The sequence below is a fragment of the Janthinobacterium agaricidamnosum NBRC 102515 = DSM 9628 genome, assembly GCF_000723165.1.
In the GTDB taxonomy this organism is placed as follows: Bacteria; Pseudomonadota; Gammaproteobacteria; order Burkholderiales; family Burkholderiaceae_D; genus Janthinobacterium; species Janthinobacterium agaricidamnosum.
The window spans coordinates 5,332,035-5,381,487 of sequence record NZ_HG322949.1; the positions used below are offsets into that span (position 1 = coordinate 5,332,035).

32 protein-coding genes, 1 tRNA gene and 1 pseudogene are annotated in these 49,453 nt (G+C 61.2%); 14 read left to right on the plus strand and 20 right to left on the minus strand.

The features are described 5' to 3' along the window. Nucleotides 1–518: 518 nt before the first annotated feature. Both GJA_RS28745 and GJA_RS23070 read left to right on the plus strand, forming a co-directional pair. Nucleotides 519–1,137 (plus strand): annotated as a pseudogene (locus GJA_RS28745) (class I SAM-dependent methyltransferase); the annotation flags it as partial. A 270-nt stretch (nucleotides 1,138–1,407) separates the two neighbouring features. Continuing rightward, a complete protein-coding gene (locus tag GJA_RS23070) occupies nucleotides 1,408–2,211 on the plus strand; it encodes a class I SAM-dependent methyltransferase (RefSeq protein WP_038497093.1) in 804 nt (267 codons plus the stop codon). 49 nt (nucleotides 2,212–2,260) lie between these two features. Here GJA_RS23070 and GJA_RS23075 read toward each other — a convergent pair whose 3' ends face one another. The 3 genes from GJA_RS23075 to GJA_RS23085 form a co-directional block, all read right to left on the minus strand. Then, nucleotides 2,261–3,904: a serine hydrolase gene (locus GJA_RS23075; RefSeq protein ID WP_422567920.1), complete on the minus strand. Its 1,644-nt coding sequence runs from the start codon at nucleotides 3,902–3,904 to the stop codon at nucleotides 2,261–2,263. Nucleotides 3,905–3,922: 18 nt separating this feature from the next. Beyond that, nucleotides 3,923–5,776, minus strand: coding sequence for a M1 family metallopeptidase (locus GJA_RS23080; RefSeq protein ID WP_051781267.1), 1,854 nt, complete (start codon nucleotides 5,774–5,776; stop codon nucleotides 3,923–3,925). Nucleotides 5,777–5,909: 133 nt separating this feature from the next. Beyond that, complete coding sequence (locus GJA_RS23085) at nucleotides 5,910–6,407, minus strand: cupin domain-containing protein (RefSeq protein WP_038497096.1); 498 nt, start codon at nucleotides 6,405–6,407, stop codon at nucleotides 5,910–5,912. Nucleotides 6,408–6,709: 302 nt separating this feature from the next. Here GJA_RS23085 and GJA_RS23090 point away from each other — a divergent pair, with 302 nt between their 5' ends. Continuing rightward, nucleotides 6,710–7,285 carry a TMEM165/GDT1 family protein gene (locus GJA_RS23090; protein ID WP_038497099.1) on the plus strand — a complete coding sequence of 192 codons (576 nt, stop codon included), beginning with the start codon at nucleotides 6,710–6,712 and terminating at the stop codon, nucleotides 7,283–7,285. Here the strand turns inward: GJA_RS23090 and GJA_RS23095 are convergent. Together GJA_RS23095 and GJA_RS23100 are read right to left on the minus strand one after the other, a co-directional pair. Beyond that, nucleotides 7,282–15,951, minus strand: coding sequence for a glycoside hydrolase family 94 protein (locus GJA_RS23095; protein WP_051781268.1), 8,670 nt, complete (start codon nucleotides 15,949–15,951; stop codon nucleotides 7,282–7,284). The genes GJA_RS23090 and GJA_RS23095 overlap by 4 nt on opposite strands. Before the next feature lie 333 nt (nucleotides 15,952–16,284). Then, nucleotides 16,285–18,324 carry an aminotransferase class V-fold PLP-dependent enzyme gene (locus tag GJA_RS23100; RefSeq protein WP_038497102.1) on the minus strand — a complete coding sequence of 680 codons (2,040 nt, stop codon included), beginning with the start codon at nucleotides 18,322–18,324 and terminating at the stop codon, nucleotides 16,285–16,287. Between the two features lie 222 nt (nucleotides 18,325–18,546). Here GJA_RS23100 and GJA_RS23105 point away from each other — a divergent pair, with 222 nt between their 5' ends. The 4 genes from GJA_RS23105 (at nucleotide 18,547) to GJA_RS23120 (ending at nucleotide 22,524) form a co-directional block, all read left to right on the plus strand. Continuing rightward, a complete protein-coding gene (locus GJA_RS23105) occupies nucleotides 18,547–19,239 on the plus strand; it encodes a response regulator (protein ID WP_038500878.1) in 693 nt (230 codons plus the stop codon). After that, entirely contained in the window at nucleotides 19,229–20,536 is a 1,308-nt protein-coding gene (locus GJA_RS23110; RefSeq protein ID WP_081905543.1) for an ATP-binding protein, read from the plus strand. Before GJA_RS23105 ends, GJA_RS23110 begins: the two co-directional genes overlap by 11 nt. A 140-nt stretch (nucleotides 20,537–20,676) precedes the next feature. Next, on the plus strand, nucleotides 20,677–21,978 hold the full coding sequence (locus GJA_RS23115; protein WP_144241627.1) for a family 8 glycosyl hydrolase: 1,302 nt from the start codon (nucleotides 20,677–20,679) through the stop codon (nucleotides 21,976–21,978). 60 nt (nucleotides 21,979–22,038) lie between these two features. Then, entirely contained in the window at nucleotides 22,039–22,524 is a 486-nt protein-coding gene (locus GJA_RS23120; protein WP_038497108.1) for an Lrp/AsnC family transcriptional regulator, read from the plus strand. A gap of 24 nt (nucleotides 22,525–22,548) precedes the next feature. Here GJA_RS23120 and GJA_RS23125 read toward each other — a convergent pair whose 3' ends face one another. Then, nucleotides 22,549–23,007 carry a thioredoxin family protein gene (locus GJA_RS23125; RefSeq protein ID WP_038497110.1) on the minus strand — a complete coding sequence of 153 codons (459 nt, stop codon included), beginning with the start codon at nucleotides 23,005–23,007 and terminating at the stop codon, nucleotides 22,549–22,551. 159 nt (nucleotides 23,008–23,166) lie between these two features. Between GJA_RS23125 and GJA_RS26360 the strand changes: the two genes are divergently transcribed. The 5 genes from GJA_RS26360 (at nucleotide 23,167) to GJA_RS23150 (ending at nucleotide 30,595) form a co-directional block, all read left to right on the plus strand. After that, nucleotides 23,167–24,255, plus strand: a complete 1,089-nt coding sequence (locus tag GJA_RS26360; RefSeq protein WP_051781269.1) for a M48 family metallopeptidase — start codon at nucleotides 23,167–23,169, stop codon at nucleotides 24,253–24,255. Between the two features lie 69 nt (nucleotides 24,256–24,324). Next, complete coding sequence (locus GJA_RS23135) at nucleotides 24,325–26,139, plus strand: DUF885 domain-containing protein (protein ID WP_038497113.1); 1,815 nt, start codon at nucleotides 24,325–24,327, stop codon at nucleotides 26,137–26,139. A gap of 191 nt (nucleotides 26,140–26,330) precedes the next feature. Continuing rightward, complete coding sequence (locus GJA_RS23140; RefSeq protein ID WP_038497116.1) at nucleotides 26,331–28,145, plus strand: DUF885 domain-containing protein; 1,815 nt, start codon at nucleotides 26,331–26,333, stop codon at nucleotides 28,143–28,145. A 201-nt stretch (nucleotides 28,146–28,346) separates the two neighbouring features. Then, nucleotides 28,347–29,426 carry an SRPBCC family protein gene (locus GJA_RS23145; protein WP_081905674.1) on the plus strand — a complete coding sequence of 360 codons (1,080 nt, stop codon included), beginning with the start codon at nucleotides 28,347–28,349 and terminating at the stop codon, nucleotides 29,424–29,426. Next, the gene (locus tag GJA_RS23150; protein WP_038497120.1) at nucleotides 29,423–30,595 is read left to right on the plus strand and encodes a zinc-dependent alcohol dehydrogenase; all 1,173 of its coding nucleotides are present in this window, start codon (nucleotides 29,423–29,425) and stop codon (nucleotides 30,593–30,595) included. Before GJA_RS23145 ends, GJA_RS23150 begins: the two co-directional genes overlap by 4 nt. Nucleotides 30,596–30,620: 25 nt before the next feature. Here the strand turns inward: GJA_RS23150 and GJA_RS23155 are convergent, their stop codons facing one another. The 4 genes from GJA_RS23155 to GJA_RS23170 all read right to left on the minus strand — a co-directional run bounded on the left by GJA_RS23155 (nucleotide 30,621) and on the right by GJA_RS23170 (nucleotide 33,665). Next, nucleotides 30,621–31,460: an HDOD domain-containing protein gene (locus tag GJA_RS23155; protein WP_038497123.1), complete on the minus strand. Its 840-nt coding sequence runs from the start codon at nucleotides 31,458–31,460 to the stop codon at nucleotides 30,621–30,623. Between the two features lie 161 nt (nucleotides 31,461–31,621). Further along, on the minus strand, nucleotides 31,622–32,254 hold the full coding sequence (locus tag GJA_RS23160; protein ID WP_038497126.1) for a helix-turn-helix domain-containing protein: 633 nt from the start codon (nucleotides 32,252–32,254) through the stop codon (nucleotides 31,622–31,624). A 100-nt stretch (nucleotides 32,255–32,354) separates the two neighbouring features. Beyond that, complete coding sequence (locus GJA_RS23165; protein ID WP_038497129.1) at nucleotides 32,355–32,984, minus strand: TetR/AcrR family transcriptional regulator C-terminal domain-containing protein; 630 nt, start codon at nucleotides 32,982–32,984, stop codon at nucleotides 32,355–32,357. A gap of 108 nt (nucleotides 32,985–33,092) precedes the next feature. Beyond that, nucleotides 33,093–33,665, minus strand: a complete 573-nt coding sequence (locus GJA_RS23170; protein ID WP_038497132.1) for a TetR/AcrR family transcriptional regulator — start codon at nucleotides 33,663–33,665, stop codon at nucleotides 33,093–33,095. Between the two features lie 332 nt (nucleotides 33,666–33,997). Between GJA_RS23170 and GJA_RS23175 the strand changes: the two genes are divergently transcribed. Beyond that, nucleotides 33,998–34,753, plus strand: coding sequence for an N-acyl homoserine lactonase family protein (locus GJA_RS23175; protein ID WP_242404612.1), 756 nt, complete (start codon nucleotides 33,998–34,000; stop codon nucleotides 34,751–34,753). Nucleotides 34,754–34,855: 102 nt separating this feature from the next. Here the strand turns inward: GJA_RS23175 and GJA_RS23180 are convergent, their stop codons facing one another. Further along, nucleotides 34,856–35,656, minus strand: a complete 801-nt coding sequence (locus GJA_RS23180) for an SDR family NAD(P)-dependent oxidoreductase (protein WP_038497138.1) — start codon at nucleotides 35,654–35,656, stop codon at nucleotides 34,856–34,858. Nucleotides 35,657–35,783: 127 nt separating this feature from the next. On the opposite strand from GJA_RS23180, the gene GJA_RS23185 reads away from it, so the two are divergent. Further along, nucleotides 35,784–36,737 (plus strand): GlxA family transcriptional regulator, encoded by a 954-nt coding sequence (locus GJA_RS23185; protein ID WP_038497141.1) that lies wholly within the window; start codon nucleotides 35,784–35,786, stop codon nucleotides 36,735–36,737. 270 nt (nucleotides 36,738–37,007) lie between these two features. Here the strand turns inward: GJA_RS23185 and rpoC are convergent, their stop codons facing one another. The 9 genes from rpoC to GJA_RS23230 all read right to left on the minus strand — a co-directional run bounded on the left by rpoC (nucleotide 37,008) and on the right by GJA_RS23230 (nucleotide 49,379). After that, nucleotides 37,008–41,264 (minus strand): DNA-directed RNA polymerase subunit beta', encoded by a 4,257-nt coding sequence (gene rpoC, locus GJA_RS23190; RefSeq protein WP_038497144.1) that lies wholly within the window; start codon nucleotides 41,262–41,264, stop codon nucleotides 37,008–37,010. A gap of 111 nt (nucleotides 41,265–41,375) precedes the next feature. Next, complete coding sequence (gene rpoB, locus GJA_RS23195; protein WP_038497147.1) at nucleotides 41,376–45,482, minus strand: DNA-directed RNA polymerase subunit beta; 4,107 nt, start codon at nucleotides 45,480–45,482, stop codon at nucleotides 41,376–41,378. Nucleotides 45,483–45,722: 240 nt separating this feature from the next. Then, nucleotides 45,723–46,094, minus strand: coding sequence for a 50S ribosomal protein L7/L12 (gene rplL, locus GJA_RS23200; RefSeq protein ID WP_038497150.1), 372 nt, complete (start codon nucleotides 46,092–46,094; stop codon nucleotides 45,723–45,725). Nucleotides 46,095–46,161: 67 nt separating this feature from the next. Next, complete coding sequence (gene rplJ / locus GJA_RS23205; RefSeq protein WP_038500890.1) at nucleotides 46,162–46,698, minus strand: 50S ribosomal protein L10; 537 nt, start codon at nucleotides 46,696–46,698, stop codon at nucleotides 46,162–46,164. A 320-nt stretch (nucleotides 46,699–47,018) separates the two neighbouring features. Beyond that, complete coding sequence (rplA, locus tag GJA_RS23210) at nucleotides 47,019–47,714, minus strand: 50S ribosomal protein L1 (RefSeq protein ID WP_038497153.1); 696 nt, start codon at nucleotides 47,712–47,714, stop codon at nucleotides 47,019–47,021. Beyond that, on the minus strand, nucleotides 47,714–48,148 hold the full coding sequence (rplK, locus tag GJA_RS23215) for a 50S ribosomal protein L11 (RefSeq protein ID WP_038497156.1): 435 nt from the start codon (nucleotides 48,146–48,148) through the stop codon (nucleotides 47,714–47,716). The genes rplA and rplK overlap by 1 nt, the downstream gene beginning before the upstream one ends. A gap of 114 nt (nucleotides 48,149–48,262) precedes the next feature. Further along, complete coding sequence (nusG, locus tag GJA_RS23220; protein ID WP_038497159.1) at nucleotides 48,263–48,889, minus strand: transcription termination/antitermination protein NusG; 627 nt, start codon at nucleotides 48,887–48,889, stop codon at nucleotides 48,263–48,265. Next, entirely contained in the window at nucleotides 48,889–49,272 is a 384-nt protein-coding gene (gene secE, locus GJA_RS23225) for a preprotein translocase subunit SecE (RefSeq protein ID WP_038497162.1), read from the minus strand. Before secE ends, nusG begins: the two co-directional genes overlap by 1 nt. Before the next feature lie 31 nt (nucleotides 49,273–49,303). Beyond that, nucleotides 49,304–49,379, minus strand: a tRNA-Trp gene (locus tag GJA_RS23230). Between the last annotated feature and the right edge of the window lie 74 nt (nucleotides 49,380–49,453).

Sequence of the window (49,453 nt, forward strand, 5' to 3'; positions counted from 1 at the left end):
GCTGGCGGCTTCGTCGCGCCGATGGTCTGTGCATTTTCCGGCGACTGGTTGCCAGCCTCGGTGCCTGTGTTCTTTTTGTCCAGGGACAGGGTGGGCTTTTTATCGGTGGCGGTATTCATTTAAAATCTCCTGTTAATTTATCAAATCGACAAGAGAATTTTATCCAGTGATCTTCAAAACGTACATCGAAATTTTTTCTTTTATGCAATTTTTCGGCGATGGAATCGGGGTGCAGAAGGGACAACTGAATCTCTTTATCTCTTAGTGTTAGAGTGCTTCAGTTGTCCCCGCCCCTTCGAAAAACGGCCCAGACCAAAGCCTATGGATAATCGACTGCTACCAGTCGTGTTCGATTGACTGAGTGCCGCTCAGCAGGATGCTGCTCAAGCAGTGATCGATGATCTCGAAGTTCGCTACGCGCCAACCTTTAGTTGACGGCTGCGGCAGCAGCTTCTGGCTAGAGGCGTCTATGAGGTCTAATTTAGAGCGGCAATACTGCCGAGGTGTGTCAAATAGGTCAAAGGATCATGATGTGGATGCTGTTCCACGAGCAGCCGCGCCACATCGTCCAGCTCGGGCTCGGCAGCGCCGCGCTGACCAAGTTTTGCTACCACCGCTTGCCGCAGGCGCGGGTCACCGCGATCGAGCTCAATCCCAACGTGATCGGTATCTGCGGTGCGCAATTCGCGCTGCCGCCGAACGATGCCCGCCTCGACGTGCGCGAAATGAACGCGCTCGACTTCGTCATGGACCCGGCCAACCATAACAGCGCCGATATCCTGCAAGTCGACCTGTACGATGAAGAGGCGCGCGGCCCGGTGCTCGACACGCCCGAGTTTTACCAGGCTTGCGCCGACTGCCTGACGGCGGACGGCGGACGGCATCATGACCACCAATGTATTCGGCGACTTTCCGAACTACGACAAGAATTTGCAGGCGATGGAACTGGTGTTCGACGCGGTGGTGTGGGTGCCCGAAATCCATGATGAAAACATCGTCGTGATCGCCTTCAAGAAATCGCCGGAACTCGATTTCAGCGTGCTGTACGAACGCGCCGCCGCGATCAAGTCGCGCTTCAACATGCCGGCCAAGTCATGGGTCACCGGCCTCAAGTCGTGGATGCAGGATCAACTGTAACTCTGTTTCCAATTAATCCGGCAGCAGCGCGGCCAAGCGCCGCGCCAGGCCGTCCATGCGCTCCAGCAGCAAACCATTCCAGCCGGGCGCCAGCTGGCCATTGCGGATCGCCACGCGCAGGTATTCATGCAGCAGGCGCCGGACTATGTGCTGGCCTGGGCCAGCGAATCCGCTTGACCGGCATCCCTGCTTGCACCATGATCGGCGCTGACGGCTATAGACGTCAAACGATCAATGCAGACATGGAGATAAACAGAGATGAAGCGAAACATGAAAGGGCTGTTCCTGGCCATCACGCTGGCCTGCGGTGTCAGCGGCATGGCGATGGCGGACGACGCCCTCAAGGCGGCCATCGCCAGCAGCCAGCGCAGCCCCGCCAACGTGACGCGCGATGACGCGCGCCACCCCTACGAAACGCTGACCTTCTTCGGCATCAAGCCGAACATGACCGTGGTCGAACTGATACCGGGAACCGGCTGGTACACCGAAATCCTGGCGCCGTACCTGCGCCAGCACGGCAAGCTGATCGCGGCCGGCAGCGACCCGCAATCGGCCAGTGAAAACTCGCGCCGCGCCGCGGCCCGTTTTCAGCAGCGGCTGGACGCCAATCCGGCCTTGTTCGGCAAGGTGCAGGTGGGCGTGTTCGCGCCGCCGACCACCTATAACTTCGCGCCCAAGGGCACGGTCGACATGGTGCTGACCTTCCGCAATATCCACAACTGGATCCCGAGCGGCGACGCCAGCCTCAAGACCCTGTTCAGCAATATCTACGACAGCCTGAAACCGGGCGGCGTGTTCGGCGTCGTCGAACACCGCCTGCCGGCGTCGCGGGCACAGGACGCCGAGGCCAGCACCGGCTACATGCATGAATCGTATGTCATCAAGCTGGCCGAGGACGCCGGCTTCAAACTGGCCGCGAAATCGGAAATCAACGCCAATCCGAAAGACAACGCCGACCATCCGAAAGGCGTGTGGGCCTTGCCGCCGACGTACAACAACGGCGACGTCGACCGCGACAAATACACCGCCATCGGCGAAAGCGACCGCATGACGCTGAAGTTCGTCAAACCCTGAGTTGCATGAAAAAAGGCCACCGTAACGGTGGCCTTTTGATTGCGCCGGTTTATTGCTTGTCCTGCCGGGCCTTCACCGGCGTCAGCGCAAGGTCCGGGAAATCGTAGCTGAAATCGGTCTCCTTCGATACCGGCGCCATCTTCACGCGGTCGATGCTGCCGTCCGGATTCAGCGCAAAAGTGACGTAGGCGTCGGCGTTGAAGTTGCGTTCCTTCCAGCGCACGATGAAGGTGTCGTGCTGCCAGTGTTCCAGCTGGCCCGTCAGGTCCGGCGTGCGGGTGAACGTCAGGATCTGCTGTTTGCCTTCGTGCCTGATGACCACCTTGCCATACCACGGGTCTTCATACTCGCCGTCGTAGGACGCCAGCGGCAGCGACGGCGACGACTTGGCCGCGCGGTCGGCCGAGGCGGTCTTCAGCTTATTCAATTCTTCCTGGTGCTTCTCTTGCTCGACGCCGGACACCAGCTTGATCCAGTCGCTCGGCGCCACGTTCAGGTAATGATCGACGATGCGCCATTTCAGCGCCGTCATGACGCCGCTGTTTTCCGCGTTGGTCAGGATCGCCACGCCCAGTTTCGCTTGCGGCACCATCAGCACGGTCGAATAAAAACCTTGCAGCGCGCCGCCGTGCTGCGCCACTTTCATGCCCCTGTAATCGCTTAGCTGGAAGCCCAGTCCATAGGCGCTGAAATTCGGCCTGGTGGCGGCCAGCGCCGGTTTCGGCTCGCTGATCCTGATCGGCGTTTGCGCGCTCCACATTTCGCGGCTCTGCGCGGCGCTGAACAAGCGCTTGTCCTTGTCGCCGCCCGGCAGTTCACCTTCGGCCAGCAGCAGATTCATCCACTTGGCGATGTCTTGCGCATTGGTGTTGATACCGACCGCACCGACCGCGTTCGGCACCGGTATCGCCTTGACGGCGGCGATCTTGCCGTTGATCTTGCTGTGCGGGTTCGCGACGTCCGGATTGCCGATATTGTCATCGAGGCTGGTGGTGGTGCCGTCCATGCCCAGCGGCTTCAGGATGCGCTCATGGACCGCCTGGCCCCAGGTCTTGCCGGTCTTTTCGGCGATGATCTTGCCGGCCACGATGTACAGCAAATTGTCGTAGGCGTAGCTGTTGCGGAAGCTGGTCGCAGGCTTGATGTAGCGCAGCTTGCCGATGATTTCATCGGTGCTGAAGGTGGTGGTCGGCCACCACAGCAAGTCGCCGGCGCCCAGGCCCAGGCCGCTGCGATGGGTCAGCAAGTCGCGGATCGTCATCGCGCCGGTGACATACGAATCGTACATCTGGAAACCCGGCAAATGCCTGGTCACCGGGTCGTCCCACGCCAGCTTGCCTTCATCGACCAGCATCGCCAGCGTGGCGGCGGTGAACGCCTTGGAATTGGACGCCACCTCGAACAGCGTTTTTGCGTCGACCGGCGCCGGTTCGCCCAGCTTGCGCAGACCGAAGCCCCTGGCCAGCACCACCTTGCCATCCTTGACGATGACGATCGCGATACCCGGCACGTCGAAGGTTTTCATCGCGCTGGCCACGTCCTGGTCGAGATCGTAGGCCGGCACGGCGGCGGCAACTGCCGGCACTAGCGGCGCGGTATCAGCCGCCAGCGCCGGCAGCGGCAAGCCGGCTGCGCAACCAGCCAGCAGCACGGCGCCGGCCATGCGGTTCATCTTCAATACCTTTTTCATCATCGCTTCCCCGGCATTCGATTATTGTTTGGCCAGCAGCTTGTCGACGCTACCTTGCGTCTCCGGGTGATAGCGTTCGCGCGCCTTGGCGTACAACGCCAGGCCCCAGGCCTTGTCGTCGGGACGCTGCATCAGCGCGGCATACATCGGCACCACGAATTTCTGGCGGCCGACGCTCATCAGGAAATGCTGCAGCGGTGCGCGCACGTCGTAGCCGGCATGCACCGAGGCCAGGTAAAAACGGAAGGCGATTTCATTGTTGCCGCTCTTGCCCAGTCCGTAAGCCTGGTCGAGTTCACGCAGTTGCGCGGCGCTGGCCTTGCCGTCGATATCGTTCAGGAAGTGCATCCATTCGAGCGCGATCCAGTTGCTGGTATCCAGGCCGGCGCTCGGCAAGTCGCCCTTCAGCCATGCATCGCGCTTGACGTCGAGCGCCGCCAGCCGCGGCGACACGGCGCGCTGCGCGCTGGCCGGCACGCCGCTGCCATGCAGCCACTCATCGAGTTCCGCCTCGGTCAACACCTGCGGATGCCGGGCCATCAAATTGCCGCGCAGGTAGGTGACGAATTGATCGGTGGTGGCGCTCTGGAACGCGTGCTGGTCGAACCAGCCGCGCAGGAAAGGATCGAACACGGCGCGGCCGGCGCGCTGCTCCAGCGTGCGCAGGAACCACGCGCCCTTCGGATACGCCAGTCCATCGTCGGTGTAGGTCGCCGATGGATTGGCGTCAGGCCCCCTGGTCAGCAAGGCCTGTTTTTCGACCGGGATGTCTTTCAGCGACGCGAACAATTCTTCCTGCTCCAGCTGCAAGTTCATCAGCGCCACGTCCTGGCCGTACAGCGATTCGACGATGCGCGTCGTCACATAGGTGGTGAAACCTTCGTTCAGCCACCAGTGTTTCCACGATGCGTTGGTGACCAGGTTGCCCGACCACGAGTGCGCCAGCTCATGCGCGATCAGGTCGACCAGGCTGCGGTCGCCGGCGATCATGGTCGGCGTCAGGAAAGTCAGGCGCGGATTTTCCATGCCGCCGATCGGGAACGATGGCGGCAGCACGATCATGTCGTAGCGCCCCCAGCGGTACGGGCCGTACAGCGATTCGGCCGCGTGGATCATTTTTTCGGTATCGGCCAGTTCATACGCGGCCGCGTCGATGCGCGCCGGTTCGGCGTACACCGCGGAACGCGGACCGATGTTGCGCACCTCGAGTTCGCCGATCGCGATGGCCAGCAAATACGATGGAATCGGTTGCGGCATCTTGAACTTCCAGCCGCCCTTGCCGGTGCCCTTCTGGTCGTTTTCAGCGCTCATCACCACCCGCAGGCCGGCCGGCGCATCAATCCGCGCGCTGTACGTGAAACGCACCGCCGGCGTATCCTGCACCGGCGCCCACGAGCGGGCGTTGATGGTTTCCGACTGGCTGAACATGAACGGATGCTTGCCGGACATGGTCTGCTGCGGCGTCATCCATTGCAGCGCGCTGGCGCCCGGCGCGGTATGGTAGTAGATGCGGACTTTTTTCGGCTGCGCGGCCAGCGCGATGCGCAGCGCCTGGCCTTTTTCCGGATCCAGCTTGTCGAGCGCGTACGGCGCGGCGCTCCAGCCGCCCTTGTCGTCCTGCACCTGCACCTTGGCGATGCTCAGGTCGCGCGTGTCGAGCACCAGGCTGCGCGCTTTCGGGTCCAGCCAGTTCAGCGACAAATCGGCAAAGCCGCTCAGGGTCTTTTGCTTGAAATCGGCTTTCAGGTCAAGGTGCAGGTCGCTGGTGCGGACCTGGTCGTATTGGGCGTAGCTGAGCGGGTCGGCGTGGGCGGCGAGGCTGGACTGGGCAATGAATACACAAGCCAGGGCGCGCAGGAAGGTCATTTTTTGCATGGTCTTTTTTGTATGATTTGCGAAAACCTGCCGATCTAAGTCATCGGCGGGTGTCGCGCAGAATATCACTTTCAAGCACATGCAACAAAAAAAAGCGGCCGTTTTTTCAGTTCGCGGCCAAACCAGGCGTTCCTTAATCGTCGTGCAGGTACTGTGGATTGCGCACGTTGCGCGGATCGTCCTGTGGCCGGACATACTGTATGCCCAGCGGACCGCTGCCCGATACCTGGGTGATGTACTCGCCCGATCTGGCCCAATGAAAGTGCGGCGTGTTTGCCGGCAGGACGATCACCGATCCCGGTGCATACGCCTTGAGTTTATCGGCGTCGAAGGTCGTGCCGTAGCCGATATAAAACACGCCCGACATGACGGTATAAATACGGTCTTCCGGATGCGTGTGCGGCATCAGTTTCAGATTCGCCGGCACTTTCACGCGCACCACGTAGGGGCCGGGTCGGGATGGATCGCCGATCAATACCGCCAGTCTTGCCTCGGGTGGAAACGCCGGAAACGCCTTCCATTGCACATTTTCGGCGAGGATCTCGCCAGAGGCAGTGGCCGGCAAGCCTTGCGCGCACGCGCCGCCCGCAATGCCCAGCGCCAACAGTGCGGAGGTCAACAACATGTTCATTTTTCAGCCTTCCAATCTTGTTCAATACGCGCATGCCCAGTCTGAAACATCATACGCATGCTCAGGCTGATCACCAATACCGTACCTGGAACATCAATCAATACATCGTGTAATGAATACATTGAAGAGCGCCCTTCATGGAAACGGTGCGACAGGCCTGCACCACGCTGGCGCCGCCGTTGGCATTCGCGTATCATGCGCGGCGCGCAGGGGAGTCGCCTGTTCGGGAGTCTTCTTATCACTGGTGAATCACCCAGCCCGAAACTGTTACCCCTCCTCTTCACCTCCTCGCCAGCCATCCCATGCAAGCATTCTTGATCTCCACCGGCATCGTCGCCCTTGCCGAAATCGGCGACAAAACCCAGTTGCTGGCATTCCTGCTGGCTGCCAAATTCCGCAAGCCGCTGCCGATCGTGCTGGCGATCCTGCTCGCCACGGTCGCCAATCACACGTTCGCGGCCGCCATCGGCACCTGGATCACGTCGCTGCTGGGGCCGGATATCTTGCGCTGGGTGCTGGGCCTGTCCTTCCTGGCGATGGCCGGCTGGACCCTGGTCCCCGACCAGATCGATGAAGAAGACACCAGGCTGGCCAGATACGGCGTCTTCCTGACCACGCTGATCGCCTTCTTCATGGCCGAGATGGGCGACAAGACCCAAGTGGCGACGGTGGCGCTGGCGGCGCGCTACAACCACCTGTACCCGGTCGTGACGGGCACCACGCTCGGCATGATGCTGGCCAACGTGCCGGCGGTCTACCTCGGCGACAAGATCGCCAACCGCGTGTCGCTGCGGCTGGTGCACGGCGTCGCGGCGGCGGTATTCGCGTTGCTCGGCCTGGCGACGCTGCTGGGAGCCGGCGCCAGGTTCGGCTTTTAAAGCAGCAGCAGCACCGCATGCTGCTCGCCGTCGTCGGCCAGCATGATGACATTGCCCGGCTGGCGGACGCCATCCACCGACAGCCCGGCCTCTCCCTCCTCTGCGGCACGGCGCACCTCGATCGCATACACGGCGCCGCCATAACGGTAAGCCAGCTTGAAGCCGTCCCAGTCGGCCGGCAGGCGCGGCGCCAGCGTCAGCTGGGCCGCTTCCAGGCCAAGGCCCAGCAGCGATTCGACGATCAGCCGGTACATCCAGCCCGACGAACCGGTGTACCAGCTCCAGCCGCCGCGGCCGACATGCGGCGCCACGCCATACACGTCGGCGGTGACCACATACGGTTCGACCTTGTAGCGCGCGCCCGATTCGGCCGTCGCGCCATGCTTGACCGGGTTGATCAGGTTCAGCAATTCCCAGGCCCGTTCGCCATCCCCCATCCTGGCGAACGCCATCGCGGTCCAGATCGCGGCGTGGGTGTACTGGCCGCCGTTCTCACGCACGCCCGGCACATAACCGCGGATGTAACCCGGGTTCAAATCCGACTTGTCGAATGGCGGATCGAGCAGCTGGATCAGGCCGGCGTCGCGCCGCACCAGCCGCGCATCGACTTGCCGCATCGCGCCGGCCACCCGCTGCGGATCGGCGGCACCGGACAGCACGCCCCAGCTTTGCGAAATCGAATCGATCTGGCATTCCTCGTTGAGGTGCGAACCGAGCGGCGTGCCGTCGTCGAAATAGGCGCGCCGGTACCATTCGCCATCCCACGCGTTATTTTCGACGTTGGCCGCCAGCCGCAGCGCTTCCTCGCGGCACAGCGCGGCGAAGGCGTTGTCGCCGCGCAGCAGCGCCACCTCGGCGAAACGCTGCAGCACTTCGTACAGGAAGAACGCCAGCCACACGCTTTCACCCTTGCCATGTTCGCCGACCTTGTCCATGCCGTCGTTCCAGTCGCAGGAACCGATCAGCGGCAAGCCGTGCACGCCAAAGCGCAAGCCGTGGCGGATCGCCCGCACGCAGTGTTCATACAGGTCGGCCGACTGGCCGGAACGGCTCGGCATGTCGTAATACGAATCCTCTTCCGGCTTGACCGCGCGCCCTTCCAGAAACGGCGCCACTTCCGACAGCACGTTCAAGTCGCCGGTCGCCGTCACGTAGCGGCACACCGCCAGCGGCAGCCACAGGTAATCATCGGAACAATGGGTGCGCACGCCACGGTCCGACGGCGGATGCCACCAGTGCTGCACGTCGCCTTCGACAAACTGGTGCGCCGCGCACAGCAGCAGGTGCGCCCTCAGCAATTGCGGCTGGGTGTGTATCATCGCCATCGCATCCTGCAGCTGGTCGCGGAAACCGTAGGCGCCGCCGGACTGGTAATAACCGCTGCGCGCCCACAGGCGGCAGGCGATGGTCTGGTACATCAGCCAGCCGTTGGCGATCACGTCGAGCGCCGGATCGGGCGTGTCGATCTGCACCGCGCCGAGCACGCTCTCCCAATGGGCGCACACGCCGGCCAGCATGTCGTGCGCGGCGGCCGCGCCGCAATGGCGCTGCACCATGCCGCTGGCGTCGGCGTTGCGGCGCCCGCCGACGCCGAGGATGAAGACGATTTCGCGCTCTTGTCCCGGCAGCAGTTCGAACGGCACCTGGATCGCCGCGCACGGATCGAGGCCGGTGCCGGCCTTGCCCGACAGCCGCAGGCGGCGCAACGCGGCCGGATTGGCCAGGCTGCCGTTGCGGCCGATGAATTCGTTGCGGTCGCAGGTGATCGAGCGGATGCTGGCGTCGGTGGTGAAGAACGCCACGCGGCCGGAAAACTCGGTGTTATAGGCGTTGCGCGCAAACAGCGCGCCGCTGACGGTGTCGACCTCGGTGGCGATGTGCATGCACGATTTGGCGCGCAAGTCGCCCATCACCCATTCGACGTAGCCGGTCACCGACAAGCGCCGCATCACCGTCGAATCGTTGCGCACCTTGAGCACCGAATACTTGACCGCCGCATCGAGCGCGACATAGGTGCTCAGTTGCGTGGCGATGTCGGCTTCGCTGTGCTCGAACACGCTGTAGCCGAAACCGTGGCGCGTCACGTAATCGCCGCTGCCGCGCGCCGGCAGGGCGCCGGGCGACCAGAAATGCCCGCTCTGTTCGTCGCGCACATAAAACGCCTCGCCGCTGCCGTCCGAGACCGGGTCGTTATGCCACGGCGTGAGCCGGAATTCATGGGCGTTCTCATGCCAGGTATAGGCCTGGCCGCTCTCTGAAACGACGCTGCCGAATTGCGCATTGGCCAGCACATTGCACCAGGGCGCCGGGGTGCGCTGCGCTTCGCTGGCCGTGATCACGTATTCGCGGCCGTCCGGCGTAAAGCCGCCCAGGCCGTTTTCCAGGATCAGTGGGCGCGGCGCCGCGCGCCATGGCTTGCCGTGAATATCCGCGCGCGGTTCCGACGACAGCAGCGGCGGCATGCGCAAGGCGGTCGGTCCGCTGCGCTTGATCTGTTCGGCCAGCGTGCCGCGGCTGTCGCTGATGATGGCGCGCGCCACCGATTGCAGCAGGATCCGGTCTTCGTTGCCGATCTGTTCGGCCAGCCGCACGAAGATGCCGCCCGGCCGGTCGATCGCCTGGGCGTCGATGCCGGACGCGATCAGCCCCATGATCTGGTCGTGCAACGCCTGCCGGTAGCCGGACTGGTCTTCGTACCAGATCACCAGGTCGACCACCAGCCCTTTCAGGCGCCAGTAGGCGTGCGCCTGCACCATCTGGCGCGCCAGTTCGATATTGGCCGGGTCGCGGATTTGCAGCAGCACGATCGGCAAGTCGCCGGAAATCGCATACGCCCACAGCCCGGACTGGCCGCGCTGGTTCCTGATCAGGATGCTGGCGTCGGCGCGCAGGGCGGCGTTCGGATAAATCACGGTATTGGCCAGCCGGCCATACAGCTGGGCGTCGGCCTCGCTGGCGTTCAGCTGGCGCAGCACCACCTGGCTGTGGGTCCACGCCAGTTCGAACACCCGGTCGGCCAGGTGGCGGTCCTGGTATTTGTCGATCAGGTGCAGCGCCGCGTCGCGCGTGTCGGTCATGCCGGTCACCACGTCGACCGTCACCACCTGGTCCGGCTCCAGCACGATGCTGTAGCGGATCGCCACCACCGGGTCGAGCACCGAGCCCTGGCCGCCCTTCAGCGGCGCGCTGGAGCGCAGCGCGCGCGGCAGTTGCGTGGCGCGGCCGCGGCCGATGAATTCGGCGCGGTCGGTCTCGAACGAAGCCGGCCCGGCGAGACCGTCGTGCACCGTCATCACGTGCAGCAGCCACGGCATTTGCTCATCCCTGGAGCGCGGCCGGCGCGTGCAGACGATGGCGTTTTCCTGGCGCAGGATTTCAGTCTGCACGAACAGCTTGCTGAACGCCGGATGGGCCGCGTCGGCCGCCGCCGGCGCCATCACCACTTCGGCGTAGCTGGTGATCTCGATCTTCCTGCGCCGGTCCGAGGTGTTGCTGATGCGGGTGCGGCGCATTTCGATATCGTCTTCCGGCGACACCACGATTTCGGTGTACAGGTCGAGGCCCTTGTCGCTGCGCCGGAATTCGGCGCGCCCTTCCGAAAAGATGACTTCGTATTTCTTCGGCTCGACCAGCGTCGGCTGGTAGGTGGTGGACCAGGTTTCGCCGTCGTCGAGGTCGCGCAGGTAGCAGAAATTACCCCAGTTGTCGCGCGTGCTGTCTTCGCGCCAGCGCGTCACCGACAAATCTTTCCAGCGGCTGTAGCCGGCGCCGGCGCTGGTCACCATCACGTGATAGCGGCCGTTCGACAGCAGATGGGTTTCCGGCATCGGACTGTGGACCTGGTGCAGTATCCGCATCGGCATGGTTTGCTCCGGCGCGCCGCTGCGCAGCGCCGCCAGGTCGGCGGTGTTCGAGTAAAAGGCGCCCGCTTGCGGCGTGCGTTCCTGCAGTACCAGCAAGGCCGATTGCAGCAGCGGGTCGGATGCGAAGCGGCGCTGCATCGGCCGCTCGTGCAGCAGATACGACAGCGCCAGCAAGCCCATGCCCTGGTGGTGCACCATGAACGAGCGGATCACCGTGCTGGCCTGGCCGCGCGGCAGTCGCGCGCTGGTGTAGTCGATCGCCTCGTAAAAGCCGTAGCGGCCCATGAAGCCCGCTTCCTGCAGGCGCTGCAGGTTGTGGCAGGCCGCTTCCGGCTGCACCATCAGGCCCAGCATGCTGGCGTACGGCGCCACCACCAGGTCGTCCGCCAGGCCGCGCTTCAGGCCCAGCCCCGGCACGCCGAAGGCCCGGTACTGGTAATTCAGGCTGGCGTCGACCGTGTTGTAGCCGGATTCGGAGACGCCCCACGGCACGTCGCGCTGGCGGCCGTAATCGATTTGCGCGCCGATCACCGACTGATACGTCTGGTCGAGCAGGGTGTTCGGATAGTTCGGCATCACCAGCAGCGGCATCAGGTACTCGAACATCGAGCCGCTCCACGACAGCAGCACCGGCTGGCCGGCCACCATGCACAATTGGCGGCCCAGCGCGAACCAGTGCTCTTGCGGCAGCTGGCCCTGGGCGATCGCGACAAAGCTGGCCAGGCGCACTTCGGACGCCAGCAAATCGTAATAGCTGGCGTCGAGGCGGCGCTCGCTGACGTTGTAGCCGATCGCCAGCAATTTGGTGGCCGGGTTGTACAGGAAGCCGTATTCGATCTGCGCAAAATTGTGCGCCTCGGCGGCGATCTGGGCGATGCCGCGCATGCGCTGCGCAGCCAGCGCGCTGCCTTGCGCCACCAGTTGCGCCAGTTGCTGCTGGCGTTCCCGTTCTTGCGGCGCCAGGTCGGACAGTACCCCGGCCAGCGGGTTCAGATCGGCCAGTTCGCGCAGCGTCGGCACCCGCGCCAGGCTGCTGTCGAATACCGTGTCGCCGGCCAGCGCCACCCACGGCGCCAGCTCGACCAGTTCGAACAGCGCGGCGCGGCATTGCCGGACCAGCGCATCGGCCCACATATGCGGCAGCGGATCGCTGCCAGGCTGCGTCAGCGGCGGCAATTGCTCGGCGGCGGCCACCATCCGCTTCAGCCACGCGTGCCATTCCGGCAAACTGGACGGCGCCGGTTCGGCCAGGGCCGCTTGCAAACCGGCCAGCGCGATCTGCATGCGCCCGCCGCCGTCCACCGCGCAGCTCTCGGCCAGCACGTCGAAGGTGACCCCGAGGCCATGCGCGATCTGCGCGCCGATGATCGGCTGGTCGTACAGTTCGACCAGGCCGGGCTGCAAGGTCAGCAAATGGCCGGCCAGGTTGCCGCTGTCGACCGTCGAGATATACATCGGCAGCAAGGGTTTCAAGCTCTGGGTGTCGTACCAATTGTAGAAATGGCCTTGATGGCGTTCCAGCTCGCCCATGCTGCGCAGGGTGTTCCCGCTGCGCTCGACCAGCTGGCCGCCGGTGATGTAGCCGAAATCCCAGGCCGACAGATTGGCCAGCAGCGCCAGCCCGATATTGGTGGGCGAGGTGCGGTGCGCCACCACGGCGACCGGATGTTCCTGCATATTATCGGGCGGCAGCCAGTGGTTTTCCGGGCCGACGAAGGTGTCGAAATAGGTCCAGGTCTTGCGCGCCACGCCGTGCAGGAAGCGCTGCTGTCCCGGCGACAGCGCGGCCGCCTTGGGTTCGACCGGACGGCTGATCCACCACGCGATCAGCGGCGCAATCAGCCACAGCAGCAGGATTACCGCAGCCGCAGCGAACGCCTGCGGCCGCCAGGTCAACAAGCCCGCGCCAGCCGCCAGCGCCAGCAGCGGCGAAATCCACATCGCGCGCCAATTGCCGGCCAGGCTGGCGCCGCTGCGGAACACGTTCGATGCGCGCCATTCCAGCAACTGCCTGTGCGACACGTTCAGGCGCCACAGCGTGCGCACGATCGCGTCCAGGCTGAAATAGGCTTCGTAAGGCAGGAACACCAGCGTCAGCATGGCGTGCGAAAACTGCAGGCCGCAACGCCGCTCGAAAGCCATCATATGCTGGCGCCATAAGGTGTCGCGCGGTTTCACCGCCAGGTCGTACAGCGCGGTGAACAGCGGCGGCACGAAAATGATGCCGAGTATCACGGCAGTCCAGAACGGTGCATGCGGCAGCACCGCCCAGGCCAGCAGCAAGGACAAGGTGGTGGCCAGCGCCACCACGCTGCGCCGCAAATTGTCGAACAGCTTCCAGCGCGACAGCGCCGACAGCGGATTGCGTTCGCGCGTGCCGGCCCGGCCCGGCACGCGGCCGAACAGCCAGCCGATCAATTGCCAGTCGCCGCGTATCCAGCGCTGGCGCCGGCTGACGTCGTCGTCGTAGCGGGCCGGATATTCCTCGTACAACTGGGCATCGCTCAGCAAGCCGGCGCGCAGGTAGCAGCCTTCCAGCAAATCGTGGCTCAGGATGCGGTTGTCGGGCAGCCGCTCGCCCAGCACCTGCTCGAAGGTGTCGATATCGTAGATGCCCTTGCCAATGTAGGAGCCTTCATAAAACACATCCTGGTACAGGTCGGACACGGTGCGCGTGTACGGGTCGATGCCCGGCTCGCCGCCGCACAGTTGTTCATAGCGCGACGCGTTCGCGCTCGGCAGCGCGACGGCGACGCGCGGCTGCAGGATGCCGTAGCCGGCCACCACGCGGCGCAGCCGGGCATCGACACGCGGCCGGTTCAGCGGATGCATCATGGTGGCGATGAACTGGCGCGCCGCGTCGCGCGGCAACTGGGTGTCGGTGTCCAGCGTGATGGCATATTTGATGGTGTCCAGGCCGTCGGTGTCGCCTTCGACCACCATAAACCGGTCGCGCGCGCCGCCGCGCAGGAAGCGGTTCATGTCGGACAATTTGCCGCGCTTGCGCTCGGCACCCATCCAGCATTGCTGTTGCGGATTCCACTGGCGCGGCCGGTGCAGCAGCAAAAATGGCGCGCCCAGTACGGTTGGTCCGGATTGTCCGAAACCGCCTTCGCCGCGGTATTTGTCGTTCATGCGGCGGATGGTTTCCTGCGCCTGGCGCAGCAGCGCCGCGTCGCCCGGCATGCTTTCATCGGACGCGTCGACAAAGTCGGTCAGCAGGCAAAAGCGCAGGTTGTCGTCGCGGTTGGCCAGGTAGCGCACTTCCAGCGCCTCGCACAGTTCGGCCACATTCTGTTCGCTGTAGATCAGCGTCGGCACCACCACGATGCCGCGCGCGTCGGACGGGATGCCGCTCTTGTAATCCATGCGCGGCAGCGGATGCGGCGAGGTCAGCAAGGTAGCCAGCCAGTTCACCAGCGCCAGCGCCAGCTGGCCGCTGCCCAGCAGCGCCAGCACGCCGATCGCGCCCAGCAGCCAGCCGTGGATGCCGTAGCGCACGGCGCGCTCCAGCAGCAGCGCGCTGGTCACGACCGTCAATATCGCGATCGCGCCCAGGTAAGCCGTCAACGGCGCGGCGCGCGCGGTTTTTTGCAGCGCCTCGCCCAGCGGCAGTGTGGCGCCGGCCAGTTTTTCGAGCGCGATCACACCGCGTCCCACCAGATAAAAGCCGATATGATGAAAGCGCGGATCGGCCTCGCCGCCGCCATGGTTGCGCGCCAGCCGCAGCGCCAGTTCGGCCACCTCGGTTTCGGATTTCGGGCTGCGCTTGGCGATCCGTTCGACCACGTGGCGGTACCGGTCGCGGGTCGAAAAATCCATCTTGCCGTAGATGCCGGACGGATCGCAGCGCAGCGTCTGCTCGACCACGCTCATGGTTTCGACGAATTCCTGCCAATCCATGGTGCCGAGGAAGCGCAGGCTGCCGATGCTGTTGGCGATCGACACCTGGTCGGCCGCCTGCTGCTGGATCTCGACCTGGATTTGCTGTTCGATGGTCAGGCCCGATTCGGCCAGCTTGTGCGTGACCCACGACAGCGCCAGCGTCAGCACCTGGCTCTGGCCTTGCAGGCGGCGCGCCAGTTCGGCCACGAAGGCGCTGGTGATGCTCGGATTGGCACGCGCCATGTCGGCCACCAGCAAGATCAGGCCGCTGGGATTGCGTTCGGCGACCTCGGTCATCTGGTCGGCCCAGGTATTGGCCAGGTCGCGCTGGATGCGGTCTTCGGCGACGCGCGCGGCGACGCGCCGCAAATTCTCGATCAGCGACAGCCGCAGCATGATCGGAATCGCCCACAGCTCGCCCAGCGTCAGCGTGGCGACATCCTGATACGCTTCGACGAAATGGCACAGGTTTTCCAGGTCGACCCGCGCATCGCCGTGCGAAATGATTTCCAGCGCAATCTTGTAGGCCCGCGGACAGCCTTGATCCGGCCCTTTTCCCAGCCGCGGCAATTCCTTGCTGTAATCCTTCGGCAAATGCCGCTTGGCGGTGCGGATTTGCTCTTCGATCAAATAGAAATTATCCAGCAGCCATTCCGACGCCGGCGTCACCTGGCGTCCGCTTTTGACGGCCGCCGTCAACTCGTGCACGGTGTTGGTGATGACGGCGGCGTTGTCGGCCAGCCGCGCCAGCAACTGGTCGCTGCCGCCGCGCTTGCTTGCCAGATGGTGGCTGGCGGCCAGGATCTTGCCATGGGCCGCCATTTGCATGGCACTGAACAATTCCGAACGCAGCGGCAAATCGTCCTCCGCCGGATCGCTGAGCGGATGCACGGGGCTGAGGGTGGCAAGCGTGCTCAAGGAATCTTTCCATTGAGCAAACTTGGCCGATATCGGTGTGCTTATCTCTTTCAACTTGGACCTCGCTGTGTGCACGCGCTGATGCGGCTGCTCGCCGTCACCAGTTTGAGGTGCGTTACAGTGCGGCGAATGTCGATGAGGGGGAACTCTGTCAGAGATGGTAAGTCTGCGCATCGCATGGAACTGTGCGCTGACGAACACTGGACACAGATTGATACGCTAAATCAATGGAATTTGGGACAGGAAATTCTTGTGGGAAATTGTTGCTGCAAAGCCATACACCGCCCCCGTTGCAGGGGCGGTGTTTACAACGGCACTCAAGGCATCTAAGGATCAGGCCGCCAACGGGAGCGTACCCAGCATCGCTTCGCCCAGTGCCATGCCGCCCGTCACATGCCAGGCCTGGGCATAACCGAGCCGGCGCAGGCAGGATGCCGCCTTGGTGCTGCGGTTGCCGCTGCGGCAAAAGAACACCAGCGGCAGCGGCACGCCCTGCAGCCATTCGCCGAGGTAGCCGGCCAGCCGGCTCAGCGGCACGCTCAGCGCCGGCCGGCCGCCGAAGCTGGCCAGTTCGCCGGCCGCATGTTCATACGGTTCGCGCACGTCGACCAGCAGCGCGTCCGGATACGCTTGCAGGAATTGCTGCAAGCCCGGTCCGTCGAGGTGCATGCCGCGTTCATTTACCGCCGTGTCCGGCTGGCTGACACGCAAGGTGCTGCAAATGCGGCTGTGCTCGTCGTGCGCCGGACACAGCAAGGTGTCGGCGCCGACCAGCGCGCTATCGACCTGCTCCGGCCGCAGCGCGCCGATGAAGGCGAAGCGCGGCGCGGCGCCTTGCCGGCCCAGCAAATAAATCAGGCCGTCGCGCCGCAGGGTTTGTTCGCCCAGCACCAGCGCGGCGCCGGGCCAGCCGAACGCGTCGCAACCGGCGGGCGTGACATCGAGCGCGGCCAGCAGCGCCAGCCGCGCCGCGCCGGCCTCGTCGTCAGGCAAGCTGGTGTGCAGCACCGCCGCCAGCGTATAACCCTGGCAGCGCACATAGGCCGCCACCCGGTCGGTCAGCGGCGCCAGCGCATCGATGACGACGCAGCTGCGGCTGGCCGTATCCGTCAACAGCCAGGTGCAGGCGCCGTCGACGCCCAGCTGGATCAAACCGTCGTGCGGCGACGGCGCCAGTTCGGAGGGAATCAGGCAACTGCTGCGCAAGGCCAGGCCGCAGCGCTCGATGCGCTGGCAGGCGGCGGCGATCAGCGCTTCATCGGCCAGCGGGCCGAACGACATGCGGATCGCCGAACTGCTGCGCCATTGCGGCACCTGCATCGCTTCCAGCACGTAGCTGGGCGCGGCCTTGGCGGCGGAACAGGCGCTGCCGGAACTGACGCGCACGCGCGCCGCGTCGAACAGGTCCAGCAATTCCTTGCTGGCGAAACCGGGCACCGAAAAATTCAGCGTGGTCGGCAAGGAGCCGGCCAGCGGCATGTTGAACACGATGCCGGGAAACGCCAGTTGCAGGCTGGCCACCAGCCGTGCGCGGAAAGCCGTCAATTGTTCGTGGCTGCAAAAGCTGCGGCCATCTTCCAGCGCCGCCAGCACCGCGCCCAGCGCGGCGATGCCGGCCATGTTTTCAGTGCCGGAGCGCTGGCCGGCCTCCTGGCCGCCGCCCATGATCAGGCAGGTAAACGGCGCGCCGGCACGCACATACAACATGCCGATGCCCTTGGGCGCGCACAGCTTGTGGCCGGAGAACGGCGCGTAATCGATGCGCGTCGCCGCCAGGTCGAGCTTCAGCTTGCCGAGCGCCTGCACGCAGTCGACCAGCCAGTAGGCGCCGCTGCCGGTGCCGTTCAGCACGGCTTCGATGCCGGCCAGGTCCGAGATCGCGCCGGTTTCATTATTGGCCGCCATGGTGCACACCAGCGCGCACGCCGGCGCCAGCGCGCGCAAGACGTCCAGGTCGTGGCGGCCGTTGACATCGACCGGCAGCTTGCGTAATTCGAGGTTCAAGCCCAGCAGCCGGTTCCAGTGCGCCAGGCTTTCCGGCACCGCCTTGTGTTCGGTCGCGCCATACAGCAGCAGCGCGCCGATCGCCTCGCCCGCTTCGCGCCGTTCGCGCAAGGCGCACAGCGCCGACAGCACGGCGGTCTGGATGCCCTCGGTGGCGCCGCTATTGAACATCAGGCGGCCCTCGCCGACGCCGAGGATGCGCCGTGCCCGCGCGCGCACCGAGTCGAGCAGGGCCTTGGCCTTCAGGCCGGTGGCGTGGGTGCTGCTGGGGTTGCCGTACAACTCGCCCATGACGTGGGTGGCGGCGGCGATGGCGGCTGGCAGTACGGCCGAGGTGGCGTTGCCGTCGAGGTAGATTTCAGTGGTCATGGTGGTGTCAGTAGTGTGGTGGCGAATTGACAGCTTAACGAATTACCACCATGAAAACATACCAAAGATTACTGCTCAACCGAATTAATTGAGCATATTCATTTTATTTATCTTTAATTTCCAGCATAAAACATCTTTGTTGCAAATCAATTATTAATTTCCTTGAATCAACATGTTGTATAGTTGCCCTTTCGTTCACGCGGCGCCGGCGCCGCCAGCGCCATGCCAGATACCCTGTTGCTGATCGAAGACGACTTGCCGCTGGCCGCGCTGACGGCCGAATTCCTGCGCGCCGAAGGATTTGATGTCAGCGTGGCCCACCGCGGCGACGCAACGGCCGCCCTCGTCGAGCGGCTGCGGCCGGCGCTGGTGATTCTCGACGTCATGCTGCCGGGGCTGGACGGTTTCAGCGTCTGCCGCCAGATCCGCGCCGGCTATCCGGGCCTGATCCTGATGCTGACGGCGCTCGATGAAAACCATGAACAATTGACCGGCTTCGACGCCGGCGCCGACGACTTTGTCGTCAAGCCGGTCGATCCGCGCCTGCTGCTGGCGCGCATCCGGGCCATGCTGCGGCGCCATCCGCAACAGGCGCGTTGCCTGAGCTTCGGCCGCTTCAGCGTCGACCTGCACGGCCAGCAAGCGACGCTGGACGGGACCAGCCTGGCCTTTTCGACCGCCGAATTCGAATTGCTGGCCATCTTCGCGCGCCACGCCGGCTTGCCGCTGGGCCGCGAAGTGCTGCTGCAACACTTGCGCGGCCTGGCATACGACGGCAGCAACCGCTCGATCGACATGCGGGTGTCGCGGCTGCGCAAGAAACTCGGCGCACTCGATTGTCCGGTGACGATACAAACCGTCACCACGCAAGGCTATCTGTTCAGCGAAACCGGCGCAGCGCAGCATGCGGATTAGGCGTCACGCTGTTGCGCGCGGCCTGATGCTGCTGTCATGCGCCGGCTGGGGCCTGCTCACCGCCTGGCTGCTGTTCCTGTCGGCCAAGGGCGCCGTCGGCGTCAGCGAGTACAGTTTCCGGCGCCTGATGGGCGGCCCCGGCTACTTGCTGGTCGAGCAATTGCGCGGCCTGTCCGGCAGCGCGCGTGAGCAGCGCTTGCAGGAACTGCAGCGGCGCTTCCAGTTTCCACTGACGCTGGTGCCGCGCGCCGGCGTCGAACTGGCGCCGGAAGCCGGCGTGATGCTCGACAATGAACACGCGGTGCTGGGCGTCAGCGAAGAAATCGCCTATTACGCGCTGGACCGCGACACGCTGATACAGTTCGGCCCGATGTGGGGCGCGGCGGCGATGGAAGACGTGCTGAACCTGCGCGTGTTCTGGCTGACGGCAGCCGCCGCGACGCTGCCGTTGCCGCTGCTATTGCTGCTGGCATGGCGGCGCCGGCGCAGCCGGGCCGGGACGATGGCGGCGCTCGGCATCGCGCTGGCCCAGCTGGCGCGCGCGCCCGCGCTGATCTTGCCGACCGCCGGCCGCGAATGGACGCCGTTGCTGGCCGCGCTGCGACAGCATGCGCAAGACATCGCCGCGATGAGCGAACGCCACAAGGAAGTGTCGCAGGCGGTGTCGCACGAATTGCGCACGCCGCTGGCGCGCATGCGTTTTGCGCTGGCGTTGCTGGAACGGGGCGCCGACGACGACACCCGCCGGCGCCTGCAGGAGCGCCTGCTGCACGACGTGGCCGAACTCGAATCGCTGGTGCGCGCCAGCCTGGCCTTCGCCCGGCTGGCCGATGCGCCCGCCGCGCTGGTGCGCGAACCGCTGCTGCTGCGCGACTGGCTGCAAGAGGAACTCGATGGGCTCGATGGCATGCGCTGCCACAGCGAACTCGCGATCGACACCAGCGTGCGCGAATTGCGCGGCGACCGCGCGCTGCTGCACCTGATCGTGCGCAACCTGCTGGCCAACGCCGGCGCGTATGGCCGCACCCGGCTGCGCCTGAGCGCGGCCGACCATGATGCGCACAGCATCGTGCTGCATGTCGACGACGACGGACCCGGCGTCGCGCCGGCCGACCGCGAGCGCATCTTCGAGCCGTTCGTCCGGCTCGCGCCGCACGATGCGGAAAACAGCGGCCACGGCCTGGGCCTGGCGCTGGCGCGGCGCGCCGCCCACTGGCAGCAAGGCGAGATCCGCGTCGCGCGCGGCCCGCTCGGCGGCGCGCGCTTCAGCCTGATATTGCCGCTGCAGCCGGACTGACAGCGACCAGCCGCGCCCGTTACATCCTGTGACAGCGGGCCGCCGGGCGCCCTCTTACACTGGGCTGCGGTCGCCACGACGCACGCTGCGCGGACCGTTCATCGCCCAACACTCGCTCACCTTACACCGGAGGATTCACCATGCCTGGAATGCAGCACCGTACCCTGGTTTTAGCCATCATGACGACCATGCTTGCCGCCTGCGGCGGCGGTAGCGACCCTCAAGGCGGGGCAGCGCCGCGCAACGCCGCCAACGCGGTGGCCGGCGTCGCGCCGCAGCCCTACACCGCCGGCACCATCCGCCCGAACCATGTGAGCCAGGCGCAGCTGGACCAGCAGCGCCTGGCTTTTTACCAGCAATGGAAAAGCAAATACATCGCCCAGGAATGCGGCGCCGGACGTTATTTCGTCAAGGTCAATGCGGACGGCAAATTTTCCGGCGGCGGCACCCAGAACGGCACGCTGACGATTTCGGAAGCGCATGGCTACGGCATGCTAATCAGCGTGCTGATGGCCGATGAAGACGCCGGCGCAAAAACCGTCTTCGACGGCATGGTGGCCTATTTCCGCGACCACCAGGCCAGCTCCGGCCCCGGCCTGATGGCGTGGAACCAGATCGTCGGCTGCGGCAATTCCAGCGACGGCGGCAGCAGCGCCACCGACGGCGACCTCGACATCGCCTATGCGCTGCTGCTGGCCGACCGCCAATGGGGCAGCACCGGCGCGATCAATTACCGCCAGGAGGCGCAAGTCGTGCTGAACGCCATCATGGCGCGCGAAGTCCACCCATCCGGCAAGCATTTGCTGCTCGGCGACTGGACCGGCACCACCGGCAAGTACGGCTACGCCACCCGCACCTCGGACTTCACCCAGTCGCACCTGGCCGCGTTCGCCGCCAGCACCGGCGATGCGCGCTGGAGCGCCGTGCGCGACCGCAGCTACGCCATCATCGACACCTTGCGCGCCGGTTACAGCCCGCAAACCGCGCTGGTGCCGGACTTCGTGGTGAACCTGAACACGGCCGCCAAGCCGGCCGCCAGCAACTTCCTGGAAGGCACCACCGACGGCCAGTATTCGTGGAACGCCTCGCGTTATCCATGGCGGGTGGCGCTCGACTACCTGGTCTACGGCGACCAGCGCGCCTTCAATGCGATCACGCCGTTCAATGCATGGGCGCGCGCGCAGACCGGCAATAATCCGGCCAAGTTCGCCAGCGGCTACAAGCTCAACGGCACGCCGATCAAGGCCAACGACGTCAATGAATTGGCGTTCGTGTCGGCGCTCGGCGTGGCGGCGATGATCGCACCGGAAAACCAGGCCTGGCTGAACGCCATCTGGACCAATGTGCAAGGCCGCACCTTGCAGCAGGAAGATTATTACGGCAACAGCCTGAAGATGCTGACAATGATCGGCATGACGGGACGCTGGGCGCGGCCGCAGTAAAAAACATTCGCACTCTGGTAAGATCCAGGATAAACATCCTGGATCTTACCGATAAGCGATATGAATTCACTCGACAAGTTCGATTGCGCGATCCTGGCCGCGCTGCAAGCCGACGGCACGCTGTCGATCGCCAGCCTCAGCGAAAAGATAGGCTTGTCCAGCACGCCCTGCTGGAAACGCGTCAAGCGGCTGGAAGAGGAAGGGTATATCCAGAGCCGGGTGGCGATCGTCAACCGGCAAAAAGTCGGCTTGCCGGTGACGGTGTTCGTCAGCGTGCGCACCGGCCAGCACGACGAAAAATGGCTGCGCCGCTTCGCCGCCGCGGTGATGATACTGCCCGAAGTGCAGGAATTCCACCGCATGAGCGGCGACGTCGATTATCTGCTGAAAGTAGTCACCACCGACATCGGCGGCTACGATACCTTCTATAAAAAACTGATCAAGGCCGCGCAGCTGAACGGCGTGTCGTCGGCCTTTTCGATGGAGCAGATCAAGTTCACCACCGCACTGCCGCTGGAATTGATTTCGCACGGCCTGGCGGAGTGACCTTGACGGGCCTGGTCCGCGGCCTTATCGCTTCTTGATGATTTGCTGTTCGAAGAAGTCGTAGATGCCGCTCTCGCTCATGCGCCGCGCATCGGCCAGCTCGCCGCCCTTGGTGGCGTACAGCACCTGGTTGTCGGCGCTCAGCACCACCGCGGCCGGTATGCCTTTCTTGATCGGGTTGCCATATTGATTGGCGATATCGATGTTATGGTCGAACCTGCCGACGTCGATCTTGACGACCTTGAAGCCACGCCTGATCAGCTCGGCATTTCTGCCTTCCTTCAATGCGCCGTCCAGCACCCGGCAATCCTCGCACCAGTTGGCGCCAAAAATCAGCAGCACCGGCAGCTTGTCGGCCTTGGCCGCGAGCAGCGCCTGTTGAACCTCTGCCCAGGAATCGGCATTCACGTTATAAGGGAGCACAGGTGCGGCGATCGCGGCGGCGCCGAGTACCAGACCGGCCAGGAAAACTGGAAAACGCATGGCAAACCCCATCATTTTTTGGTTGATATTTTTAACATCCTTAAGAGTATGACTATGTCAAAAAATAAACCACGAATAATAAGTGTGATGCTTATACGGCAAACGCATAAACGGCACGGCATAATCGGGGCGACCGTTTTGTACAGGAGCTGACAAGCCATGAGCACCCGCATACGCACCTTTTCTGCCCTGCTGTCCGGCCGTCCGGTCAGCGCGCATTTCTTTGGCCGGCAACTACTGATCGCGCCGGACGGCCCGGTGGTGGACGCCGGCGACCTGGTGATCAGCGTCGGCGGCATCGACGGCCCCGAACTATTGCTCAACTGGCTCGATGGACACGGCGTGCAGCATGCACTGAAGCCGGCCGCTGCGGCGGATATCGCGATGCTGCTGGAGAGCGCGCCGCCGCTGTTGCAGCCGCAATTGGCGCAATGGCAGCAGCGCGGCCGCAATACCCGGCAGATCTGGGGCTGGCTGGGCGCGATAGCTGGCGGCGCGCTGCTGCTGGGCGCACTGTTGTGGTGGCAAACGCCGCACGCGGCCGGCTGGCTGGCCGGACGGATTCCCGTATCCGTCGAACAACAGCTGGGCCGGGCCGCGCTGGCTGAAATACGCCAACAAGGCGGCTTGAGCGAAAGCGGGCCGCTGCAGCAAGCGGTGCAAGACATCGGCCGGCGCCTGACCGCCGGCTCACGTTATCAGTATCGCTGGATCGTCAAGCAGGATGACACGGTCAACGCGTTTGCGATACCGGGCGGGATCGTGGTGGTGCATACGGCGTTGCTGAAACAAGCCGCCAACCCGACCGAACTGGCGGCCGTGCTGGCGCATGAAGTGCAGCATATCGAGCAGCGCCACTCGCTGCGCCAGATGATCGCCAGCCTGGGCTGGGGCGCGCTGCTGGCCGTGACGGTCGGCGACGTCAGCGCGGTGGCGGCGCTGCTGGCCCATCAGGCCGGCGCCCTGTATTTCAGCCGCGACATGGAAGACGAAGCCGACCGGCTCGGCCTGCAAACCTTGCAGCGCGCCCGCATCAAGCCGGACGGCATGTTGACGTTTTTTAAAAAGATCGGCGAGAACGACAGCGCCGGCGGTTTGCCGGCCTGGATCTCATCGCACCCGCAAACGCCGGAACGCATCGCCAGGATCACCGCGCTGATGGCGAGCCAGCCTTGCCCATCTTGCCAGGACCTCAATACGGACGGCTGGAAGGCGTTGACGAATAGCATAGGCACGGCCCAAAAATAATTTAAACCAGCAAAACAATAACGTATCCTTATCGCCGTCTTTACCTTCACCACCACCAAGGACATCATCATGACGCATCGTTTTACCGCCGGCACGCTCGGCACCCTGGCCGCAGCGCTTGTTTTTGCCTATGCGCCGCTGAACGCGGCCCACGCCGCCGCAAACCAACCGGCTCCGGCCGTCAGCGCGCCGCAAGCCCAAAAACAATTGCAGCGACTCGCCGACCGATATTACGATGCGCAAGCACGCTTCAATCCGCTCAATGCGACTACATTCGGCGACAACCGTTACGACGACCAGCTCGGCAAGGGCATCGTGCCGGCCGTACGCGCCAGGCAATTCGCACTGTATCGCCAATTCCTGGCCAGCCTGAACACCATCAAGCGCGCACAGCTCGCCAGCAAGGACCAGGTCAGCTACGATATCCTCGGCTACGAACTCAAGACGGCGCTGGCGTTCGAGACATTTCCCGAACACCTGCTGCCGCTGAACCAGCTCGATAGCGTGCCCGTGGTGCTGGCCAATTACGCCAGCGGCGAAGGACCGCAGCCGATCAGCAACGTCAAACAATACGACGCTTACCTGAGCCGTATCGGCCAATTGCCGGCCTGGATAGACCAGGCCATCGCCAATATGCGCGAAGGCATCCGCGACGGCGTGGTGCTGCCGAAATCGCTGATTGCGTCCGCCTTGCCGCAATTCCAGAAACTGCTCAGCAGCACCCCGGAAACCAGCATTTACTACACCCCGGTCACCAAATTCCCGGCCAATTTTTCCGACGCCGATAAACAACGGCTGACGCAGTCCTACCGCGCCATCATCGGCGCCAAGCTGATGCCGGCGCTGGCGCGCCTGGCCAGGTTCGTCGAAAACGACTACCTGCCGGCCGGCCGCGACAGCAGCGGGCGGAGCGCGCTGCCGAACGGCGCCGCCTGGTACCAGGCGAATGTCGCCGCCCAGACCAGCACCACCTTGCAGCCGGAACAAATCCATCAAATCGGCTTGAAGGAAGTGGCGCGCATCCAGCAGCAATACGCCATCATCGGCCCAAAACTGGGGTATGACGGTCCGCCCGCCGGTTTGCCGGCATGGGTCGCCGCGCAGGAAAAATTCCGTCCGTTCAAGACCGACCAGGAAGTGCTGGACGTTTACCGCAAGCTCAACGAACAGCTCAACAGCAAGTTGCCAGCCCTGTTCACGCTGGTGCCGAAGGTGCCGCTGGAGTTGCGCCTGGAACCGGAACTGAGCCGCGACACCGCGGCCAGCCATTACACCGCACCAGCTCCCGACGGTACGCGGCCTGGCGTATTCTGGTTGGTGGTGACCGATCCCAAGCGCTATCCAAGCACCGGCATGACCACTTTATTCTTGCACGAAGGCAAGCCCGGCCACCATTTCCAGATAGCGCTGACGCAAGAGCTGAACTTGCCGGACTTCCGCAAATTCGGCGACAACAACGCCTTCATCGAAGGCTGGGCGCTGTATGCGGAAACGCTGGGCAAGGAAATGGACTTGTTCAACGACCCGGCCCAATACTTTGGCAACTTGAACGATGAGATGGTGCGCGCGGTGCGGCTGGTGATCGATACCGGCTTGCACGCCAAAGGGTGGAGCCGCGAAAAAACCATCCAGTACATGAGCGACACGCTGGGTTACGACACAGTGGCGAAAAGAGAAACCGAGCGTTACATGGCATGGCCGGGCCAGGCGCTGGGCTACAAGATCGGCTCCCTGAAAATCCTCGAATTGCGCCAGCGCGCGGAAGCCGCGCTGGGTCCGAAATTCAGCTTGCCGAAATTCCACGCGGTGGTGCTGGACGACGGCCCCTTGCCGCTGAACCTGCTGGAAGCGAAGGTCGACCGCTGGATCGCCGAGCAGAAGTAAGCGTTACGCTGCACCTCATCAGCAGAACGGCGCCGGACGTGGGCCGGCGCCGTGGTTGATCGATCAAGGTTGGCGGCTGGAAGCCATTGATGAATAGCATAGGCACGGCTCAAAAATAGTTTAAACAAGCAGGACAATCGCGTATCCTTATCGCCGCCTTCACCTTCAACTCCCCATCAAGGACCTCATCCATGACGCATCGTTTTATTGCCGGCACGCTCGGCACCCTGGCCGCAGCGCTTGTTTTTGCCTACGCGCCGCTGAACGCGGCCCACGCCGCCGCAAACCAACCGGCTCCGGCCGTCAGCGCGCCGCAAGCCCAAAAACAATTGCAGCGACTCGCCGACCAATATTACGATGCGCAAGCACGCTTCAATCCGCTCAATGCGACTGAATACGGCGACAACCGCTACGACGACCAGCTCGGCATGGGTATCGCGCCGGCCGTGCGCGCCAGGCAATTCGCGCTGTATCGCCAATTCCTGGCCAGCCTGAACACCATCAAGCGCGCACAGCTCGCCAGCAAGGACCAGGTCAGCTACGATATCCTCGGCTACGAACTCAAGACGGCACTGGCGTTCGAGACATTTCCCGAACACCTGCTGCCGCTGAACCAGATGGATAGCGTGCCCGTGGTGCTGGCCAATTACGCCAGCGGCGAAGGACCGCAGCCGATCAGCAACGTCAAACAATACGACGCTTACCTGAGCCGTATCGGCCAATTGCCGGCCTGGATAGACCAGGCCATCGCCAATATGCGAGAAGGCATCCGCGACGGCGTGGTGCTGCCGAAATCGCTGATTGCGTCCGCCTTGCCGCAATTCCAGAAACTGCTCAGCAACTCCCCGGAAACCAGCATTTACTACACCCCGGTCACCAAATTCCCGGCCAATTTTTCCGACGCCGACAAACAGCGGCTGACGCAGTCCTACCGCGCCATCATCGGCGCCAAGCTGATGCCGGCGCTGGTGCGCCTGGCCAGGTTCGTCGAAACCGACTACCTGCCGGCCGGCCGCGACAGCAGCGGTCGGGGCGCGCTGCCGAACGGCGCCGCCTGGTACCAGGCGAATGTCGCCGCCCAGACCACCACCGCCTTGCAGCCGGAACAAATCCATCAAATCGGCTTGAAGGAAGTGGCGCGCATCCAGCAGCAATACGCCATCATCGGCCCGAAACTGGGATATGACGGTCCGCCCGCCGGTTTGCCGGCATGGGCCGCGGCGCAAGAAAAATTCCACCCGTTCAAGACCGACCAGCAAGTGCTGGACGTTTATCGCAAGCTCAACGCACAGCTCAACAGCAAGTTGCCAGCCCTGTTCACGCTGGTGCCGAAGGCGCCGCTGGATTTGCGACTGGAACCGGAACTGAGCCGCGATACCGCGTCCGACCACTATTCCCCGCCAGCCCCGGACGGTACGCGGCCCGGCGTATTCTGGTCGGTGGTGACCGATCCCAAGCTGTACCCAAGCACCGGCATGACCACTTTATTCTTGCACGAAGGCAAACCCGGCCACCATTTCCAGATAGCGCTGACGCAAGAACTGAATTTGCCGGATTTCCGCAAATTCGGCGGTAATAACGCCTTCATCGAAGGCTGGGCGCTGTATGCGGAAACGCTGGGCAAGGAAATGGGCTTGTACGACGATACGGCCCAATACTTTGGCCACTTGAACGACGAAATGCTGCGCGCGGTGCGGCTGGTGGTCGATACCGGCTTGCACGCAAAAGGGTGGAGCCGTGAAAAAACCATCCAGTACATGCGCGACACGCTGGGCTACGACGCGGCGGCGAAAAGCGAAACCGAGCGTTACATGGCATGGCCGGGCCAGGCGCTGGGCTACAAGATCGGCTCCCTGAAAATCCTCGAATTGCGCCAGCGCGCGGAAGCCGCGCTGGGTCCGAAATTCAGCTTGCCGAAATTCCACGCGGTGGTGCTGGGCGACGGCACCTTGCCGCTGAGCCTGCTGGAAGCGAAGGTCGACCGCTGGATCGCTGAGCAGAAGTAAGCGTTACGCTGCTCCCCATCAGCGGAACGGCGCCGGACGTGGGCCGGCGCCGTGCTTGATCCCTGATTGATGTAACGCAAAGCTTCACCAAGCCCACGATTTTTCGATACCGGCACAGGAACCACTGCCCTCCCCGGCAGGACTAATTTGCATGTCATTCAACCTAGGGTGTGACGCGCTTGCGCCATGCCGGGAGATATCATGCAAAACAGCACTGAACAACCGTCAAAAAACCGCAGCCGTCACGGTTCATGGCAATTTCCGAATGCCGGTGGCGCCGACGGCACCGATAATGGCACGCTGGCCGAAGCGGAATCCAGGCGCCAGGCCCGTACCCGCGATGGCCGCGCAGAGCGCAGGCAAGACAGCGGACGCAAACAAGACCAGCAGATCAATCAATTGAGCACCATGCTGGGCTGGCTCAGCATCGGCATCGGCCTGATGCAATTGCTGGCGCCGCGCCGCGTGGCGCGCGTCACCGGCTTGCCGGCCTCGCCGCTGTTGTTGCGGGTGATCGGCTTGCGCGAAGTCGCGTGCGGCATCGGCTTGCTGAATCAACGTTCGTCGCCAGCCTGGAACTGGTCGCGCGTGGCCGGCGATGCGATGGACCTGACCTTGCTCGGCGTGGCTGCCGGCGGTTCCGGCAGTGCGCGCAAACGCATCGCGGCGACCGCCGTGATGGTGGCCGGCGTCACCGCGCTGGATGTCGTGGCCAGCAAGCAAACCGGGCCGCAAAAACTGAGCACCGCACAGCCGCCCGGCCTGTCCGGCGTGTCGATCACCAAATCGATCACGGTGAACCGCTCGGCCGATGAATGTTATCAAGTGTGGCGCGACCTGGAAAACTTGCCGCGCTTCATGCCGGACCTGGATACGGTACGCATCATCGATCAGCGCCGCTCGCACTGGAAGCTGCGCGGGCCGAGCGGCGGCATGACCGAGTGGGACGCCGAAATCACCGACGACCAGCCCGGCAAGCGGCTGGCCTGGCGCTCGCTGGACAGCGGCGCCGAAGATGAAAACGGCGTGCTCGAATTCAGCCCGGCGAATGGCGGCAAGGGTACGGTGGTCACGATGCGCCTGCATGCCGAACCGCCGGCCGGCAAGGTTGGCGCCGCGCTCGCCAAGCTGTTCAGCACAATCCCCGACATGCAAATCGACCGCAGCCTGCGGCGCTTCAAGCAATGGGTGGAAACCGGCGAAATCGCCACCACCGAAGGCCAGCCGGCAGGCATGCGCAGCCTCAAGAGCCGCCTCTTCAAGAAAGGAGCGCGTTCATGAAAGCGAATTGCTGGCACGGCAAACATGATGTCCGGGTCGAACAGGTAGCCGATCCGAAAATCATCAACCAGCGCGACGCCATCATCAAGATCAGCTCGACCGCCATTTGCGGCTCCGACCTGCATCTGTATAACGGCGTGATTCCGAGCATGGAACAGGGCGATATCCTGGGCCATGAATTCATGGGCGAAGTAGTCGAGCTCGGTTCGCAAGTGAACAATTTACGGATCGGCGACCGTGTCGTGGTGCCCTTCCCGATCGCTTGCGGCCAGTGTTTTTTTTGCGAGCAGCAAATGTTTTCAGTGTGCGAAAACTCCAATCCCAACGCCTATATGGCGCAAAAGCTGTGGGGCCATTCGCCCGCCGGCATTTTCGGCTATTCGCACCTGACCGGCGGGTATGCCGGCGGCCAGGCCGAATTCGCCCGCGTGCCGTTCGCCGACGTCGGGCCGATCCGGATTCCCAACGAATTAAAGGATGAGCAAGTCTTGTTCTTGTCCGATATTTTGCCGACCGGCTACATGGCGGCCGAAGCGTGCGACATCCAGCCCGGCCACGTGGTGGCGGTCTGGGGTTGCGGCCCGGTCGGCCAGTTCGCGATCCAGAGCGCTTTCCTGCTCGGCGCCGAGCGTGTCATCGCGATCGACCATTATCCGGAACGGCTGCGCATGGCGCGCGAGCAATCGGGCGCCGAAACCATCAATTTTGACGACACCGACGTACAAGACGCATTGAAACAAATGACCGGCGGACGCGGCCCGGATGCGTGCATCGACGCGGTCGGCATGGAAGCCCATGGTGTCGGTATTGCCTATGCATATGACAGGCTCAAACAGGCGATGCGGATGGAGTCGGATCGCCCGACCGCCTTGCGCCAGGCGCTGATGGCGTGCCGCAATGGCGGGGTGGTGTCGGTACCCGGCGTATATGGCGGCTTCAGCGACAAGATCCCGTTCGGTTCGGTCATGAACCGCTCATTGACGCTCAAAACCGGGCAAACCCATGTGCAGCGTTATCTGCAACCGTTGCTGGATCGGATACAAAGAAACGAGATCGATCCATCGGTGATCATCACCCATCACCTGCGCCTCGACGAGGCGCCGCATGGCTACGCAATTTTCCAGAACAAGCAGGAAGAATGCATCAAGGTGGTGATGCATCCGCATTGACGCCCGGCTGGCATGCTGCGGCGCGCTACACCAGTAGCGCAGCGCTCATCGAGTTAACTTCCTCGGCCGATTCGGCAAGGATGCTTTGCAGGGTGTCATTGTCGATGATGAAGTCGATTACCGAATCGGATGGCGTCAGCATTTCCATAAAGCTTTGCTGCAACGGCGATACCACCGGCGCCAGCTGCTTGGCCAGCAGCAAGGTATCGAGCAGCGAATCCGGTGGAATCGCCAGCAAGCCGTCGCGCAAGCCATCGATGGCGGTCGACACCGGTTCCGGGATCATCAATTTCTTCATGACTTCGCGGGAAATGATTTCTTCCGCCGATTCCATCCAGTTTTCCGGATCGTCATCCAGCAAGCCGGGAAATTCATCGGCGCGCGATAACAGGTAAAAGCCGCCCACTTCATGCACGATGCCGGCGAACAGCGCGGTATCCGGATCGACCAGCGTGATACGCCGCGCGATCACATGCGCCAGCGCGGCGACATGGGCGGTGTGTTCCCACAACTGGGCCGCCTTGATGCGCAGGTCGGGATCGACGATCTTGCTGCCGAACTGGCGCACCACCATCGCCGCGACCAGCGAATACAGATTGCGGTACCCCATGCGCATCACCGCCGCGCGCACGCTGGTGACGGCGGCCATGTCGCCGCGGCTGAACACCGCCGAATTCGCCAGCGCCACGGTGCGCGCCGCCAGCAAGGGTTCCGCCAGCACCAGTTTGATCGCGTGGTCGATATGGCAGTCAGGCTCCGCCAGCGCCAATTGCAACTGCAGCGCGGCATTTACACTGGTCGGAAAAGTCAGTTCGCCGCGTATAGCCTGCGATACGATCAAGCCAAATGCTTCCAGTCTGTTCATCATAAGCTCCACCCTCCCGGTCTGCCACAGGACTTGGAACCGCTGACAAAACACCCATGGTGGCAGTACGAATGTACGACAAGACAATCTAACGCTGCCATGGATGTTTTTTCAGGCGCTCTTAGTCATTCCTATTTTACGCCAATACAAAAACAGCACCACTATAAATGCATGCGGCCTATTTCAGTATGAAAATTCAATCCGATATTTTCCACGTCTTTTAACACAGCCTCATCGCCAATAACAAATATCTTAGGCTGCTGTAATACCTGCATCAAGAAAGGCTGTTGTTCGCGCAGACGCCGCTGATAATCGGCCAGTGAATATAAATTCGGATTAATCTTGCGCTTCAAAGTTCGTTCGCCTGGCGTTAAACGAGATAATAATTCTCCGTAATTGGTATCGTCGCCGACCAGCAAGAGATCGATATTACTCGCCACCGTATCCTGTCCCCTTGCGGTTGCGCCATAGACGAAGGCGACATGCAATTGTTTCGACAATGGCGCCAGCGTCGCATGCAGCACGCCGACCAGGCCGAAGGTTTTTTGCACCAGGCCGCTCAACTCCGGATAGACCAGGCTTTCCTTGTTGGGCCAGAAACGCCGCACATTGCCGATGCGTTCAGATGTGATCAAACCGGAATCATGCAAACGGCGCAACTCGCGCTGCGCGGACGCGCTGCCCAAGCCTGTCAGACGCATGATCTCGTTCAAGTGAAATCCTTCATTGACCCGCACAAACAGCAGGGCCAGCAGTTTTTGCTGTGCGGGAGAAAAGAGGGCTTGTGCGATCATGTGCCAAATATTAGCATGAATAAACTATTATTCAGCACGGGACGGCCACGGGCAGCCCATGCGTGTTGTGCAAAAGCCTGAGCTGCCTGGAGGGGAAATACTATGGTGCGGCGATGGTCTGGCGCAAGCCGGCGATGATCAACTCGAGCCCGGTGTCAAAGCGGCGCTCCAGGCCGGTCTCGAAGATCGCTTCCATGCTGGCCTGCACATGCGGGAAACGGCCGCTGGCCAAGGACGAAAACTGGGCGCGCCGCTGCGACAGAGCGGACGCATCGTCCGCGGCGAAACCCTGCACTTCCATGACAAAACCCCGCACATAATATAAAACGGTCGAGGCGCTCCAGCTCGCGACATGGTCAGCCAGCCCTGCCGCACGCAATGGCCCGATCAGCGCTTCAGCCACCCGCAATCCATTTGCGGAAATGATATAAGTGCCGCCAAATACCCTGACGCCATCGCGCCGGGCCGCTAAAGCGACACGCATTTCCCGCGCCACCTGGCGCAGGCGGTGATCCCAATCCGTATTCGTATCAATATCGCGGGCCACTTCCTGAATTAATATATCCGCCATGCCATCCAATAATTCCTGCTTATTGGAGAAGTGCCAATACAGCGAGGCCGCCTTAATATCCAGCGCATCAGCCAGGCGGCGCATGGTCAAGCCTTCAATACCTACCTGGTCCAGCAAGTCCAACGCCGTGGTGATCACGTTTTCGCGTTGAATTTTCATATTGCATTCCTTAATGCCAAAAACTTCAACAGCGTTCACTTATTATTCAGCCGGACATGCGCAAAAATAATCCTTATGGGAAATTTTTTACCGCCGCAAAAGATATTCTTATTTCAGCAATATCTTAAAACACACTTCAAAGAAATCATCCAGCGGCGCACGGCTTTTCAAGACTTTGGCGCGAATCAGCGCGCCTTCCCATGCATTCACCACGAAACGGCCCAACGCTTGCGCGTCATGGCGCGGATCGACCTGGCCCAAGACCTGTGCTTCGGACAATACCCCGGCGACTCTGGCGCTCCAGGTCTCGAACACGCTAGCCAAGGCCTCACGCATGGCGGGATGGGTATCCGACATTTCGGCGCCGAAATTGCCCAGCAGGCAGCCGCGGGTATGGCCCCAGCCGACAAAACGCTGGGCCATGAATTCAAAATGCTGGCGCAGCCGCTGCAACGGCGTCTTGCCCTCTTCATGCAGCAAGTCGATGCGGTTATTCGCCGCATACATGTCCAGCGCTTCGAGCGCCAGTAATTCCTTGCTCTTGAAATGATTGAAGAACGATCCCTTCGGCACGCCGGCGGCGTCGGTGATATCCTGGATCGAACAACCGTTGAAACCCTGCGCCTGCAGTGTTTCGCAAGCGGCATCCACCAGTTTGCCGCGCACGCTAGGTCTCCCCATAACTCTCCCCTGAAATGCTGTTGTCTTGCTCATATCTTGCCTTTGTCTGGTTCATAGGGGCAAAATCGCAGCAGATAATACATTCGGTCATATTACGGGGTCAAGACATGTCATCCACAAGTACAAGAATAGACTGAATGCCCCATCCACGCTGAACGGCTGCTTAAATCAGTTATTATAGACTTGAACTTTAATATGACCGGTCATATACTCGATCAACTTTCACTCGACTTCGGTCAACATCACCGTGATGTGCAGCGCTTTCCAGGAGATACGGTATGAAAAAAACGTCTTTTTTAGCGGCATGCCTTTTACTATTGTCCGGATCGGCGATGGCCCAGCCGTACGCCGATAAATTGTATGTCATCGAATGCGGCCAAGGCCATGCCGAAGACCAGGGCCGCTGGTCGCCCGGCGTGAATGTCGGCAAAGGCTTCGACCTGGCGGACAATTGCTACCTGATACGCCATGGCGCCGACTGGTTCTTGTGGGATACCGGCATCCCGGACAGCATCGCCGCCCTGCCCGATGGCGAGCGCAACAGTTTTACCGGCACCACCTGGAAGCGCAGCAGCACACTGGCCGCCCAGTTGGCCGCGCTCGGCGTGGCGCCAGACCAATTGCGCTGGATCGGCTTGTCGCATACCCATCCCGACCATTCCGGCAACCTGGCGCTGTTCCCCCACACCACCTTGCTGGTGCAAGCCGCTGAATACAACTGGAAACAAGCCGATGGCAGCCCGCGCTTTCCCCCGCAACAGCCAGTCAAGCAAGTATCGGGCGACTACGATGTGTTTGGCGACGGCAGCGTGACCATCCTGTCGACGCCGGGCCACACGCCGGGCCACCAGTCGCTGCTGGTCAAATTGCACAACACCGGCGCCGTGGTGCTCAGCGGCGATGCGGTCCACTTCAAGGACAACTGGGACAAGCGGCGCGTACCGGCGCTCAACGCCGATGCGGCGGCCAGCCGCGCCTCGCTGGAAAAAATCGCCCAGGTGATGGAAACCGAACACGCCCAGTTGTGGATTAACCATGACGTACCACAAAGCAAGGCCCAGAAACACAGCCCCGAGTTTTACGATTAATGTAGAGAGGAACTTTTCCCGGTGCGCACCACTCCTGCAGCGACCACGCCAGAACGCCCCCGGCGCCAACCTCGACCGGCGGCCTCTGGTGCAGCTTATGCCTTATGCCAGCTGGTAACGCGCGGCAGGGTTGGTGCGCGACAAGTTAGGCCGCAGCGCCAAGCGCGCCGTTTCCATCCTGTTCCAGTCTTCGACGTCCGGCAGCGATGGAATGGTTACCACTTCACCCTGGTCCAGCGCCGCCAGCGCGCTGTCGACCAGGTTTTCCGGCGTCATCAACATGCCGGCAGGGAAGTTGGAAGCCGGGAAACCGGCAATGTCCCAGAACCGCGTGCCGGTTGCACCTGGCAACACAGCTTGCACTTGTACGCCTTTACTGCCCAGTTCATGGTGCAGCGACTGGGTCAATGCCAGCACATACGCCTTGGCGCCGCCATAGGTGCCATTCAACAAGTCTGGCGCCAGCGCGGCGATCGACGAAATGTTGATGATGGTGCCGGTGCCGCGGGCCACCAGGCCGGGCGCGACAGCGCGGGTCAGGCGGGTCAGCGCAAACACGTTGACGTTGATCAAGTTATCCAGATCTGCCACCGAAGAGTCGATCAGGCTGGCGGTCGCGCCCAGGCCGGCGTTATTCACCAGCGCCGTAATGCTGGCATCTTCTCTCAAAATATGCTCAACAGCACGCAAATCGGCATGGTCGCTCAAATCGGCCTTGACCGTGCGGATCTTGCGTCCGGTCTTGGCGGCCAGCGTCGCGGCCAGTGCATCGAGCTTGTCGAGGCTGCGCGCCACCAGGATCAGGTCGTAGCCGCGGTGCGCCAAACGGTCGGCGTACACCGCGCCGATGCCGGTCGATGCGCCAGTAATCAGGGCGGTGCCTTGGTTTGCAGTAGTCGTCACAATAATTCCTTTCAAAGTACATCATTCGCGCCAGGGCGTCGCCCCGGCTATTCGAATGAGTTGACAGAATCAGTGTAGGGACATAACCTACTTCCTGAATGACGTATATACCTCAGTTTGGGCCATCATGAAAAAATCCATCGCCTTTGTTGTCTTCCCCCATTTTCAAATCGTCGACCTGGCCGCCATCACGCCGTTCGAGGTTGCCAACAGCAGTCCGGGCGGGCCGTTTTACGACATCACCATGTTGTCCGAGCACGGCGGCCTGGTGCGCAGCTCGTCGGGCGCGCAAATTGATACCGAGCCATTCGGCCGGCATGACTACGACAGCATCCTGGTGACTGGCGCAATGGTGTCGCTTACCTCCTCGCCCGCGTTCATCGACTTCCTGCGCCAGGCCAGCGCACATTCGCGCCGCACCGCCAGCATCTGCACCGGCGCGTTCCTGCTGGCCGAAGCCGGTTTGTTCGACGGCCGGCGGGTCACCACGCACTGGGGCGGGGCGCGCGAATTGCAGCGCCAATATCCGAAAACCAAGGTCGAAGAAGACCGTATCTTCATCAATGACGGCAAGTTCTGGAGTTCGGCCGGCATGACGGCCTGCATCGACCTGGCGCTGGCGCTGGTGGAAAGCGACCTGGGAGCGGAGGTCGCGCGCACGGTCGCGCGCAAGATGGTGGTGTACCACCGGCGCAGCGGCGGCCAATCGCAGTTTTCCGCGCTGCTGGAACTGGAACCGAAATCCGACCGCATCCAGAGCGCGCTCAGCTACGCCAAGGCGAATCTGCGCAAGACGCTGACGGTCGACGAGCTGGCCGACGCGGCCAACCTGAGCCGGCGCCAGTTCAGCCGTACCTTCCGGCTGGAAACCGGCCACTCGCCAGCCAAGGCGGTGGAAACCTTGCGGGTCGAAGCGGCCCGCATCATGATCGAACAAAGCAGCCACCCGATCGACGTGGTGGCGCGCGAAAACGGTTTTTCCGATCCGGAACGGATGCGCCGCGCCTTCATCCGCGCCTACGGCATGCCGCCGCAGGCGATCAAGCGCACCATGCGGCCGGCGCACCTGGGACTATCCTGACGCAACGGCGCGCATGTTACGCCCCAGCGTCAGCATGGCGCGGCTGAGTCATTCGATGTTAACTTCGCTAACTTGCCAGCGTTTGCCATTGGCGTGCCTGCCGCACAGTTCTTGCTTGAAATCCGGCACTCATGCACAAGTTGCTCAATTGGTCGTGCAAACCCTGCCCGAGCGGGCGCGGCGATGCGACAAACTCTTCATCGCTGAGCGATAAAAAAACGGCGCCGGGGAGTCATCCCCGGCGCCGTTCTGGTATCGACTAGCAGCGAATTACGCTTCGTTGTCGTGTTGTGCGGCTGCGGCAGCCGCTTGCGTTTCGATGTCTTGCAACGCTTCGGCAGCTTCGCCGGCCATCGAGGCTTTTTCGGCCAGCAGCAGCGCTTGACGCTCTTCCACTTCCCACGCTTCTTTCTCTTTGCGTGCGCGGTGGAATGCCAGGCCCGTACCGCCAGGTATCAGGCGGCCGACGATGACGTTTTCTTTCAGGCCGCGCAAACCATCGCGCTTGCCCATGATCGCCGCTTCGGTCAGCACGCGGGTGGTTTCCTGGAACGATGCGGCCGAAATGAAGGAATCGGTCGACAAGGAAGCCTTGGTAATACCCAGCAAGACGTTTTCGTAGGTCGCAGGGATCTTGTTCTCCGACGTCACGCGATCGTTTTCGTCCAGCAATTCCGAACGCTCCACCTGCTCGCCAACGATGTAGTTGGTGTCGCCGGCATTGACGATCTGAACACGGCGCAGCATCTGACGCACGATCACTTCAATGTGCTTGTCGTTGATCTTCACGCCTTGCAAACGGTACACGTCTTGCACTTCGTCGACGATGTAACGCGCCAGCGCTTCGATCCCCAGCAAACGCAGGATGTCTTGCGGATCGGCCGGGCCGTCCACGATCATCTCGCCCTTGTTCACGACTTGGCCGTCATGCACCAGCACTTGTTTGTCCTTGGTGATCAAGAACTCATGCTTGTTGCCGTCCATGTCGGTGATTTCCAGGCGTTGCTTGCCCTTGGTTTCTTTACCGAAGGCAACCGTACCGGTGACTTCCGCCAGCATGCCGGCGTCTTTCGGCGAACGCGCTTCGAACAGCTCGGCAACCCGTGGCAAACCACCGGTAATGTCGCGCGTTTTTTGCGATTCGGTCGGGATACGCGCCAGCACTTCACCCACCGACACTTGCTGGCCGTCTTTCACCATGATCAGCGCGCCGACCTGGAAGCCGATCGCCACCGAATGTTCGGTGCCGGCGATCTTGACTTCTTCGTTGGCGTCGTTGATCAGCTTGACTTGCGGACGCAAGGTCTTGGTCAGCGAACCGCGACGTTTCGCATCGATCGCGACCAAGGTCGACAGGCCGGTGACTTCGTCGACCTGGCGGGCCACGGTGACGCCTTCTTCGACGTTCTCGAAACGCACTTGACCGGCGTATTCGGTAATGATCGGACGGGTCAGCGGATCCCACGTCGCCAGGGCGGTACCGGCCTTGATGACCATGCCGTCCTTGACGATCAGCGTCGCGCCGTACGGTACCTTATGACGCTCGCGCTCGCGGCCATGGTCGTCGGTGATCAGCACTTCGCCGGAACGGGAAATGACGATTTGCGCGCCCTTGCCGTTGGTCACGTAACGCATGGTTGCTGTGAAGCGGATGGTGCCGTTCGATTTGGCTTCCACCGACGATGCCACTGCCGCACGCGACGCCGCACCACCGATGTGGAAGGTACGCATGGTCAGCTGGGTACCAGGCTCACCGATCGACTGCGCCGCCACCACGCCGACTGCTTCGCCGGCATTGACCAGCAAGCCACGGCCCAGGTCGCGTCCATAGCACTTGGCGCACAGGCCGAAGCGCGTGTCGCACGTCAGTGGCGTACGGACCTTGACTTCGTCGATCGACAGACGCTCGATCTCTTCGACCATGTCTTCGTCCATCAGCGTGCCGGCTTCGTACAGCGTTTCCTGGGTTTCAGGGTTGACGACATCGTGCACCACGACGCGGCCGAGGATACGGTCGCGCAACGGTTCGATGACTTCACCACCTTCGACCAGCGCCTTCATGACGGTGCCGTTCATGGTGCCGCAATCGTCCTCGATCACCACCAGGTCTTGCGTCACGTCGACCAGACGACGGGTCAAATAACCCGAGTTCGCGGTTTTCAGCGCCGTATCGGCCAGACCTTTACGAGCGCCGTGGGTCGAAATGAAGTACTGCAAAACGTTCAGGCCTTCGCGGAAGTTCGCGGTAATCGGCGTTTCGATAATCGAGCCGTCCGGTTTCGCCATCAGGCCGCGCATACCGGCCAACTGGCGAATCTGCGCCGCGGAACCGCGCGCGCCGGAGTCGGCCATCATGTAAATGGCGTTGAACGATTCCTGGGTCGACTTGCTGCCGTCGCGGCGGGTCACGTCTTCGACCTTGAGCTGGTCCATCATGGCCTTGCCGACTTCATCCGAGGTTTTGCCCCAGATATCGACTACCTTGTTGTAACGCTCGCCGGCGGTCACCAGACCGGACGCGTATTGCTGTTCGATCTGCTTGACTTCCGATTCGGCGGTCGCGATCAGGGTCACTTTTTGTGGCGGCACCAGCATGTCGTCGACGCAGATCGAAATACCTGCGCGGGTCGCCAGGCGGAAGCCCGATTGCATCAGCTTGTCGGCGAACACCACGGTGGCGCGCAGGCCGCACTTGCGGAACGAGGTGTTGATCAGCTTCGAAATCTCTTTCTTTTTCAGCGCGCGGTTCAGTACCGAGAACGGCAAGCCTTTAGGCAGGATTTCGGACAGGATCGCACGGCCGACCGTGGTTTCGTAGCGGGTGATGGTTTTTTCGAATTCGCCCGTTTCGGCGTTTTTCGGGTACTCGGTGATACGCACGGTAACGCGGGTGGTCAGTTCGACTTCCTTGTTATCGTAGGCGCGTATCACTTCGGACACGTCAGGGAACATCATCCCTTCGTTCTTCGCGTTGATCGCTTCGCGGGTCGCGTAGTACAGACCGAGCACGATATCCTGCGACGGCACGATCGACGGTTCGCCGTTCGATGGGAACAGGATGTTGTTCGATGCCAGCATCAGGGTACGCGCTTCCATCTGCGCTTCGATCGACAGTGGTACGTGAACCGCCATTTGGTCGCCGTCAAAGTCGGCGTTGAATGCGGCGCAGACCAGCGGGTGCAACTGGATGGCCTTGCCTTCAATCAGCACTGGCTCGAATGCCTGGATACCCAGGCGGTGCAGCGTAGGCGCACGGTTCAACATGATCGGATGTTCACGGATCACGTCTTCCAGGATGTCCCACACCACCGGTTCCTGGATTTCGACCAGCTTCTTGGCGGCCTTGATCGTGGTTGCCAGGCCCATCAATTCCAGTTTATTGAAAATGAATGGCTTGAACAGTTCCAGCGCCATCAGTTTCGGCAAGCCGCACTGATGCAGTTTCAATTGCGGACCCACCACGATGACCGAACGGCCCGAGTAGTCGACGCGTTTACCCAGCAAGTTTTGACGGAAACGGCCGCCTTTACCCTTGATCATCTCGGCCAGCGATTTCAGCGGACGCTTGTTGGCGCCGGTCATCGCCTTGCCGCGACGGCCGTTGTCCAGCAGCGAATCGACCGCTTCTTGCAGCATGCGCTTTTCGTTGCGCGTGATGATTTCTGGAGCACGCAGCTCCATCAGGCGTTTCAGGCGGTTGTTACGGTTGATCACGCGGCGATACAGATCGTTCAGATCCGAGGTCGCGAAACGGCCGCCATCGAGCGGTACCAGCGGACGCAATTCCGGCGGCAGCACCGGCAGCACTTCCATGATCATCCAGTCAGGCTTGATGCCCGAACGCTGGAATGCCTCGAGCACTTTCAGGCGCTTGGCGTATTTCTTGATCTTGGCTTCGGATTTCGATTCCTTCAATTCCACGCGCAGGGTTTCGGCATCGCGGTGGATGTCGATCGAGCGCAGCAATTCGCGGATGCCTTCGGCGCCCATGAATGCGGTGAAATCGTCGCCGTACTCTTCGTACTTGGCGGCGTAGTCGTCTTCCGACATGATCTGGCACTTTTTCAGCGGAGTCATGCCTGGATCGGTCACGACATATGCTTCAAAGTACAACACACGTTCGATATCGCGCAGGGTCATGTCGAGCACCATGCCCAGACGCGACGGCAGGGATTTCAGGAACCAGATGTGGGCGGTCGGCGAGGCCAGCTCGATGTGGCCCATGCGCTCGCGGCGAACTTTCGCCAGCGTCACTTCAACGCCGCATTTTTCGCAGATCACGCCGCGGTGTTTCAAACGCTTGTATTTACCGCACAGGCATTCGTAATCCTTGATCGGTCCAAAGATCTTGGCGCAGAACAAGCCGTCGCGCTCAGGCTTGAAGGTACGGTAGTTGATGGTTTCCGGCTTTTTGACTTCGCCGTAGGACCACGAACGGATTTTTTCAGGCGAAGCCAGACCGATTTTGATCGCGTCGAAGGTTTCGTTTTGCTGAACTTGCTTGAAGAGATCGAGCAGTGCTTTCATGTATCACTCCAGAGGTGATTAAATTTCTATATTCCTGAGACTACATTGCCCGGCGTGGTTTCCCAGCCGGGCTTTGTACTACTCACACCAAAATGACAGAGAAACTGTCTTTTAGTTGCGTTCGAGGTCGATATCGATACCCAGCGAACGGATTTCCTTGACCAGCACGTTAAACGATTCCGGCATGCCGGCGTCGATCACGTGGTCGCCCTTGACCAGGTTTTCGTACACTTTGGTACGGCCATTCACGTCATCGGACTTGACGGTCAACATCTCTTGCAAGACATACGATGCGCCGTAGGCTTCCAGTGCCCACACCTCCATCTCACCGAAGCGCTGGCCGCCGAACTGGGCTTTACCGCCCAATGGCTGCTGCGTCACCAGCGAGTAAGGACCGGTGGAACGGGCGTGCATCTTGTCATCGACCAAGTGATGCAGTTTCAGCATGTGCATGACGCCAACCGTCACTTTACGCTCAAACGCTTCGCCGGTACGGCCGTCATACATGGTCACCTGGTTCTTCGAGGCGGTCATGCCGAGGTTTTTCGCGATGTCGTCCGGATACGCCAGGTCCAGCATGCGGCGGATCTCTTCTTCATTCGCGCCGTCGAATACCGGGGTGGCGAATGGAACGCCTTTTTTCAGGTTCTCGGCCAGCTTCATGATTTCTTCATCATCGAAGTTGTCCAGTTCTTCCGCGCGGCCATTCTCGTTGTACACCACTTCGAGGTACTTGCGCATCTCGGCGACCTTGGTTTGCGCCTTCAGCATTTCGCCGATGCGGATACCCAGACCCTTGGCGGCCCAGCCCAAGTGGGTCTCGAGAATCTGACCAACGTTCATCCGCGAAGGAACGCCCAGCGGGTTCAGCACCACGTCGGCTGGCGTGCCGTCGGCCATGTATGGCATGTCTTCCACAGGAACAATACGGGAAACCACACCCTTGTTGCCGTGGCGACCCGCCATCTTGTCGCCCGACTGCAGGCGGCGTTTCACGGCCAGGTACACCTTGACCATTTTTTGCACGCCTGGTTGCAGCTCGTCGCCCTGGGTCAACTTCTTGCGCTTCTCTTCGAAGGCCAGGTCGAACTGGTGGCGTTTTTCATTGATCGATTCCTTGATCGCTTCCAGCGCTACCGCCGCATCGTCGTCCGCAGGGCGGATGTCGAACCAGTGGTATTTGTCCAGGTCGTCCAGGTATTCCTTGGTGATCTTGGCGCCCTTGGCCAGCTTTTTAGGACCGCCGTTGACAACTTTGCCGATCAGCATTTTTTCGAGACGCTGGAAGGCATCGCCTTCGACGATACGCATCTGGTCGTTCAAGTCCAGACGGAAACGTTTCAGTTCGTCGTCGATAATTTGCTGGGCACGCTTGTCGCGCACGATGCCTTCGCGGGTGAACACTTGCACGTCGATCACGGTGCCGATCATGCCCGAAGGCACGCGCAGCGAGGTGTCTTTCACGTCCGATGCTTTTTCGCCGAAAATCGCGCGCAGCAGCTTCTCTTCCGGGGTCAGCTGGGTTTCGCCCTTCGGCGTCACTTTACCGACCAGCGTGTCGCCGGCTTGCACTTCGGCGCCGATGTAGACGATACCGGATTCATCCAGGCGAGCCAGCTGGTTTTCAGCCAGGTTCGAAATGTCGCGGGTGATTTCTTCCGCGCCCAGTTTGGTATCGCGCGCCACCACCGACAACTCTTCGATGTGAATCGAGGTGTAGCGGTCGTCCTTGACGACGTTTTCCGAGATCAGGATCGAATCTTCGAAGTTCAGACCATTCCATGGCATGAACGCCACGGTCATGTTCTGGCCCAGCGCCAATTCACCCAGGTCGGTCGATGCGCCGTCGGCGATCACGTCGCGCTTGGCGACACGGTCGCCTACCTTGACGATAGGCCGCTGGTTGATGTTGGTGTTCTGGTTCGAACGGGTGTACTTGATCAGGTTGTAGATGTCGACGCCGACTTCACCAGCTTGCGCTTCGTCATCGTTCACGCGAATCACGACACGGCCCGCATCGATGTAATCGACGATACCGCCACGCAATGCTTGCACGGTGGTGCCCGAGTCGACCGCGACAGTGCGTTCGATACCGGTACCGACCAGCGCTTTTTCAGGACGCAAGCAAGGCACTGCCTGGCGTTGCATGTTGGCGCCCATCAATGCACGGTTCGCATCATCGTGTTCGAGGAAGGGAATCAGCGACGCGGCGACGGAAACGATCTGGCCCGGCGCAACGTCCATGTACTGGATGCGCTCCGGGGATACCAGGATGGTTTCGCCGGCTTCACGGGCCGAGACCAGTTCATCGGACAACATGCCTGCATCGTTGATGGTCGCATTCGCCTGGGCGATGATGTAGCGGCCTTCTTCGATGGCCGACAGGTAGTCGATCTGGTCGGTGATCTTGGAACCTTCGACCTTGCGGTACGGGGTTTCCAGGAAGCCGTATTCATTCAGGCGGGCATACAGAGCCAGCGAGTTGATCAGACCAATGTTCGGACCTTCCGGTGTCTCGATCGGGCAGACGCGGCCGTAGTGGGTCGGATGCACGTCGCGCACTTCAAAGCCGGCGCGTTCGCGTGTCAGACCGCCGGGTCCCAGCGCCGATACGCGGCGCTTGTGGGTGATTTCCGACAGAGGATTGGTTTGGTCCATAAACTGCGACAACTGGGACGAACCGAAGAACTCGCGAATCGCGGCCGAAATCGGCTTCGAGTTGATCAGGTCGTGCGGCATCAGGTTGTCCGCTTCGGCCTGGCCGAGGCGTTCCTTGACGGCGCGCTCAACCCGCACCAGGCCGGCGCGGAATTGATTTTCAGCCAGTTCGCCGACGCAACGCACGCGACGGTTGCCCAAGTGATCGATATCGTCGACTTCGCCGCGGCCATTGCGCAGTTCCACCAGGATCTTGATCACGGCCAGCACGTCTTCGTTCGACAGCGTCATGGCGCCGGTCAGTTCATCGCGGCCGATGCGGCGGTTGAACTTCATGCGGCCCACGGCCGACAGGTCGTAGCGGTCCGAGTTGTAGAACAGGCCGTTGAACAGCGCTTCCACCGAATCTTCGGTAGGCGGTTCGCCTGGGCGCATCATGCGGTAGATCGCCACTTTGGCGGCCATCTGGTCGGCGGTGTCGTCGATGCGCAGCGTTTGCGAAATGTACGCGCCCTGGTCCAGGTCGTTGGTGTACAAAGTCTGGATTTCGGTCACGTTGGCTTCGCGCAGGCGGCCCAGCAAGTCTTCGGTCAGCTCATCGTTCGCGGAAGCGACCACTTCGCCGGTGTCGCCATCGACGATGTTCTTGGCCAATACGCGGCCCAGCAGGTAGTCTTCCGGTACGGAGATGTGCTTGATGCCGGCGGCTTCGATATCACGCACGTGCTTGGCGTTGATACGCTTGTCTTTCAAGACCAGGGTCTTGCCGGACTTGTCGACGATGTCGAAACGCGCGACTTCGCCACGCAGGCGTTCGGAAACGAATTCCATCTCCGCGCCTTCCGAGCGCAGGTTGAAATTATCGAATACAAAGAAGTTCGCCAGGATCTGTTCATGCGACATGCCGATTGCCTTGAGCAAGATCGTCACAGGCATCTTACGGCGGCGGTCGACGCGGAAGAACAGGATGTCTTTCGGGTCGAACTCGAAGTCCAGCCACGAGCCGCGGTAAGGAATGATACGCGCGGAGAACAGCAACTTGCCGGACGAGTGGGTCTTGCCGCGGTCATGCTCGAAGAACACGCCAGGCGAACGGTGCAGCTGGGAAACGATCACCCGCTCGGTGCCGTTGATCACGAAGGAACCGGTGGTCGTCATCAGCGGCAATTCGCCCATGTAGACTTCTTGTTCTTTCATTTCTTTAACGACAGGCTTGGTTGGCGATTCCTTGTCCAGGATCACCAGGCGCACCTTGGCGCGCAGCGGCGACGCGAACGTCAGGCCACGCTGTTGGCATTCTTTGACGTCAAAGGCAGGATCGCCCAGGACGTACGACAAGAATTCGAGACGCGCAAAACCATTGTGCGACACGATAGGGAAAATCGAAGTGAAAGCCGACTGCAGGCCATCATTCTTGCGGCCGGACGGTGCTATGTCCTCTTGCAAGAAGCTATGATAAGACTCGAGCTGGGTCGCCAGCAGGAACGGAACGTGGTGAACGTTGGCGCGCTTCGCGAATGATTTGCGAATGCGTTTCTTCTCAGTAAATGAGTAGTGCATGGACACTCCGTGAGTGACAGAAAGGATAGAAAATTCAGGTTTTGCAAGTGTTCATTTGCAACGCTGCGTGTGACACAGACGAAACCTCAAGGCTCTGCTTTCCGGCTTGAATCGAACAAAACTGCTACAAATACATTACAAATACGATACAGACGACAAAGGAGCCAAAGTCGGATTTCCCCCCTTGCGAAGGGAAATCTCAGACTTTGGCTCGGGCGCTAACTGCCGCCGGTACAAATATTACTTGATCGAAGCGGTTGCGCCGGCTTCTACCAGTTTTTTCTGTGCTGCTTCAGCGTCGGCTTTCGATACGCCTTCTTTCACAGTTTTTGGTGCGCCATCGACCAGGTCTTTAGCTTCTTTCAAGCCCAGGCCGGTGATTTCGCGAACTGCTTTAATGACGCCAACTTTGTTTGCGCCGAAGGTGTCCAGAACAACGTTGAACTCGGTTTGCTCTTCAGCAGCTGCAGCTACTGCGCCGCCGGCTGCTGGAGCAGCCATAGCTGCTGCCGACACGCCGAATTTTTCTTCGAAAGCTTTTACCAGGTCGTTCAGGTCCATTACGGACATGGCGCTAACTGCTTCCAGGATATCGTCTTTGCTAATTGCCATTTTGAAACTCCTAAATTTATTACGTTAGTTACATCAGATTGGTACTGAGAGAAAAAAGCGCGCGCGATTAAGCGGCTGCTGGGGCTTCTTCCACTGCTGCTTCCGCAGGAGCGGCGCCTTCGCCTTTTTTCGCTGCCAGGGCAGCCAGACCACGTGCAAAGCCCGACACCGGAGCCAGCATAACGCCCAACAACTGCGAAATGAGGACTTCACGGGAAGGAATACTCGCCAGAGCTACGACAGCCGCTTTATCAAGCGATTTGCCGGCGTAGTTACCTGCCGTGATGACCAGTTTGTCGTTGGTTTTAGCGAAGTCAGCGATGACTTTAGCTGCTGCAACGGCATCGTCCGAGATCGAGTAGATCAACGGGCCGGTCATGGAATCGGCGAGGCTGGCGAATTGGGTGCCTTCGACGGAGCGACGAGCCAATGTGTTTTTCAACACACGCAGGTACACGCCTTGGGCACGTGCTTTAGCACGCAGTTGCGTCAAGTGACCAACCTGGATGCCACGATATTCGGCCACGACGATGGTTTGCGCAGTTGCTACTTGTGCGGAAACTTCGGCGACGACGGCCTTTTTGTCATTCAGATTGAGACTCACGGTCAACCTCCTTAAATGATGTTCGACACTCTTTACCGAGTGGCAAAGCGTCTCGCATCGGTTCGAACACGGCGTCCGAAGTCAAGAAGTACTAAACTGAGCGGATAAATTCACGCAGCATGAGGACTACAAAACTTGTTCGGGTACACCATCTGCGTTGGGCGCCAAAAGTTCCCTTTTAACTTTTTAACCAGCAGCACTTGTTGTCGCTGCCGGCCCAACGGTCTTTGATTGTCTGCCTGAATGTTGTCAGACAACACACACACAGCCCAAAGATGCGCCCGCCGCACTCAAAAGTGCAACGGGACTTGATTCTTTACTTAAGCTGCCAGGCTAGCCTGGTCGATACGGACGCCAGCGCCCATGGTCGACGACAGCGAGACTTTGCGCAGGTACACGCCTTTGCTCGATGCTGGTTTAGCTTTGTTCAGCGCGTCGATCAGCGCGACCAGATTCGATTTCAAATCTGCGTCGGCGAACGATTTACGGCCGATGGTAGCGTGGATGATACCGGATTTGTCGGTACGGTACTGAACTTGACCGGCTTTCGCGTTTTTCACGGCGGTAGCGACGTCAGGAGTAACAGTGCCGACTTTCGGGTTAGGCATCAAGCCGCGCGGGCCCAGGATTTGACCCAGGGTACCAACGATACGCATGGTATCTGGCGAAGCGATGACGATGTCGAAAGGCATGTTACCGGCTTTGATCGATTCAGCCAGGTCTTCCATGCCGACGATGTCCGCGCCAGCTGCTTTAGCCGCTTCTGCTTTGTCGCCCGATGCGAATACTGCCACGCGCACGGTTTTACCGGTGCCGGCTGGCAACACGACGGAGCCGCGCACCACTTGGTCGGATTTCTTAGGATCAACGCCCAATTGTACCGATACGTCGATCGATTCATTGAACTTGGCGGTAGCGCATTCTTTGATCAATGCCACTGCATTGTCGAATTCGTAAGCTTTGGTGCGATCGACTTTAGCTTTGAATGCTTTGATACGTTTGGATAACTTAGCCATTATACAACACCTTCCACCGTGATGCCGATCGAGCGTGCGGAACCGGCGATGGTGCGTACAGCAGCATCCATGTCGGCAGCGGTCAGATCCGGCGTTTTCAATTTAGCGATTTCTTCAGCTTGCGCGCGGGTCAGCTTGCCGACTTTGTCGGTATGCGGTTTCGGCGAACCTTTGGTGATCGCAGCAGCTTTTTTGATCAGGTAGGTTGCTGGAGGCGTCTTCATCACGAAGGTGAAGGACTTGTCCGCAAACGCGGTGATCACGACTGGAATCGGCATGCCGGCTTCGAGACCCTGGGTCTGCGCGTTGAACGCTTTGCAGAATTCCATGATGTTCAGGCCGCGCTGACCCAGTGCTGGGCCGATCGGTGGGGATGGGTTTGCTTTACCAGCTGGCACTTGCAGCTTGATAAAACCAATGATTTTCTTTGCCATGATGGCTCCTATCTTGGATTGAGTAGTAGCGCCCCGCCGATACTACCCTGGCGGGGCTCCTCTGACCGGATTTCGCTGTGACTGCCGCGGCGCTCCTGGTGGCGCTGATACAACTTACACTTTTTCGACTTGTCCGAATTCGAGCTCTACCGGGGTAGCGCGACCGAAAATGGTGACCGAGACGCGTACTTTGGATTTCTCGTAATTGACTTCTTCGACGTTGCCGTTGAAGTCCGTGAACGGACCATCCTTGATGCGTACTTGCTCGCCGACTTCGTACAGCGTTTTTGGACGCGGCTTTTCGACACCCTCTTGCATTTGCTTCATAATGCCGTCGATTTCGCGCGCGGAGATCGGCGTCGGCTTGTTCGACTTGCCACCGATGAAGCCGGTAACCTTGCTGGTGTTCTTGACCAGATGCCAGCTTTCGTCCGTCATTTCCATTTCAACCAGCACGTAGCCGGGATAAAAACGACGTTCGGTCACCGATTTGACGCCGTTCTTGACTTCAACGACTTCTTCGATCGGCACCAGGATCTGGCCAAACTGATCTTGCATGCCAGCGCGTTCAATACGCTCGGTCAATGCACGCATGACACTTTTTTCCATGCCGGAATAAGCGTGCACCACGTACCAGCGCTTGTTACTCACTGGCACGCTCAGCGCTGCGCCTGTGTCTGCTGCCGGGGCATCACCCGGTACGGCTTCGGACGCCGCATCATCGTGCACATTTTCGCTCATTATTTTTTCCAACCCAGAATTACTTCGTACAACAAAAACTCAAGCAATTTATCCGTGCCCCACAAGAAGATCGACATCACCAGTACGAAGGCAAACACGATCAAGGTGATCTGTGTCGCTTCCTTACGGGTAGGCCAAACGACCTTCTTGGTTTCGCGCACGGCTTCTTTGGCGAAATTCAGGAATTCACGGCCGGTCGCCGAGACATACAAGAGTGCAACAGCAATAACCAAACCAGCCACAAGCGCGCTTGCACGCACCAGAGCTGGTTGGCCTGCCAGGCTGTAAAACCCGACTACTCCTGCAATCGCAGCCACTACTGCCAGCGCGACTTTTATCTTGTCACTCGACGTGCTAACGGTTTGCACGGATTGATTTGACATTTTTTACTTTCGGTGCCTTGCACCAGAATGGTGGCAGGGACGGAGGGCATCGAACCCCCAACCTTCGGTTTTGGAGACCGACGCTCTGCCAATTGAGCTACGTCCCTACGTAAAACTTTCGTGGAGTGCTATTCTACCACCTGAGACGCCCCAGGTGGAAGTACAACATTTCCTTAAGCGA

Coding starts and splice junctions, on each gene's coding strand:
- GJA_RS23085 (WP_038497096.1), bottom strand. CDS start 6,407: ATGAACATGTTGTTGACCTCCGCACTGTTGGCGCTGGGCATTGCGGGC.
- GJA_RS23100 (WP_038497102.1), bottom strand. CDS start 18,324: ATGACCACTGAAATCTACCTCGACGGCAACGCCACCTCGGCCGTACTG.
- GJA_RS23145 (WP_081905674.1), top strand. CDS start 28,347: ATGCAAAACAGCACTGAACAACCGTCAAAAAACCGCAGCCGTCACGGT.
- nusG (WP_038497159.1), bottom strand. CDS start 48,889: ATGAGCGAAAATGTGCACGATGATGCGGCGTCCGAAGCCGTACCGGGT.
- GJA_RS23160 (WP_038497126.1), bottom strand. CDS start 32,254: ATGATCGCACAAGCCCTCTTTTCTCCCGCACAGCAAAAACTGCTGGCC.
- GJA_RS23155 (WP_038497123.1), bottom strand. CDS start 31,460: ATGAACAGACTGGAAGCATTTGGCTTGATCGTATCGCAGGCTATACGC.
- rpoB (WP_038497147.1), bottom strand. CDS start 45,482: ATGCACTACTCATTTACTGAGAAGAAACGCATTCGCAAATCATTCGCG.
- rplA (WP_038497153.1), bottom strand. CDS start 47,714: ATGGCTAAGTTATCCAAACGTATCAAAGCATTCAAAGCTAAAGTCGAT.
- GJA_RS23135 (WP_038497113.1), top strand. CDS start 24,325: ATGACGCATCGTTTTACCGCCGGCACGCTCGGCACCCTGGCCGCAGCG.
- rplK (WP_038497156.1), bottom strand. CDS start 48,148: ATGGCAAAGAAAATCATTGGTTTTATCAAGCTGCAAGTGCCAGCTGGT.
- GJA_RS23105 (WP_038500878.1), top strand. CDS start 18,547: ATGCCAGATACCCTGTTGCTGATCGAAGACGACTTGCCGCTGGCCGCG.
- GJA_RS23110 (WP_081905543.1), top strand. CDS start 19,229: ATGCGGATTAGGCGTCACGCTGTTGCGCGCGGCCTGATGCTGCTGTCA.
- GJA_RS23185 (WP_038497141.1), top strand. CDS start 35,784: ATGAAAAAATCCATCGCCTTTGTTGTCTTCCCCCATTTTCAAATCGTC.
- GJA_RS23070 (WP_038497093.1), top strand. CDS start 1,408: ATGAAAGGGCTGTTCCTGGCCATCACGCTGGCCTGCGGTGTCAGCGGC.
- GJA_RS26360 (WP_051781269.1), top strand. CDS start 23,167: ATGAGCACCCGCATACGCACCTTTTCTGCCCTGCTGTCCGGCCGTCCG.
- GJA_RS23120 (WP_038497108.1), top strand. CDS start 22,039: ATGAATTCACTCGACAAGTTCGATTGCGCGATCCTGGCCGCGCTGCAA.
- GJA_RS23175 (WP_242404612.1), top strand. CDS start 33,998: ATGGCCCAGCCGTACGCCGATAAATTGTATGTCATCGAATGCGGCCAA.
- secE (WP_038497162.1), bottom strand. CDS start 49,272: ATGTCAAATCAATCCGTGCAAACCGTTAGCACGTCGAGTGACAAGATA.
- GJA_RS23140 (WP_038497116.1), top strand. CDS start 26,331: ATGACGCATCGTTTTATTGCCGGCACGCTCGGCACCCTGGCCGCAGCG.
- GJA_RS23080 (WP_051781267.1), bottom strand. CDS start 5,776: ATGCAAAAAATGACCTTCCTGCGCGCCCTGGCTTGTGTATTCATTGCC.
- GJA_RS23075 (WP_422567920.1), bottom strand. CDS start 3,904: ATGATGAAAAAGGTATTGAAGATGAACCGCATGGCCGGCGCCGTGCTG.
- GJA_RS23150 (WP_038497120.1), top strand. CDS start 29,423: ATGAAAGCGAATTGCTGGCACGGCAAACATGATGTCCGGGTCGAACAG.
- GJA_RS23170 (WP_038497132.1), bottom strand. CDS start 33,665: ATGGGGAGACCTAGCGTGCGCGGCAAACTGGTGGATGCCGCTTGCGAA.
- GJA_RS23125 (WP_038497110.1), bottom strand. CDS start 23,007: ATGCGTTTTCCAGTTTTCCTGGCCGGTCTGGTACTCGGCGCCGCCGCG.
- GJA_RS23090 (WP_038497099.1), top strand. CDS start 6,710: ATGCAAGCATTCTTGATCTCCACCGGCATCGTCGCCCTTGCCGAAATC.
- GJA_RS23115 (WP_144241627.1), top strand. CDS start 20,677: ATGCCTGGAATGCAGCACCGTACCCTGGTTTTAGCCATCATGACGACC.
- rpoC (WP_038497144.1), bottom strand. CDS start 41,264: ATGAAAGCACTGCTCGATCTCTTCAAGCAAGTTCAGCAAAACGAAACC.
- rplL (WP_038497150.1), bottom strand. CDS start 46,094: ATGGCAATTAGCAAAGACGATATCCTGGAAGCAGTTAGCGCCATGTCC.
- GJA_RS23165 (WP_038497129.1), bottom strand. CDS start 32,984: ATGAAAATTCAACGCGAAAACGTGATCACCACGGCGTTGGACTTGCTG.